Annotated in this window: 44 protein-coding genes, 1 tRNA gene, 2 pseudogenes and 1 other annotated feature (1 of these 48 only partly in view); of the genes and pseudogenes, 24 read left to right on the forward strand and 23 right to left on the reverse strand. The window is 43.5% G+C overall.

Features of this window, described 5'->3' with window-relative positions:
- The 5 genes and pseudogenes from IQO02_RS11370 to gltS all read left to right on the forward strand — a co-directional run.
- Positions 1–846: pseudogene (locus IQO02_RS11370) on the forward strand (ATP-binding protein) (its annotated part extends 1,294 nt beyond the left edge of the window); the annotation flags it as partial.
- A 128-nt stretch (positions 847–974) separates the two neighbouring features.
- Positions 975–1,241, forward strand: a pseudogene (locus IQO02_RS22585) (histidine kinase); the annotation flags it as partial.
- Positions 1,242–1,489: 248 nt separating this feature from the next.
- Positions 1,490–1,939, forward strand: coding sequence for an L-alanine exporter AlaE (locus tag IQO02_RS11375; RefSeq protein WP_010437929.1), 450 nt, complete (start codon positions 1,490–1,492; stop codon positions 1,937–1,939).
- Positions 1,940–2,101: 162 nt separating this feature from the next.
- Positions 2,102–2,192 (forward strand) — tRNA-Ser (locus tag IQO02_RS11380).
- A 254-nt stretch (positions 2,193–2,446) separates the two neighbouring features.
- Positions 2,447–3,661, forward strand: coding sequence for a sodium/glutamate symporter (gltS, locus tag IQO02_RS11385; RefSeq protein ID WP_010437930.1), 1,215 nt, complete (start codon positions 2,447–2,449; stop codon positions 3,659–3,661).
- A gap of 78 nt (positions 3,662–3,739) precedes the next feature.
- Here the strand turns inward: gltS and IQO02_RS11390 are convergent, their stop codons facing one another.
- Both IQO02_RS11390 and IQO02_RS11395 read right to left on the reverse strand, forming a co-directional pair.
- Positions 3,740–4,492: a DeoR/GlpR family DNA-binding transcription regulator gene (locus IQO02_RS11390; protein ID WP_016789272.1), complete on the reverse strand. Its 753-nt coding sequence runs from the start codon at positions 4,490–4,492 to the stop codon at positions 3,740–3,742.
- Between the two features lie 9 nt (positions 4,493–4,501).
- Positions 4,502–5,206, reverse strand: a complete 705-nt coding sequence (locus IQO02_RS11395) for a glycerophosphodiester phosphodiesterase family protein (protein WP_016790371.1) — start codon at positions 5,204–5,206, stop codon at positions 4,502–4,504.
- Between the two features lie 273 nt (positions 5,207–5,479).
- On the opposite strand from IQO02_RS11395, the gene IQO02_RS11400 reads away from it, so the two are divergent.
- The 6 genes from IQO02_RS11400 (at position 5,480) to IQO02_RS11425 (ending at position 11,934) form a co-directional block, all read left to right on the forward strand.
- Entirely contained in the window at positions 5,480–6,493 is a 1,014-nt protein-coding gene (locus tag IQO02_RS11400) for a C4-dicarboxylate TRAP transporter substrate-binding protein (protein WP_016768387.1), read from the forward strand.
- 108 nt (positions 6,494–6,601) lie between these two features.
- The gene (locus IQO02_RS11405; RefSeq protein WP_010437942.1) at positions 6,602–7,066 is read left to right on the forward strand and encodes a TRAP transporter small permease; all 465 of its coding nucleotides are present in this window, start codon (positions 6,602–6,604) and stop codon (positions 7,064–7,066) included.
- A 9-nt stretch (positions 7,067–7,075) separates the two neighbouring features.
- Entirely contained in the window at positions 7,076–8,359 is a 1,284-nt protein-coding gene (locus tag IQO02_RS11410) for a TRAP transporter large permease (protein WP_010437944.1), read from the forward strand.
- A gap of 35 nt (positions 8,360–8,394) precedes the next feature.
- Entirely contained in the window at positions 8,395–9,180 is a 786-nt protein-coding gene (locus tag IQO02_RS11415; protein WP_016789271.1) for an HAD-IIB family hydrolase, read from the forward strand.
- A 259-nt stretch (positions 9,181–9,439) separates the two neighbouring features.
- Positions 9,440–10,366, forward strand: a complete 927-nt coding sequence (locus IQO02_RS11420) for a LysR family transcriptional regulator (protein WP_102282741.1) — start codon at positions 9,440–9,442, stop codon at positions 10,364–10,366.
- A 314-nt stretch (positions 10,367–10,680) separates the two neighbouring features.
- Positions 10,681–11,934 carry a D-amino acid dehydrogenase gene (locus IQO02_RS11425; protein ID WP_065099559.1) on the forward strand — a complete coding sequence of 418 codons (1,254 nt, stop codon included), beginning with the start codon at positions 10,681–10,683 and terminating at the stop codon, positions 11,932–11,934.
- A gap of 75 nt (positions 11,935–12,009) precedes the next feature.
- Here the strand turns inward: IQO02_RS11425 and IQO02_RS11430 are convergent, their stop codons facing one another.
- The 4 genes from IQO02_RS11430 to IQO02_RS11445 all read right to left on the reverse strand — a co-directional run bounded on the left by IQO02_RS11430 (position 12,010) and on the right by IQO02_RS11445 (position 15,975).
- Positions 12,010–12,747 (reverse strand): dienelactone hydrolase family protein, encoded by a 738-nt coding sequence (locus IQO02_RS11430; protein ID WP_016783855.1) that lies wholly within the window; start codon positions 12,745–12,747, stop codon positions 12,010–12,012.
- Between the two features lie 189 nt (positions 12,748–12,936).
- Positions 12,937–13,866, reverse strand: coding sequence for a pyridoxal-phosphate dependent enzyme (locus IQO02_RS11435; RefSeq protein ID WP_010437956.1), 930 nt, complete (start codon positions 13,864–13,866; stop codon positions 12,937–12,939).
- A 127-nt stretch (positions 13,867–13,993) separates the two neighbouring features.
- Positions 13,994–15,301: a sensor histidine kinase gene (locus IQO02_RS11440; RefSeq protein ID WP_010437958.1), complete on the reverse strand. Its 1,308-nt coding sequence runs from the start codon at positions 15,299–15,301 to the stop codon at positions 13,994–13,996.
- The gene (locus IQO02_RS11445; RefSeq protein WP_010437961.1) at positions 15,298–15,975 is read right to left on the reverse strand and encodes a response regulator transcription factor; all 678 of its coding nucleotides are present in this window, start codon (positions 15,973–15,975) and stop codon (positions 15,298–15,300) included. Before IQO02_RS11445 ends, IQO02_RS11440 begins: the two co-directional genes overlap by 4 nt.
- A 125-nt stretch (positions 15,976–16,100) precedes the next feature.
- On the opposite strand from IQO02_RS11445, the gene IQO02_RS11450 reads away from it, so the two are divergent.
- From IQO02_RS11450 to IQO02_RS11460, 3 genes are read left to right on the forward strand one after another with little or no spacing between them, the layout of a single operon-like run.
- A complete protein-coding gene (locus IQO02_RS11450; RefSeq protein ID WP_016783856.1) occupies positions 16,101–17,120 on the forward strand; it encodes a glycosyltransferase family 2 protein in 1,020 nt (339 codons plus the stop codon).
- Positions 17,117–18,607, forward strand: coding sequence for an ArnT family glycosyltransferase (locus tag IQO02_RS11455; RefSeq protein ID WP_016768381.1), 1,491 nt, complete (start codon positions 17,117–17,119; stop codon positions 18,605–18,607). The genes IQO02_RS11450 and IQO02_RS11455 overlap by 4 nt, the downstream gene beginning before the upstream one ends.
- Positions 18,594–19,058, forward strand: coding sequence for a GtrA family protein (locus IQO02_RS11460; protein WP_016783858.1), 465 nt, complete (start codon positions 18,594–18,596; stop codon positions 19,056–19,058). The genes IQO02_RS11455 and IQO02_RS11460 overlap by 14 nt, the downstream gene beginning before the upstream one ends.
- A gap of 86 nt (positions 19,059–19,144) precedes the next feature.
- Here IQO02_RS11460 and IQO02_RS11465 read toward each other — a convergent pair whose 3' ends face one another.
- Entirely contained in the window at positions 19,145–20,350 is a 1,206-nt protein-coding gene (locus IQO02_RS11465) for a benzoate/H(+) symporter BenE family transporter (protein ID WP_010437969.1), read from the reverse strand.
- Between the two features lie 143 nt (positions 20,351–20,493).
- On the opposite strand from IQO02_RS11465, the gene IQO02_RS11470 reads away from it, so the two are divergent.
- Positions 20,494–21,204 (forward strand): helix-turn-helix domain-containing protein, encoded by a 711-nt coding sequence (locus tag IQO02_RS11470; protein ID WP_010437972.1) that lies wholly within the window; start codon positions 20,494–20,496, stop codon positions 21,202–21,204.
- A gap of 112 nt (positions 21,205–21,316) precedes the next feature.
- On the opposite strand, the gene IQO02_RS11475 is transcribed toward IQO02_RS11470, so the two are convergent.
- Complete coding sequence (locus tag IQO02_RS11475; RefSeq protein ID WP_080573666.1) at positions 21,317–23,716, reverse strand: YgiQ family radical SAM protein; 2,400 nt, start codon at positions 23,714–23,716, stop codon at positions 21,317–21,319.
- A 238-nt stretch (positions 23,717–23,954) separates the two neighbouring features.
- Between IQO02_RS11475 and IQO02_RS11480 the strand changes: the two genes are divergently transcribed.
- Positions 23,955–24,635 carry a hypothetical protein gene (locus IQO02_RS11480; protein ID WP_016768378.1) on the forward strand — a complete coding sequence of 227 codons (681 nt, stop codon included), beginning with the start codon at positions 23,955–23,957 and terminating at the stop codon, positions 24,633–24,635.
- Positions 24,636–24,750: 115 nt separating this feature from the next.
- Positions 24,751–24,951 carry a DUF4250 domain-containing protein gene (locus IQO02_RS11485; protein ID WP_010437991.1) on the forward strand — a complete coding sequence of 67 codons (201 nt, stop codon included), beginning with the start codon at positions 24,751–24,753 and terminating at the stop codon, positions 24,949–24,951.
- 138 nt (positions 24,952–25,089) lie between these two features.
- Here the strand turns inward: IQO02_RS11485 and IQO02_RS11490 are convergent, their stop codons facing one another.
- Positions 25,090–26,001: a LysR substrate-binding domain-containing protein gene (locus tag IQO02_RS11490; RefSeq protein WP_016768377.1), complete on the reverse strand. Its 912-nt coding sequence runs from the start codon at positions 25,999–26,001 to the stop codon at positions 25,090–25,092.
- Between the two features lie 281 nt (positions 26,002–26,282).
- Here IQO02_RS11490 and metE point away from each other — a divergent pair, with 281 nt between their 5' ends.
- Positions 26,283–28,637 carry a 5-methyltetrahydropteroyltriglutamate--homocysteine S-methyltransferase gene (gene metE, locus IQO02_RS11495; RefSeq protein WP_016789268.1) on the forward strand — a complete coding sequence of 785 codons (2,355 nt, stop codon included), beginning with the start codon at positions 26,283–26,285 and terminating at the stop codon, positions 28,635–28,637.
- A gap of 107 nt (positions 28,638–28,744) precedes the next feature.
- Here the strand turns inward: metE and IQO02_RS11500 are convergent, their stop codons facing one another.
- The 6 genes from IQO02_RS11500 to IQO02_RS11525 form a co-directional block, all read right to left on the reverse strand.
- Positions 28,745–29,140 carry a GspS/AspS pilotin family protein gene (locus tag IQO02_RS11500; protein ID WP_010437997.1) on the reverse strand — a complete coding sequence of 132 codons (396 nt, stop codon included), beginning with the start codon at positions 29,138–29,140 and terminating at the stop codon, positions 28,745–28,747.
- A 1-nt stretch (position 29,141) separates the two neighbouring features.
- Positions 29,142–29,438: a YciI family protein gene (locus tag IQO02_RS11505; protein WP_010437999.1), complete on the reverse strand. Its 297-nt coding sequence runs from the start codon at positions 29,436–29,438 to the stop codon at positions 29,142–29,144.
- Between the two features lie 195 nt (positions 29,439–29,633).
- Positions 29,634–30,032, reverse strand: a complete 399-nt coding sequence (gene yciA, locus IQO02_RS11510) for an acyl-CoA thioester hydrolase YciA (RefSeq protein WP_010438001.1) — start codon at positions 30,030–30,032, stop codon at positions 29,634–29,636.
- Positions 30,033–30,227: 195 nt separating this feature from the next.
- Positions 30,228–30,794, reverse strand: a complete 567-nt coding sequence (locus IQO02_RS11515) for a septation protein A (protein ID WP_016768375.1) — start codon at positions 30,792–30,794, stop codon at positions 30,228–30,230.
- Between the two features lie 133 nt (positions 30,795–30,927).
- Positions 30,928–31,176 carry a hypothetical protein gene (locus tag IQO02_RS11520; protein WP_010438008.1) on the reverse strand — a complete coding sequence of 83 codons (249 nt, stop codon included), beginning with the start codon at positions 31,174–31,176 and terminating at the stop codon, positions 30,928–30,930.
- 285 nt (positions 31,177–31,461) lie between these two features.
- On the reverse strand, positions 31,462–32,349 hold the full coding sequence (locus IQO02_RS11525; RefSeq protein WP_010438010.1) for a LysR substrate-binding domain-containing protein: 888 nt from the start codon (positions 32,347–32,349) through the stop codon (positions 31,462–31,464).
- Between the two features lie 182 nt (positions 32,350–32,531).
- Here IQO02_RS11525 and hisC point away from each other — a divergent pair, with 182 nt between their 5' ends.
- The 5 genes from hisC to IQO02_RS11550 all read left to right on the forward strand — a co-directional run bounded on the left by hisC (position 32,532) and on the right by IQO02_RS11550 (position 37,962).
- Positions 32,532–33,650 (forward strand): histidinol-phosphate transaminase, encoded by a 1,119-nt coding sequence (gene hisC, locus IQO02_RS11530; RefSeq protein WP_016783865.1) that lies wholly within the window; start codon positions 32,532–32,534, stop codon positions 33,648–33,650.
- 10 nt (positions 33,651–33,660) lie between these two features.
- Positions 33,661–34,434, forward strand: a complete 774-nt coding sequence (locus IQO02_RS11535) for an ABC transporter substrate-binding protein (protein ID WP_010438016.1) — start codon at positions 33,661–33,663, stop codon at positions 34,432–34,434.
- 692 nt (positions 34,435–35,126) lie between these two features.
- The gene (locus tag IQO02_RS11540; protein WP_010438019.1) at positions 35,127–36,086 is read left to right on the forward strand and encodes a TRAP transporter substrate-binding protein; all 960 of its coding nucleotides are present in this window, start codon (positions 35,127–35,129) and stop codon (positions 36,084–36,086) included.
- 67 nt (positions 36,087–36,153) lie between these two features.
- On the forward strand, positions 36,154–36,633 hold the full coding sequence (locus IQO02_RS11545) for a TRAP transporter small permease (RefSeq protein WP_010438022.1): 480 nt from the start codon (positions 36,154–36,156) through the stop codon (positions 36,631–36,633).
- Positions 36,634–36,654: 21 nt separating this feature from the next.
- Positions 36,655–37,962 carry a TRAP transporter large permease gene (locus IQO02_RS11550; RefSeq protein ID WP_010438025.1) on the forward strand — a complete coding sequence of 436 codons (1,308 nt, stop codon included), beginning with the start codon at positions 36,655–36,657 and terminating at the stop codon, positions 37,960–37,962.
- A gap of 167 nt (positions 37,963–38,129) precedes the next feature.
- On the opposite strand, the gene IQO02_RS11555 is transcribed toward IQO02_RS11550, so the two are convergent.
- The 8 genes from IQO02_RS11555 to IQO02_RS11590 all read right to left on the reverse strand — a co-directional run bounded on the left by IQO02_RS11555 (position 38,130) and on the right by IQO02_RS11590 (position 46,865).
- Complete coding sequence (locus tag IQO02_RS11555; protein ID WP_416222583.1) at positions 38,130–39,449, reverse strand: dicarboxylate/amino acid:cation symporter; 1,320 nt, start codon at positions 39,447–39,449, stop codon at positions 38,130–38,132.
- 311 nt (positions 39,450–39,760) lie between these two features.
- The gene (gene trpA / locus IQO02_RS11560; protein ID WP_016783868.1) at positions 39,761–40,567 is read right to left on the reverse strand and encodes a tryptophan synthase subunit alpha; all 807 of its coding nucleotides are present in this window, start codon (positions 40,565–40,567) and stop codon (positions 39,761–39,763) included.
- Positions 40,567–41,757: a tryptophan synthase subunit beta gene (trpB, locus tag IQO02_RS11565; RefSeq protein WP_010438034.1), complete on the reverse strand. Its 1,191-nt coding sequence runs from the start codon at positions 41,755–41,757 to the stop codon at positions 40,567–40,569. The genes trpA and trpB overlap by 1 nt, the downstream gene beginning before the upstream one ends.
- Positions 41,758–41,887: 130 nt before the next feature.
- Complete coding sequence (gene trpCF, locus IQO02_RS11570; RefSeq protein ID WP_102282750.1) at positions 41,888–43,339, reverse strand: bifunctional indole-3-glycerol-phosphate synthase TrpC/phosphoribosylanthranilate isomerase TrpF; 1,452 nt, start codon at positions 43,337–43,339, stop codon at positions 41,888–41,890.
- A gap of 26 nt (positions 43,340–43,365) precedes the next feature.
- The gene (trpD, locus tag IQO02_RS11575) at positions 43,366–44,361 is read right to left on the reverse strand and encodes an anthranilate phosphoribosyltransferase (RefSeq protein WP_016783870.1); all 996 of its coding nucleotides are present in this window, start codon (positions 44,359–44,361) and stop codon (positions 43,366–43,368) included.
- A 9-nt stretch (positions 44,362–44,370) separates the two neighbouring features.
- Complete coding sequence (locus IQO02_RS11580) at positions 44,371–44,961, reverse strand: aminodeoxychorismate/anthranilate synthase component II (RefSeq protein WP_010438041.1); 591 nt, start codon at positions 44,959–44,961, stop codon at positions 44,371–44,373.
- A 2-nt stretch (positions 44,962–44,963) separates the two neighbouring features.
- Positions 44,964–46,553 carry an anthranilate synthase component 1 gene (locus IQO02_RS11585; RefSeq protein WP_016768370.1) on the reverse strand — a complete coding sequence of 530 codons (1,590 nt, stop codon included), beginning with the start codon at positions 46,551–46,553 and terminating at the stop codon, positions 44,964–44,966.
- A gap of 125 nt (positions 46,554–46,678) precedes the next feature.
- Positions 46,679–46,793: a sequence feature (Trp leader region), on the reverse strand.
- Positions 46,740–46,865 carry a trp operon leader peptide gene (locus tag IQO02_RS11590; protein WP_009848753.1) on the reverse strand — a complete coding sequence of 42 codons (126 nt, stop codon included), beginning with the start codon at positions 46,863–46,865 and terminating at the stop codon, positions 46,740–46,742. (Overlaps the previous feature by 54 nt.)
- Positions 46,866–46,961: 96 nt before the next feature.
- Between IQO02_RS11590 and IQO02_RS22170 the strand changes: the two genes are divergently transcribed.
- Positions 46,962–47,095: PHP domain-containing protein (locus IQO02_RS22170; protein ID WP_416222584.1), on the forward strand; the 134-nt coding region annotated here is incomplete at its 3' end.

Genomic DNA, 47,095 nt, shown 5'->3' on the forward strand with positions numbered 1-47,095 from the left:
CTTCTGAAAAAGGGCTCCAATTTAAGGTTTATTCTGAGGTGCCTTCTGGGCGTTGGTACTTCTCGGATAAGGCTCGGCTGCGCCAGATCTTGTTCAACCTATTAAACAATGCTGTGAAGTTTACCTCCAGAGGTTTTGTCGAGGTGTATTTTAAAGAAGTTGTTGAAGGAAATGACACCTACCTCAGTATTCGAGTTCGTGACACCGGGATTGGCATTTCCAAAGAAGCGCAAAAGCGTATCTTTAAACCTTTTGAACAAGCAGAATCTTCGACTACAAGACGTTTTGGTGGTACCGGCCTAGGCTTAGCGATCGTGAAGAAAATTGCTCAGCTGATGGATGGTAGTATTACGGTTACTAGTGAAGAAGGAATAGGTACGAGCTTCGACGTTCGGTTGAAAATCCAACCTTGTCAACCGGGTGAGATAGAGAGCTTGCCACACAAAAAGTTAGATTATTCTGGCTTAAAAGTGCTGATTGTTGAGGATAACCGAACTAATACCGTCATTATTGAAACGTTCATGAGCAGTAAAGGCTTCATGTGCAAAAGTGTCGAAAATGGTGAGCTTGCGATACAAGCTGTGGTCGCAGAGCATTTTGATTTGGTGTTGATGGATAACCATATGCCAGTGATGGATGGCGTTGAATCAACAACAGCTATTCGCGCTTTAATCGGTGATGTTTCATCAGTTTTAATATTTGGTTGTACTGCCGATGTCTTTAAAGAGACTCGCGAACGAATGCTCGGCGCTGGTGTGGATTACATTGTCGCCAAGCCCATTGATGAACGTGAATTAGACGACGCTTTATTCCGTTATTCGCATAAGCTTTACCAATTCCATGAAGATGAAGCTTATGAGGAAGGACGTATTGATGAAGTTCACCAAGAAACAGTTAGCAATGAAAAAATGAGCAAGGACGTGGTGCGTCATAATCATAATGTGAACTCCCAGAGAACGCATCTTCATGGACAGAAGAGCCAAAGTCGTTCTCTACCTAAACCCGATCTACGAAACAAAGATAATACTGAAGAGCTGTTAGTGACGTTGTATGTAGCACTTGAAGACAATAACCTAGAGTTGATTCAATTTGCATTGGAGAGCTTACGTCTACACATTAAGCCTATGAATAATCCCGAATTGTCATCTCAAGTCGATAAAGCTCTAGAGCAGGTTTCTATGGGAGCTCCTCCTACTCAAGACACTATTAATATCATTACTGTAAATTTACCTATGGCTTGAGTGTTATTTAATTACAGAAAGTAAACAACGAATTGCCCGTTATTTGACCTGTGTATGATTTTCTGGTGGAAGTGACTGCTTTTTAAATGGTTTTTGGTTGTTAATTTACAACTTGATTTTTAATTTGGAATGTATGACTGCTTAAGTTGTGTTTTAATAGTGACATTATCTGGCAAGGTTAAAAAACACCTTGTTTATATGTTACTAAATCACTATCCAAGTAGTGATATATTTTAGGTTTGTTGTCAATGAAATCTCGTGGTCCATTTTGTATTCGTAACGCCGCTGCGGATACATTTGCTATGGTAATTTTCTGTTTTATCTCTGGCATGATCGTAGAAGTGTTTATCTCAGGTATGACGTTCGAGCAATCTCTTGCTTCACGAACGTTGTCTATTCCGGTAAATATTGCTATTGCTTGGCCTTATGGTGTCTTTCGTGACTGGTTCTTGCGCAATGGTGCAAAGCTTTCACAAAGCTCTTTGATGAAGAATTTGTCCGACCTAATGGCTTACGTGTTATTCCAGTCTCCTGTTTATGCAGGTATCTTGTTGGCAGTTGGTGCTTCAAGCGAGCAGATCGTGACCGCAGTCACCAGTAATGCGGTTATCTCATGTGGTATGGGTGTACTTTACGGTTACTTCCTAGATATGTGCCGCAAATGGTTTCGAGTTCCGGGCTACTCCCAACAAGCGTAGGCACAAAGGCACAATGAAATTTGGTTTGTTTTTGATCTAATGAGTTAATTTGTAATCGAACAAACTGAAAAAGGTACTTTTTTTGATAATGCCCCTTGACCAAAGCAAGCAGAATCAATAAAGTAGCGCCTCGTTGAGCAACAAGCTCGACACAAAATTTGTGGAAGGATGGCTGAGTGGCTTAAGGCGCTCGCCTGGAAAGCGAGTATACGTTTATAGCGTATCTGGGGTTCAAATCCCCATCCTTCCACCACTATTCGAAACCCCAGCAGAAATGCTGGGGTTTTCTCGTTCTAGAAACCCTACAATTCTACGCCTTCTGCACACACTCTCGTATAAGTTGTTGTAATGCTTTCCTGGTCATCATTTACTCTATTTATGCCGATTTAAATAGAATCATATTAGGCGCCTTTTTAACCGATAAAAGCTTGATTTTTTGGTATGGATCTAGATGATCAAGAGTAAGCAATAATATGAATAATCCCACAATCAGGAATCTAATACCCCATGACAGAAACCCTCGTTTCTCCAATGCTTTCCTTTACTATCGCGATCTCATTACTTTTTATCGGTAAAGGTTTGATTGAGCGCTCTGAAGTACTAAGGAAATATTCATTGCCAGAGCCCGTTATTGGTGGCTTTGTTTGTGCTGCGACCGTAGCAGCGCTTTACTATCTGTTTGAAATTCAAATTACATTTAGTTTAGATGTCAGAGATTTTTTGCTTCTCTACTTTTTTGCTGGTATTGGACTTCAAGCGGATATTAAAACGCTGATAAAAGGTGGGCGACCACTGTTCATTTTGCTGTGTCTGGCTACCGTCTTTATCGTGTTGCAAAACGTAGTTGGTATGGTTGTGGCTTCAGGTTTTGGGATGGACGCGAAAGCAGGTTTGTTATCCGGCTCTGTGAGTCTGATTGGTGGCGTTGGTACCACGCTTGCTTGGGCACCCATGTTTGTTGAAGAGTTTGGTATATCTAATGCGTTAGAACTCGGTGTGGCTTCAAATACGGTTGGCTTGATAGCGGCATGTGTAATTGGTGGCCCAATTGCAAACTATCTACTTAATAAGCATAAAATCAACCCATCTAATGAAGAAGATGTGACGGTTGGTGCATTTCAAGAAAGCGAAACACGTACAGAATTGAGTCATTATGGCGTTCTATGGGCATGGTTAATTCTTAACCTCACTCTGATGCTGGGTTACAGCCTGAGTGAAGTTATTGACGCTATGGGTTTGAAACTGCCACTATTCGTTAGCTGTTTAATCGCAGGTATCCTAATCGGTAACGTTGGACGTGCACTATTTAAGAAGCGTCGCACGCAAGAGAAAATCGCTCAAGGCCGTAAAGGATTGGCGATGATCTCTGATATCTGTTTGGGGATGTTCTTGACCATGGCGTTAATGGGGCTACGCATCTGGGATCTTGATGGGTTGTTTGGCTATATCTCTGTTGTCATGAGTATCCAGATTTTGCTTTCCCTGCTATTCACCATCTTTGTCGTCTATTACTTGATGGGAAGAAACTATGACTCAGTGGTGATATGTTCTGGCTTTGGTGGTATTACATTAGGTTCGACCGCTACCGCGATTGTGAACATGACCGCGGTGACCCATCGTTATGGTGCAAGCCCACAAGCATTCATTGTGGTGCCACTAGTGTGTGGTTTCTTTGTTGATTTGATTAACGCACTGGTAATTAGTTTCTTTGTTGGGATGTAGCTATTATCACGAACTATGTTCGTAATTTTATAAGCCTAGCGATACTAGGCTTTTTGTATTTCGCTATGTATTTTGTCTTTATTGATGCGTTTCGTATTCGACTAAATGACTGTTTAGTTCAGAAGGTAATTGGGTGTAATTCGTGTATATACGATCAAAATTACCCAGCTTTGCGACTTTTAGAGCGGCAAAGCGTCCCCATTTACTTGCGTCTGCGACAAGCCAACTTTCTCTACTGTTTTTGATAATTGATTTGGATAGGTCGGCTTCAACTTGTTCATGTTCCATTGCGAAATGGCTATCAGTTACTGAACCACAACCACAAATGCCAATATCGGCTTCAAAATCTGAGAAGAAGTGAACTACGCTACTTCCCACCATGTCTTGATGTTCTCTTCGGTACAAACCACCCGCTAAATACACTTCAATCTGCTCGTTTGCTTCAAGGATACGAGCGACTTGCAGATTATTGGTGATCACTCGTAATGCCGGCTTTGCCACTAAGTATTGTGCGATACGGGTGACCGTTGTACCAATGCCCATCATAACCGTTGAACCTTCAGGTATCGCGTCTGCAACCGCCATCGCAATACTGTCTTTTGTTTCAGATTCAACACCTGAACGGAATCGATAACTGGTGTTAGTCAATGTTGTCGGTAAGCTGACACCTCCGTGCACTCTTCGCGCCAAACCTTGCTCACACAAGTGATTCACATCACGACGAATGGTTTGAGTGGTTACGGAAAATAGTTCAGCCAAATGATCGATCTGAATGTCTTGGTTCGCTTTAAGTGTTGCGAGTATTTGCTTTTGACGGTGGTTCAGTTCCATAGAAGCTCACTAAAATTTATGTGGTACATCGGTGATGATGTTATCGACACCGAGGTTGAGATATTTGCTGGCCAAAAGTGGGTCATTTAGCGTCCATATTTTAAGGATCGCACCAGAAGTCTTGATAGCTTTGGCTATCGGTTCATCAAGGATTCGATGGTCAATATGAATGCTATATAGGTCAAGCGGCTGGAGTGATTCAAGGCTGAAATCATTCCATACTTCACATATAAATCCTCGTCTAACTTCAGGCATTAGCTCTTGGCAAATACTTAATGCTTCCTTTTTAAAGCTAGAGATCAGTAGTTTTTCAATTGGGAAGTGTTTTTGTTTGATCAATGCGATCACTTCTTTAACTAAAGGCTTGATGGCTTTATCGTTATAAATCTTGATCTCAAGGTTCAGTGTTAAATCAAGTTCGAGACATTTGTCTAACGCTTCATTTAATGTAGGAATTGGAGTGCCTACGAACTCATTACCAAACCAACTGCCAGCATCTAAAGTCTTGAGCATTGTTAGATCTAAGTCGGCAATGTTTCCTGTACCGTTAGTACAACGATTCACCGTTTTATCGTGAAAAACCATAGGGATACCGTCGGCACTGAGCTGGGTATCAATTTCAACCCAGTTAGCGCCTACTTTTGCCGCTTGCTCAATACTGGCTAAGGTATTTTCTGGTGCTAAAGAAGCGGCACCACGGTGGGCTGTAAGCATAATTTGTTCTCGATGTTCATTTGAAAATTTAGGAGACAGTAGCTCCACTTTATTACAGATTTATTATCTACCTTCTATATCGAGCTATTTTAAATGAGATCTAGCTAAAATAAGTTGTATAGAGTTTGTACAATAGTGAGACCTCATCCTCAGTGTGTTCAAGTTACTAAGATAAATGTTCATATGAATGTAATAATTCACTTACATACTCTACGAAAACTTAATAACACCCTCTATATTTAGACAAGATAGCCACGATAAGGTGATTTAAAAATGAAAAAGCTATTAGGTACAGTAATCATGGCGGCAACGTTGCTTGTTGGTTGTGGTGAAGCTGACAAGGCTGGAACTGAAGTCAAAGACGATCCGATCAACATCAACATGAGCCTTGTGTTCACTCAAAATGAGTTATTAACACAGGAGCTAATTAAAGCGACCGATAAAATTCGAGAAAGAACCGATGGTTCTGTAAACATTAAAGTTTTCCCTGGTGGTCAATTACCGGTTTATAAAGACAACTTGGAGCAAGTCGTTAACGGCGCAAACTGGATTGCCGTTGAGGATTTAACCTACCTAGGCGATTACGTGCCCGACTTTGCAGCACTGGCAGGCCCAATGTTGTACAACACGTATGATGAATACTTAGCGATGATGGATACGGAATTTGTCGCGGGCTTGAAGGTTAAAGCTGAAGAAAAAGGCATTAAAGTATTGAATGCTGACTACATGTTTGGGTTCCGTCACATGATCACCAATAAAGAGATCGTGAACTCTAAAGACATGAAAGGGATGCGTATCCGTGTTCCACAAAGCCAGTTGTTTATCAGCACGCTTTCAGCAATGGGGGCGGCTCCAGCTTCTCTGCCATTCCCAGAAACCTATGCAGGTGTTCAACAAGGCGTTGTTGACGGTCTTGAAGGTTCTATCCTGACGATGTACTCAACTAAAATCTACGAAGTAGCGAAGAATATGTCTTTGACTAAACACTTCCTAGGCACGGTTGGTATCTACATTTCACCGACTCTTTGGGACAAGTTTACGCCAGAGCAACAGCAAATCGTCAATGAAGAGCTCGAAGCAGGCGCAGAATCTAACACTGCAGAGCTAGTTAAACTGGATGTTGAATACACGCAAAAACTTGAAGAGCTAGGTGTTACGTTTAATGAAGTTAACTCTGACGAGTTCAATGAGTTGACGGCTGACGTATACAACCAATTCCCAACATGGAGCGAAGGCATACACGCAACGATCATGAAAGAGTTGGAAACGATTCGAGCTGCACAGTAATTCTGCGAATGTAGATTAATTCGTTAATGAAAACGGCCTGATTCCCTTCAGGCCGTTTTATTCCTGAAGTAACCGACGTTATGTTGGATATTTCACAGGAGAAGTCTTTTGTTTTTATTGAAAAATATTGAAGAAATCCTCGCCTCTATTGCTATTTCGATTACCGTTCTAGTAGTCATTATTAATGTTGTTTTACGTTATGGCTTTGGATTTGTTGTCCCATGGAGCGAAGAACTCTCAGTTATTTGCTTCATATGGGCTGTCTATTTAGGCATTAGTTCCTGCTATAAACACAAGCTCCACATGGGGGTTGATGTGGTGGTCGCCATGCTGCCGGAAAAAGCCAAAACCCCGTTTAGGTTATGTGTTTCCCTCTTCCTACTGGCTCTTAACATCTTGATGGCTGTTCTGAGTTATCAATACCTGATGTTATCTAACAAGGTAACGCCAGTGATGGGCATGTCATATTTTGCTATCAATGGTGTGCTGTTAGTTTGTTTTTCATTGATGGCAATCCACACGGTTCGATTCATCGTCAGCGATATTGCTTCTCTAAAGCGCTCTTTTAAGTAGGTACGATTAATGGAAAGCTATCTTCCAATCCTCATTCTTTTTGTTCTGTTTCTATTGAATATACCCATTGCGTTTTCATTGATCGCATCGGCAATGGTGTACTTTCTCTTTATCAATGACTCAATTCCCGTCAGCTTGGTAATGCAGCGCTTTATTAGCTCGACAGAGTCATTTCCATTGTTGGCTATTCCATTCTTTATCATGGTTGGTTCGGTGATGAACTATGCGGGGATCAGTAAAAGCTTATTGGCTTTTGCAGATTCGATGATTGGCCATAAAACGGGCGGTCTCGCGCAGGTTAATGTGGCGCTGAGTACGTTAATGGGCGGTATTTCTGGCTCTGCGAATGCCGATGCCGCGATGCAATCGAAGATTCTTGCGCCTGAAATGACCAAGCGTGGTTATGATCTGCCATTTACAGCTGCAGTGACGGCGGCGTCATCAAGTATCAGCCCTGTTATTCCACCGGGTATTAACTTAATCATCTTTGCGCTGTTAGCGAATGTCTCCGTTCATCAGATGTTTATTGCTGGCTATGTACCTGCATTTTTGATGGCGTTATCGCTGATGGTGACAATCGCGTTTATCGCACGCAAGCGTCGTTATAAGCCTTCTCGTTCTGAGCCTGCTTCTGCGAAAGAGCGTTTTCATTACTTTCTAAAAGCGATTCCCGCGTTACTGATTCCATTCGGCATTATTCTTGGTATGCGTTTTGGTTTGTTTACACCGACAGAAGCGGGTGCAATCGCAGTATTGCTTTGTGCGATTATTGGTATTTTTGTTTATCGTCAACTTGGCCTAAGACATATCCCGCTAATCATGCGTGAAACGGTGCAGGGTACGAGTAGCGTGATGTTCATTATTATCGGAGCGATGGTCTTCGGTTACTACATGACCCTAGAGCAAATCCCGCACAATGTCGCGTCTGCTTTGATAGAGCTCACCGACAACAAGTTAGTCTTGCTGTTGTTGATTAACGTACTGCTATTAGTGGTTGGCATGTTCATCGAAGGCGGCGCTGCAATGATCATACTCACGCCATTACTGCTTCCTGCTGTGCTTAACCTAGGCGTTAACCCGGTTCATTTCGGCATTATCGTGATTGTGAATATCATGATTGGTGGTGTGACTCCGCCATTTGGTTCGATGATGTTTACGGTTTGCTCGATTTTAAAAGTCCGTATGGTCGACTTCGTGAAAGAAGTGGCTCCGTTGTTGCTAGCACTACTCACGGTTCTGATGTTGCTGACTTTCTCTGAAAGCTTAGTGATGTTTTTACCGAATTTGCTTTAACACTGTTTTGTGATTAATTATTTAGAGGTGTAGAAATGAATTCGGTATCGAATGAATTGAACCCAAAATGGAAAAACATAGATTGGGTGTTAACCGATGTGGATGACACCTTAACATGGCAAGGTCAATTGCCACCGCAAACCCTAATAGCACTGAGTAAACTTCGTGATTCGGGGAGAAAAGTGGTTGCAGTAACAGGCGCTTGTGCCGGTTGGTGTGATCACATTGCTCAGTTGTGGCCTGTTGATGCGGTTCTCGGTGAGAACGGTGCGTTTATTCTGGAAAAGAAAGGCGGCTTTCTTACGTTGCGCTCTGATATCCCTTTACCAGAAGTCAGTGCCAACCAGAGTAAACTAAAAGAACAAGTATTGGCTATTTTGAGCGATTACCCAGGGCTCAATTTAACGCTAGATCAGTCTTATCGTTTGTGTGAGGTAGCGATCGATATTGGTCAAAATCGTCCAAAAGTCGACGACGCTATTATTGAAGAAATCGTAACTAAGATTCACGAGCTAGGCGCTCACGCTACAGCAAGCTCTATTCACATTAATGCTTGGTATGGTGAGCACTCTAAGAAAGCGACATCGACTGCTTTTCTTAAGGAGAAGGGGCTATCTAACCAAGAGATAGTTGAACGTAGTTGCTATGTGGGAGATTCGATGAACGACCAATACATGTTTGAAATTTTGCCTAACAGTGTCGGTGTGGCGAATATTCAGCATTACTGGAACCGTTTAGAGCATCATCCATCAGTGGTGATGAGCAAGCCTGGTGGGTACGGTTTCGCTGAGTTTGTCGATAAGCTGCTTGCCATAAAATAGCTCGTGGCTGTAGTCTTTGAACTGTCGACTATAGACATCAAACACAACTCACTTCTTTACTGAATTGAGTTGTGTTTTTGTTTTATGAAGATGTGTATGTTCACTTTTTGTATAGCGTTTTTGCCTGCTTTAAATGCTTTTCTTGGTGACTCAGCCCACAACTTCCAAACTTGCCGCGCTGCCATCTCAATTCCTAGATGGGTAAATTAGAGAATTATGAGAGGCTTACTTTGTGTTAGTCGAACCACAAGGAAGTTGAATGCACCACTTTAATATTCGAGCACTTGAATATCTGAATGCGTTATCAAAATATGGGTCACTACGTAAGGCATCAACGATGATGAACGTTGATCCTGCGGCGATGAGTCGAATGCTGACGCAGCTCGAAGCGCAAGCGGAAATGAAAGTATGGGAACGTAATAATCGACAGTCGCTTTTAACAGAAGCGGGTAACGAGCTACTGAATTACTACCGTTCAATCGTTCGGGGAGAGACGGCGTTAATAACTCGGCTAACTAAGCTGAAAAACCTGAAAGGTGGCAATGTCAGTATCGCAATTGGTGAAGGTTTTATAACCAACTTGGTTTCTCAGCCGATGCAAACTTTCATGACTCGTTATCCGGATATTAATTTGTCGATTGAGGTTGCTGGAGCGTTAGATGCGGTTAAAATGCTGGAAGATCAACAGATAGATTTTGCGATTACCTACGCGTCTGCTCCACACCCTAAATTGCATTCACACGTTGAGCGTAGTCATCCGTTGGAGCTTATCGCTCCCAAAGGGCACTTTTTGACGATGAAAGAAGCGCCAGTAACACTTCAAGACGTTAAAGATGTTTCTGTCGCATTAATCGATAACTCGACTGGCATGGGACGGTTAGTGAAGCATGCAGAACAAATGTCTCACCTTACTTTGCAACCAAAGCTTCAAACTAACTCGGTAACGGCTCTCACTAACTTTGTGTCAGCAGGGTTGGGCGTCACGTTTATGCCAAAGCTTACCGTGCTTGATGAGATTAAATCGGGGCAAATCGAAGTGGTGACCACAGAGTTGGAAATGTTTTCGAAAGCGACCGTTAAGGTTCAGTCTTTAAAAGGCAGAGCACTGACGCTTCAAGCCGAAACGCTGTTAGATTTCTTACTCGAGAATGTGACGTTCTTGAGTCATGATGCTTATAATATTTAGGTTGATATAGAGATGCTCTAAATCGTTACCGTTGTGTATTTATCCATAGCTTACCAGTTCGTGTCTTCCTCTAGTTAACTCTCTAACGGTATGAGCAACTTATTCTTCCACTTAACTACAACTTAACTACGTACTCAACCTCACAGTTCTAAACTTCTGGGTTGGCCTCTAAGCTAAATTGACTTTTTATCAACAGTTTGACTATTGTTAAGTCAACGCCTGGAGAATAAGTTACAAACCATTAACGAAAGTAGTATCTGAATTGAAAGCGGTGCCCAGAAAATTGAGTTTTTGCTGGGCATTAGGGGAAGAGCATGGAAGTTATTGTTATTGGTAGTGGCGTTATTGGATTGACCAGTGCTTGGTATCTAGCGAAAGAAGGGCACTCTGTCACGGTAATCGACCGCCAAGATTCTAGTGGTAAGGAAACCAGCTTTGCTAATGCTGGCCAAATCTCTTACGGTTATTCTTCACCATGGGCTGCTCCTGGTATTCCATTAAAAGCAATGAAGTGGCTCACTCAAGAGCATTCGCCTTTGAAAGTGAAACCGTCACTGTCTCCTGACTTAGTTTCTTGGGCGACTAAGATGCTCACCAACTGCAATGAAGCCAAGTACGCCCAGAATAAATCGCGCATGTTGCGGGTAGCCAACTACAGCCGAGATTGCCTGACTCACCTAAGAACCAGTGAAGACTTGGTTTATGAAGGTAGGCAGAAAGGTACATTGCAAGTGTTTCGCAGCGAGAAGCAATTGGACTTCATTCAGCAGGATATGAAGCTGTTAAAAGAGAGTGGGATCGAACATTCTCTGTTTGATGTCGCTCAGTGCTTAGCTGTAGAGCCGGGTTTAGCAGATGTTAAAGATAAGCTCGTTGGCGGCCTTTATCTACCTCACGATGAAACGGGCGATTGTCATCAGTTCTGTTTAAATTTGACCGAGAAAGCCAAGAGGTTGGGAGTCCGGTTCGAATTTGATACCGAAGTGGTTAAGTTAAATCATCAGAATCAAATTATTGAAAGCATCACCACCACCCAAGGTGAATTTAAAGCGGACGCTTATGTGGTGGCTTCTGGCAGTTACTCTCGAGATCTCCTTAAGCAGGTCAACCTGACAATTCCTGTGTATCCAGTGAAGGGGTATTCGTTGACATTGCCTATCATTAATGAAGAGAAATCACCAACCTCTACCGTGATGGACGAAACCTACAAAGTCGCGATGACCCGATTTGATGACCGTATTCGGATTGCAGGTACCGCTGAGCTGACTGGTTTCGACTACCATATTCCTGAAAAACGCAAAGCTACGATAGATATGGTGATAAAAGATCTTTTCCCTCAGGCGGGGGATTTTACTAAGGCAGAATATTGGACAGGGTTAAGGCCAATGACACCCGACGGCACGCCTATTATCGGTAAAACGCCAATCGAAAACCTATTTACGAATACAGGACATGGGACGCTAGGTTGGACAATGGCGTGTGGCTCGGGAAAGTTGTTAGCGAGTGTGGTCAGTGGCTCTACAACTGATATTAAAGCCGATGATTTGAATATTGCTCGTTACTTGTAACTGAATAATGTCATGGTCGAGCCAGTATCTTCATCGTTAAGAATGGGGTACTGGCTCAAGTTTTATATCGAATATTTATCTCGTGGTTGTTTCTAATACATGAGTGAAGCGCTCCCACGATTTCTGGTCGGCCTCTTGTTGATAGTTATTTGAGCCGAACACGGTAAATGCGTGCGGAGCACCACTGTAGGTGATCATTTCATGTGGGACTTTGGTTGTTTCGAGTTGAGCTGCGAGGTTGCCAAAATCTTCCATTGATATCATGGCATCAGCGGTTCCGTGGAACACAACAACTGGCGCTTTTGTCTGAGAGTAATCTTGTCCTTTTGGTGTCGATAAGCCACCGTGGAAGGTGACGTAAGCCTTGGAGGATATACCTGCTCTCGCGGCCTCCAATACGGCTGCGCCACCAAAACAATACCCCATCATCACGTTGTTATCTAAGTTACCACCTAGCTTTTCCGCTTCCATGGCTCCAGCATTGAGCAGCGTACGCATTTTTTCTCTGTCTTGATACAATTCGCCTGTGTGTTGCTTTTTGTCTTTCACTTCGGTTGGACGAATGTCTTTACCAAATAGATCGATGGCGAACACGTTGTACCCCAGTTCATTGAGCATCTCGGAACGTTTCTTTTCGTAGTCGGTTAAGCCATCCCAATCATGTATTAGCAGCACCAAAGGCGCTTGGTCGCTGGCTTCACTCCAATAACCTTCATAGTCCACACCGTCAACTTGGTAAGTAACGTTTTCTCCAGAAATCACAGAAAAGGGAAGTAGAGTTGCAAGTAAACTTAGCGTAGTGAGTGTTCGCATGCGTTAATCCTTTAGATGACAAATGATAATTCAATCAAAAGTATAGATAACGCTAGGATTCTCGCCAGATTCCTTCTTGATATTTGATGTTTGATTTTTAAGGTAGACATAGAGTGATAGTATGATCAATAAAAAGCCACCGTGATGAGATGCTGTGGCTATTTGATTATGAGAGAGGGTAAAAAACGACTACCAAGATGCGTTGTTACTGTTGCTGAAGATATCAGGGTACTTGCGTTGATAGCGTGGCAGCATAGATTCATTACCTAATATGCCACCTTGATGGACATAGATAATGGTTTTAGTCAGGTTGTCTTGTTGCCACTGTTCTAAGCATTGCCACATTAATGGGTCATAAAGTAGATCAAACTCAATATCGGTTTGTTCTTGAAGATCCAACCAAGTTTGATAATCCTTTTTATATAATTTACCAAAGTGATGTTTAGTTTTGAGCGGTAAGATCTGTGGATGGTCGGCTTCACCAAGTTCATTGAATTGCTGCGTTAAATAGTCGCTACCACCAACACAGGCGCAAGTTAATACAGGGATGTTATGTAACTTTAAATGTTTATGAAGGTAGAGTGCAGTAGCACCTGTGCCTGCTGGCAAGGCAACGACGAACTCATGTTGACTTTCGAAACGTGTCCAGCTGAGTATTTCCATCGCCAGTTGTTTTACGCCATATTCAGACAGTTGAGAGCGTCCACCTTCAGGTAGCACAATACAATGGCAGTCAGGTTGTCTAACTTGTTCAATGTACTCTTTTGGATGCAGCTGCGACCCAGCATCTCTCACTGAAATGACTTTAGCGCCCAAGTCTACAGCGCCACGATAGTTACCGATTGGGCGTTCATGTAGCCATTGAGGCAGGTGGTCGACGTAGAACTCAAGGGTCCATCCTTTAATCTTTGCCAGTGCAGCGAGAGAGAATAGCGAATTAGCTTGCGCAGAACCGTAGCTGATTAAGGTTGTCGTATTAGGGTGTTCGTCTTCGAGAAGTTTCATGAACTTTCGCGCTTTATTGCCGCAAAAATGAGAGTGGAGCTGATCGTCACGCTTCAAGAAAAAGGTGTGGTCGTTGTATAGATGTTGAGTTACAGGGCTATTATTTAGTTTCATTGCACTTAAACAAAATGCTGACTAAGAAGCCAGCATTTTTATATCAAATAGGACTAATGAGTATCTAGTAGCCTACAAGCGCTGTAAACCAACTAAATCAAGTTTTCATTGGATATCGAGTTCGATGTTAAGAGTTTACTTGCTCAGTTGCTATCGACGTCGATGAAGCTGAGCTCGTTTCAAAGGTGATCTTGGCGCTACATCCACCTCCATTACGATTGACGAGCTCAAAGCCCCAATTGAAGCGTTGGCATAAGTCGTCGACGATCAATAAACCTAATCCATGGCCATTGGGGTTGTACTGTTCCTGTAAGCCTTCACCTTGGTCTTCAATCATAATACTTTCTTCGGACAAAGAAACCATGACAGTGCCACTATTGGTCGCTGCAATGGCATTCCTTAATAGGTTGCCGACCAGCATATTCATGATAGCACTGGTGGCTTGAATGGTGGGTTCTGATTGAACCTGTAAGGATACTTCTATTTGTTTGTCATTTGCCTGTAACGAGTTCTTCGAAATGATGCTTTCTAACTCTTGTTGGCAAAATAAGCGCAGCGGCGCGTCATCACTGTTTCTTTCATAACGCACAAGGCCCAGTAAGGCATCGACCATTTCTGACATCTGTACAATCGCATCATCTATCCGTTCGACCTGACGAGATTGAAACTCCGTTGTTTCGCTTCTTAGTAATAACTTGTTTGCACCACGAGCAACCGTCAGTGGCGTTCTTAACTCATGACTAGAGTATCGAGCAAAGGCTTGTTCTCGTTTGAGTAATGAATTAATTTCACGACGATATTGATTCAGCTGATCAGTTAATTGGCGAAACTCAACGGCGGCGTTATCACTTACACCGAACTCTTCACTTAGGTTTAATTTATTTGTCTCGAGTTGCTCTGAAAGTAAGTTGAAAGGTTCTATCAGTCGTTTCGATAATCGATAGAGCAAAGCGCCAAAGCTAAAAATTAAAATGGAAAGTAATGTTAAAACGAATGTTGTTGCGTACACTAATTCGTCATGGCTAAACTCGACGCGGTCAACTTCAGATAAAAGGATGATTGGATAGGTTTTCCCTTTGTCAGAATACTCACCGACATACACCATTCGTGAATCAGGCTCTTCTCCTACCTCACCAACAAAGCTCTCTTTACCTTCAATGTATTTCCGGTATTCGATAGGGATGAATGAAGGGTCATTGTATGCCATGGTAAGACCATCGATGCGAATTTTACCACTCTCCCCTGACTGAAATTGCTCAACCGCATAGTTTCGGTCAATCAAGATACGTCTTTCGCCCACCCGATCTTCTGATAGATAAAGTGCAGACATAAACACTATGTAGGTAAAGACCGAGACAATGACCGCCATTGCCCCAAAGAAAACCGCTAGGCGGCCAGTTAGAGTTTTAGTGCTAGTGAGAACGTTCAAAATCAATTTGAAGACTCCAAACGGAATCCTACTTTAGGGACAGTAATCAACATTTGGTTGTTAAAGGGCTTGTCGAGTTGGTTTCGTAATTGATAGATGTGACTCCGTAACACATCGTTATTGGGCTCGTCTTCCTCCCAAAGCTGGTATGAGATAGCTTCACGAGTGACCACTTCAGGTGCACTTTGGCACAGCATCTCAAGTATGGTGTAAGTCGTTGGGTTGAGTGCGAGCAGTTTGTCTTGACGGTAAGCTTTACGGGTTTTTTGATCGATGGTGAGTTCATCGAATTGAAGTTTAGAAGAGGCTACTTTTCCGCGGTAGCGACGAACTAATGCGTTCATTCTCGCTTCCAAAATATCCAAATCAAAAGGCTTAGTGAGATAGTCATCGGCACCATGTGCAAAACCCTTCAACATATCTTCGCGGCTATCCAAGGCGGTCAGCATCAGAATCGGTGTCGCATTGCCTTGCTCTCGTAATTTATTACAAAGCGTTAGGCCGTCCATTCTCGGTAACATTAGATCCAATAGGATGATATCAAATGAGTTTTCCATTGCGAGCTGCAGTCCAAGTTCGCCATTGTCCGCGTAATCGAGTTCCATACCAATACACTCAAAATAATCAAATAAGACCCCGGCAATTTCACGGTTATCTTCGACTAATAGAACTCGTTTCATTTTGATTCTCATACAGAAATAGACGGTAACATTATCCTGAGTGAGCGTGAAAAATATGTCAATAACATAACTTTCACTTATGGGCGAGTAGATTGACTGCAGATTAGTCAATGGAAGAATGTATTATGTCTGAACTTCATATTAGCCGCCCTAAGATATCTACATCGCAGATCAACCCTGCTGTATCTCTGTCTATTATTGTGCCTTTTTACGATGAGCAAGAGGTGTTGGAAGAGTTCCACTCTAGGCTCACTAAAGTTCTTGATAGCTTGCCGATCACGAGCGAGATCGTTTATGTCGACGATGGAAGTAAAGACAACAGCTTGGAGTTGGTGAGTTCATTCACTTCAATCAATAGCTCAATTTCTGTTATCGGTTTAAGCCGTAATTTTGGTAAAGAATCAGCGATGAGCGCAGGCCTTGAGCACTGTCGTGGACAAGCGGTGATTTTGCTAGACGCTGACTTACAAGATCCACCCGAACTGATCCCGCAAATGATTGCCAAGTGGCGCGAGGGTTATGACGTCGTCAATATGCAGCGTAGCCAGCGCGACGGTGAAACATGGTTTAAGAAGTTTTCAGCAGCGAGCTTTTACAAAGTAATGAATGTGGCTGCGAAGATCGATGTTCCTGAGAATGTGGGTGATTTCCGACTGTTAAGCCGAGAAGTTGTCGACCATATTAATCAACTTCCAGAACGTAACCGTTATATGAAAGGCATTTTCTCATGGCCGGGTTTCCGACAAGCAACGCTCCAATTTAAGCGTGATGCTCGCTTCTGTGGTGAGACCAAATGGAACTACCTGAAGCTTATTGGATTGGCGATGGATGGCATTACCTCGTTCTCAATTCGACCACTGCGCCTTGCTACAGCATTGGGTGGCTTAGTCGCGCTGACTGCTTTTGTGTATGGAATGGTCATCGTGTTTAAAACCATGATGTTTGGTGAGCCAACCACGGGTTATCCATCAATGATGGTCGTACAACTGGCTCTTGGCGGCATTCAACTCCTGAGTATTGGTTTAATGGGGGAGTACATAGGTCGTATTTTCATTGAAACCAAGAATCGCCCTCTTTATCTGATCCAATCGGTGGTCGATACCCCTGCATTAAAAACACATTTTAAATTAGAGGAGTCAGCATGAGCCTGAACCGAACACACCTATGGTATTTGTTGGCTTTTGCACTGATTTTAAGACTTTTATCTTTGGCGACATACCCGTTAATGGACACCACCGAAGCGCGCTACGGGGAGATGGCTCGCTTGATGGTTGAAACTGGGAATTGGTTAACGCCTCAGTTTGATTACGGCATTCCTTTCTGGGGCAAGCCACCGTTGTTCACATGGATGAGTGCGGCTGGTATTGAGTTGTTCGGCCTGAGTGAGTTTGCTGTGCGTGCTCCGCATTGGTTAGCTGGTTTTACGACGATTTTGCTGGTTGCGTACATGGCTAAGCGAACCGGTCAAAGTGCCTTGGTCGCTGCAGTTGTATTGGCGACATGCGGCATTTTCTCTATCGCGGCAGGTGCCGTCATGACAGACATGGCATTAACGTTAGCTATGACTATTGCGATGCTGGGCTTTTACTTATGTTGGCTAGGTGGAGAGGATTGGGAAAGAGAAGGAAGTCCGCAGCCTAATGGAGTTTTGTGGGGCTATGTCGGCTTTATTGGGTTAGCACTAGGTCTGCTTGCAAAAGGGCCTGTTGCAATTGTCATTATGGGGATCGCTGTATTCCCTTGGTTGGTTTTACAACACGGCTTGTTTGGTGCTTTTAAAGTACTTTGGCAACGCTTTCCATTGTTGTCTGGCTTAGGTGTGATGCTAGTGATCGCTTTACCTTGGTACATCATGGCCGAAATGGCAACACCGGGTTTTATTGATTACTTCATTGTTGGCGAGCACTTTAAGCGTTTTGTGGTGAGTGGTTGGGAGGGAGATTTATACGGTTCTGCACATGATCAAGCGAGAGGTATGATCTGGGTATTCTGGATTCAAGCTGCTGTCCCTTGGTCGCTTGTATTACCTGTATTGGCGTTTACTCGACGTAAGAAAATTGCAGAGATTAATGCCAAAAATCGTGGGTTATTTTCCTTCCTTGTGTGTTGGTTAATTTCACCTCTGATTCTTTTTACTATGGCGGGAAATATTCTTCCCGCTTATGTGTTGCCGGGTATTCCAGCCCTTGGTTTACTGGTCGCGATACTTGTTGTGGAAAAAGATAAGAAGTGGTTTTCGAGCGTAGCTTTAGTTCTGCCAGTGTTGCTGATGATTGCGATGGTTTACCTAAACTTAGGTAAGGCGAACGAGAAGAGTGACCGTATTATCTTCGAACAGATCACCGATTCAGCGCCAAGTTTTTATGTAGGAAAACGACCGTTCTCTGGGCAATTTTATAGCCAAGGACAAGCGAAAAAGCTACTTGATGTAGAGCAACTAGACGGAATCGACAAGTTCTATTTGATAGGTAAAAGGGTGGAAGTAGAAACCAAGATTAAAGACAACGCGTTAACCTGTATTTTGGAACCTACGGTGAAAATAAAACGCGCTTTGTTCAGCTGTCATAGCCAAGCGAGCAAACCAACTTTGTCGTTGAGTCATATTAAAAGCCAAAGTGATGTTCAGCGTTAACTCAGGGCTACGAATGCTCAATAACAAGCTGCAGATACACAGTCAAAGGCTGCAGTCCCATCACAAGATGGTTCGGTTCGCAGTGGTTGGTGTTGGCGGTTTTGTTGTTGATTGCTTAGTGTTTGCATTGCTGCATTACGTCTTTGGAGTCCCCCTAATGATTGCACGAATTGGTTCTTTCATTGCCGCTGCAACGACCACATGGTTTGGTAATCGCGTGCTTACTTTTGGGTTTAGAGGGCAGGGTAATTGGTCTGAAAAATTGATTCAGTGGCAAAAATTCATGTTTTCGGCATCGATATCTGCAGTACCTAATATACTGTGCTTCAAACTAATGACGGGTCTGCTTCCCCCTATTACTGGGGTTGTATTTATCGCAATGGCCGTCGGCACCTTGGTTGGTATGGTGACTAACTACCTGTTCAGTCAATATTGGGTATTTACTCGTTAGGCAAGTAAATGGAAGGCAAGCCATCCAATGACTTGCCTTCCATTTAAGGTGATTGCTAAGCGAGGAGAACGGTAGCTTTGACTCTGCTATTTTCCTGTGTTTGCCCGTTTGGGCTGGGTTTGTTTTGTTTTAGCGACTTCTAACTGCCAGTTTTTGATTGTGTAGCAAATTAAACCTAAACAAAGCCCCCAAAATGCGCTGGCGACTCCGGCAAAGTTAATCCCAGATGCGGTCAGTAAAAAAGTGAATAACGCCGCTTCTCTATGTGTTTCATCCGAAAGTGCGGTTGTTAAGCTGTTAGCCAATGTCGGTAGCAAAGCTAGCCCAGCGATAGCTACGATGATGGATTGAGGAACAGACGAAAACAGAGAGACAAAGGTTGTTCCGAATACTCCTGCCAATAAATAGAAACCGCCTACAGCTAAAGCCGCTTTGTAGCGGCTCTTCGGGTTCGGATCCGCGTTTGGGCTCATACATATTGCCCCTGTCAGTGCCGACAAATTAAAAGCAAAACCGCCAAATGGCGCAAGCAATAAACCGGTAACGCCTGTTGTGGTTATAATTCGAGATGCTGGTGGGTTATAACCATTGGCTTTTAATACGGCGAAACCCGGTAAGTTCTGGGATGCCATTGTCACAATAAATAGGGGAATCCCTACACTCAATAAAGATGACCAGTCAAAATCGGGTGTGATGAACATAGGTTGAGTCAGCGTTAAGTTCACATTCGATAAATCCAACTTTCCCGCGATGCCACTCATCATGGCTGCGAGTAGTAGAATAAAAGGTATCAAAAGATTCCCAAACCTAGGTTTAGCGAGAATATAAGCGGCTAGCATAGTGCTGATGATGACAGCTTCTTGAGACATAGAAGAAAACATTCCGATGCCAAACATCCACAACACACCCGCTAACATTGCAGAGGCGATTGACGTAGGTATTCGCTTAAGAAGTGTTTCAAAAACCCCTGTTAGACCTGTAATGGTGATGAGGAGCGAACTAAATAGGAAGATCGCGACGGCTTGTTCTACGGTGAGTCCATCCAGCGATGAGATGAGTAAAGCCGCACCCGGTGTAGACCAAGCCGTCACAATCGGTTGCTTATATCGCCATGACAGTAGAAGAGTTGACATGCCCATACCTATTCCAAGTGCCCAAAACCAAGATGCAATTTGCTCTTGATTCGCGCCAGCACTGCTAGCAGCTTGGAAAATGATCGCCGCCGCACTCGCATAACCGATAAATACTGCAATGAAACCAGTACTGATGTGAGAAAACTTAACTTGATCCATATTCACCACTCTCGTTGTGCGTTATAACATACATAGGAGTAACTTAGCACTTGTGCGTTATAGCGCACAAGTGCTATTTGTATAAACTTGTTCGTAATAGCTATTCGTAACAATTTAATATACGAGCAAACTCAAATAGGTAGATGAACGAAAACATGTCGAAAAACGTGAATACAGAAGACCGCTTGAATGTAATGGGTAGCCTGAATGCCGAAGGTCGTTTGAAAGCAGATGAAGTTTCGAATGCAGGAGAAGCTTTAAGTGTACAAAATAACTTGAACGTGAAAACCGAATTGCAGGTAAGCCAAAATCTAAAGCGGATTCGTAAAGAAAAAGGATGGAGCCTCGATGCGACCGCGAAAGCGACTGGGGTAAGCAAAGCTATGCTTGGTCAGATTGAGCGTGGTGAGTCTAGTCCAACGGTCGCAAAACTATGGCAAATAGCTACTGGGTTTAATGTGTCATTCTCAAGTTTGATTTTGCCTTCTTCAAACAACGAACTGGTGAGCTTGTTCCGAGATGCGAATATATTACGCGACGAAAGCTTGAAGGACGGTTTCTCGGTAAGTGTTGTGTTCCCTTTTGAGCCATCTGTAGGCTTCGAATTGTATGAGCTTAGGTTGGCAGAAAACTATCAACATTTCTCTGAACCTCATAGTGCCGGTGTGACGGAGCATATTTTGTGTATTTCAGGTCAAATGGCGGTTTTCTTTGATGATAGTTGGCATGAGTTAAGCTCGGGACAAGCCGTTCGTTTTAATGCAGAACAGCGTCATGGTTATAAAAATACAGGGCAAGAAAAAGCCATTTTCCACAATATTATCCATTACCCTAATCAATGGCAGCGGTCATAGTTGGTGGTACTTAAGATAATGTCGTCATGTTTCAAGATACAAAAAAGCGCAGCTAAATAGCTGCGCTTTTTATTAATATGATAACCAAGTAAATGAAGTCGCTATAGCTATATTAACGCTGTGTTGCGCGTTGGCGATTCTTGCCGTTACTCGCAGGTTTACCACCTTGACCATTGCCCGCTTTACTGCGGTTTGGCTTGCTATTTCCGCCGCTATTGCCTTGCGATTGCTGGCTACCAGGGGCTTTTTTGATGAAGCCAGTCGCTGGTTTATTACCATTACCGTTCTGTTTTCCGTTGCCCTGATTGCCGTTGTTTTGGCTACCTGTTGGCTTCTTACCACCCGGTTTAGGCTTATTGCCACCAGGCTTAGAATGGTTACGTGGGCTTTCGCCGCCAAGACCCGGTTGAGCTTTACTGTGCTTAGTTGCAAAACGTTGTGAGCCGTGACGACCAGATTTACGACGTTGTGCCGGTGTTTGCGTATCAAAGTCTTCTGCGGGTACTAGGCAGTTTGCTTTGTCACCAATTAGGTGCTGTTTACCCATGCTGATCAGCGCTTCACGGATGATTTTCCAGTTTTCAGGATCGTGGTAACGAAGCAGGGCTTTATGTAGACGACGTTGACGATCACCTTTCGGTACAGGAACATCTTCACGCTTTTTATATTTCACGCGTTTCAGAGGGTTAGTCTCTGAGTAGTACATCGACGTTGCATTACACATTGGCGATGGATAGAAGTTCTGTACTTGGTCACACTCGTAGTTGTGCTTTTTAAGCCACATTGCAAGGTTAAGCATATCTTCATCTTCTGTGCCCGGGTGAGCAGAGATGAAGTAAGGAATTAAGTACTGTTTCTTACCGGCTTCAGCGCTGTACTTCTCGAACATCTCTTTGAAACGATCGTAAGTGCCCATACCCGGCTTCATCATCAGATCCAGCGGGCCTTTTTCAGTATGCTCTGGAGCAATCTTCAAGTAACCACCAACGTGGTGAGTCACAAGCTCACGAACGTATTCTGGAGATTCAATCGCTAAGTCGTAACGTACACCAGAAGCGATCATGATCTTCTTAACGCCCGGTACTTTTCTCGCAGAGCGGTACAGGTCGATGGTGTGTTGATGGTCTGTGTTTAGCTTTTCACAGATTTTCGGGAACACGCATGATGGACGACGACAGTTAATTTCTGCTTTTGGATCTGAACAACCTAAACGGTACATGTTCGCCGTTGGGCCGCCCAAGTCAGAAATAGTACCTGTGAAGCCCGGTACTTTATCTTTAATGTCTTCGATTTCATCCAAGATAGATTCTTTCGAACGGTTCTGAATGATACGACCTTCGTGCTCTGTGATTGAACAGAAAGAACAACCACCAAAACAACCACGCATGATGTTAACCGAGGTTTTGATCATGTCGTATGCAGGGATTTTCGCTTTGCCGTACATAGGGTGCGGAACACGCTTATAAGCAAGGCCAAACACGTAGTCCATCTCTTCTGTGGTCAATGGAATTGGCGCTTGGTTAACCCAAAGTTCGCGATCTCCGTGACGTTGGATTAGAGCTCGACCTGAGTACGGGTTTGTCTCAAGGTGCAGAATACGGCTAGCGTGAGCGTAAAGAATACGGTCATTGTTTAGCTTTTCGTAGCCTGGGATACGAACCGCTGTTGTTTTTGCATCGTGGCGAGAAGGACGAATCGTAATAGGTTGTGCTTTTACTTCTTCTTTTTCGTCTTTCTTGGTATCACACTGCGTTTCAACTTCGTATGGGTTAACCGGAACATACGCTTTGTTCGGTTTTTCGATACGAGAAGAGTCAATGATCTTGAAGCCTTCAGGGGCTGCAGCAATATTGATTGCAGTACCACGGATATTCGTTAGCGTAGACATGTCTTCGCCATCAGCAATGCGGTGCGCGACTTCAACCAGTGCACGCTCAGCGTTACCAAAAAGAAGAATGTCAGCTTTTGCATCAAACAATACAGAGCGACGAACTTTATCTGACCAGTAATCGTAATGAGCTACGCGACGTAAGCTTGCTTCAATACCACCAAGCACGATTGGCGTGCCTTTGTAGGCTTCGCGACAACGCTGAGAGTAAACCAGAGTTGCACGGTCAGGACGTTTACCACCTTCGTTATTTGGCGTGTAAGCATCATCGTGACGTAATTTGCGATCAGAGGTGTAGCGGTTGATCATGGAGTCCATGTTACCCGCGGTGATGCCGAAGAATAGGTTAGGTTTTCCTAGCTTCATGAATGCATCTTTATTATCCCACTTAGGCTGGGCGATAATGCCGACGCGGAAACCTTGAGCTTCAAGAAGGCGGCCGATGATAGCCATACCAAAGCTCGGGTGATCGACATACGCGTCACCTGTTACAATAATAATGTCACAGCTATCCCATCCAAGAGCATCCATCTCCTTTCTACTGGTCGGTAAAAAGGGTGCAGTTCCGTAGCACTCGGCCCAGTATTTTTTGTGTTCGTGAATAGGAGTGATATCGCTGTACATATTTCAACCTCTGATTTTTGAGGCGGGAATTATAGCGGCATGAGACTAGACTAGCCAGTAGAACATGCCCCTGTTAGTTCTGATGTCTTTCGTCATTTTGGTCATGTAACTGACAAAAGAGCCATACAACATCATAGTTTAAGCTTTGAGTAACGTCGCTAATTTGTGATTTTGATTAGTGTTCGCAGCAGTTTTTGATATTATTCGGCGAAAATAAGTCTGAATAAGTAGATCCACAATGGTCGAAACGTTATTAGTACAATTTGCTCCGATGCTTCTAGGAGCCCAACTGATCTTAACTCTCATCTTGGTGAAAGGAGATATCTGCCCAGGACAGCGTGGTCGTATCCACAAGATGTTACCTGCGATTGGCGTGCTTTGGCTTGCTGTTGCTTCTGTAAAAATTGAAGCCTTTCTGGTCGTGTTCGCGATCTTTTATTTCTATTCTCAAGTTCAAACCAAGAAGACTCGCGATTCTGGTCCTATCTGGGTGATGTACTTGGCCTGTGGTTTAGCGTTGTCATATGTTGCTATACAAGCGACTGAGCAAGCAACCGCTGTTGGTATCATTACTACTTTGCTGCTAGTGGTACTGTTAGGAGCAGCGTTTGGCCATCTACTACTGACGATTGCAAGGACACGGTTGCAGGCATTTCATCGAGTGCTTCCTGTTGTGGGCGTGCTAACCGGTATGTTGGTAGTACTGGCGACCGTCGTGAGTGTTTACTCTTTGTCTGAAGCTCAATTAGAACCTGTGATTTCCACTTTGCTATTTAGTTTTGCTTTGTTGATCTCCTCAATCGTGGTGTGGTGTTGGCATTTACTGTTCGCAAGAACGCCTGAAAAGCTTCAACTGAGTATTTCGTTGTTGATGTTATTGGTGGCCGTTGTGGGTTTAACGCCAGTTTGGGCGCTTTAATCACGCACTTTCATTAATTACGTATTCTTGTTAAGAAGTGTGATCTGTTTTTTAGCGTGACGTTGGTAAGCGTTCTAAACTTAACTCTAGTCAGTGTGTTCGTAAGGAGTACGAGATGGATTTAAGCAACGTCAAAGGTTTCGATAGCATTATTTTGCTAGGAATCGTTAATGAAAAACTTCGCCTAGAATGCGATAGCTTTGAAGAGCTGATCAGCATGTATGAAATGGATACAGAAAGTGTTGTGGGCAAGCTCGATATGCTTGGCTATCAATACGATCCATTGACTAACCAGTTTAAGTCTTACTCGAGATAAGCTAAAGATTAGCGCATCTTTTATCGAAAATGACATGCATCGCGTGTTGTGGGTGTTGAGAGAAAAAAAGTCACAGATTATCTGTGACTTTTTTGTTTCTGACGAATCGATCGAGCTTAACTTAGCCATAAATCATCTTTAAACGACCTCTATGCCATCTAAGTGACTCTTACTTTGCTGTCTTGCCGTGCTAAAGAAAGCTTGCAGGTAACGTTTATCTTTCTCAGAGTTTCTTACCGCTGCGAACAGTCTTCTTGATAGTCCTTTGCCTAATGGCTTGCTGGCAATCAGCCCTTGTCTTGAGAATTCACTGATCGCCCAGTTTGGTAGAGCCGCTACTCCCAAACCTGCTGATACCATTTGAACTAGCATTAACGTGTTGTCCGCTTGTTTCCACTTTTTAGGTTCTACACCCGCAGGCTGTAAAAAGTGCTTCACGACATCTAAACGCTGTTTTTGAACAGGGTAGGTGAGCATGGTGAGATCGCTAAGATCTTGCGGTTCAATGCTCGCTCTTTCTGCCAAAGGTGAGTTGATTGCGGTGATCAAACGCATCTCAAAATCAAAGAGTGGTTCGTAGTGAACCTCAGAGCGAGGCTGTATATCAGAGGTGATCACCAAATCTAGCTCGCCTGCCATTAGCGCGGGTAGCGGCTCAAACCCAAAGCCTGACGAGAAATCTAGCGTTACGCTTGGCCAAGCCACTTGATATTCCTTCAAAGCAGGCATTAACCATTGGAAGCATGAGTGACATTCAATCGCCATGTGCAAACGACCATTCACATCCTCTTTCAGGCTCGCGAGTTCGTTCTCCGCTTTAGCTATTCTTGGCTGTATCTCATCGGCAAGCCTAAGCAAAATCTCACCTTCAGAGGTGAACTTAACTGGTCTAGTTTTACGTAGGAAAAGCTGACCACCGATACGCGCCTCAAGGTCTTTCAGTTGGTGAGAAAGCGCCGACTGAGTCAAGTGAAGAGAAGTTGCCGTCGCTGTTAGCGAGCCGCTGTCTCTTAAGGTAGTCAATGTTCGAAGGTGTTTAAGCTCTATCATGAGTTTTCCTCATATTCCCTAAGCCAATTCAATATTTCTTAATAATCACCCTACGGGGTTTTCTTTCATTTGTAAACGTCTAGATGTCCAGATGGATTTGATTTTTTCAGCTTTAGATTATTCAAGATGAATATTTTTAATAAACAAGATGAATATTTGGACGTTGTTCATCGTTCAGATTAGGGAGATAGTTTAGCCATCCAGACGCCTTATAAAGAACTTAAACCATAAGCTAGGCAGTTTGATCGAACACTAAAAATTATTGAATAAGGAACAGGTTCATGACTACGACAACGCATATTTTAGGCTACCCACGTATCGGCGAAAAACGCGAACTCAAATTCACTTTAGAAAAATACTGGCGCGGTGAGATTAGCCAATCAGATTTAAAGCAACTCGGTAGCGAACTAAGAAATCGTAACTGGAATGTACAAGCTGACGCGAATCTTAGCTTTGCAACTGCGGGTGACTTCGCATGGTACGACCATGTATTAACAACGACTTTACTTCTAGGCCACGTACCAAAGCGCCATACTGGTGGTTCTGAAGATGAAAAATCCTTCCCAGATTTAGATACTTTGTTCCGTGTGGGGCGTGGTCAATCTCAGGTTCAGTCGACTTGTTGCGGTGGTACGCATACGTCTAGTGACGGCACTAAAGATAGCTCTGCGGCTTCTGATATGACTAAGTGGTTCAACACCAACTACCATTACATTGTGCCTGAGTTCAGCAAAGACGATTCCTTTGAAGTGAGCTGGCCACAACTGTTTGACGAAGTGAGTGAAGCGATAAAATCCGGGCATAAGGTGAAGCCAGTTTTGTTAGGCCCGTTATCTTATTTATATCTTGGTAAAGAAGTGGAGGAGGGTTTTGATCGTTTATCTCTTCTTCCGCGCCTTCTTACCGCTTACCAAGCAATTTTGGCAAAACTCGCTAAGTTGGGGGTTGAGTGGGTTCAAATCGATGAACCAATTCTTTCTCTTGAGCTTGAGAGTCAATGGGCAGATTCATTCAAGTTGGCGTATCAAGTGATTCAAGGTGATGTAAAACTGCTGCTCACTACTTATTTTGATTCGGTGACTGATACCTTAGATAAGATAGTAGAGCTACCAGTTAATGGCCTACATATCGACTTAGCAGCAGCACCACAGCAACTTGATGAAGTAGTGGGTAAGTTACCTGAACACTGGGTACTTTCAGCAGGGGTGATTAATGGACGAAACGTTTGGCGAGCTGATTTAGCCGCTCAACTAGAGTTACTACAACCAGTGAAAGAGAAGCTAGGAGACAAACTTTGGGTAGCAAGTTCATGTTCACTTTTGCATAGTCCAGTCGACCTTGAGTTAGAAGATTCACTCAGCGATGAAGTGAAGAGTTGGTTTGCTTTCGCGAAACAGAAAGTGACCGAGGTGAGTATATTGGGTGCGGCACTAGACGGTAACCACAATGCTATCTTGGCGTGTGAAACCTACAGCCAGCCGATTGTTGCACGCAAGAGCGCGACTCATGTGAATAAGCCGCAGGTTCAAGCTCGTATTAACACCATTACCAAAACCCTAACCGAGCGAAGTGCTCCTTATGCCGAACGCGCTTCACATCAGTCTGAGGTGTTAGGTTTACCATTATTGCCAACCACAACAATTGGTTCATTTCCACAAACCGGAGAGATCCGTGTTCAGCGTAGTGCTTACCGCACTGGCAAACTGAGTGAAGCGGAATACAACACCGCGTTGAAAGGTCATATTGCGGATGCGGTTAAACGACAAGAAGCACTTGATTTGGATGTACTGGTTCATGGTGAAGCTGAACGTAATGATATGGTGGAGTACTTTGCTGAAAATCTAGCAGGCTTCCAAACTACCAAATTTGGTTGGGTACAAAGTTATGGCTCTCGTTGCGTGAAACCTGCGATTGTGGTTGCGGATATCGAGCGTGAAAAACCAATGACGGTGGAATGGTCGACCTATGCTCAATCTCTGACTTCAAAGCAGATGAAAGGCATGCTAACTGGGCCTGTTACTATCTTGTGTTGGACATTCCCACGTGAAGATATTTCACGCAAAGAGATAACCAATCAACTGGCGTTTGCGTTGCGAGATGAGGTGTCTGATTTGCAAGACGCAGGTATCAACATTATTCAAATTGATGAGCCTGCCATTCGTGAAGGTTTGCCATTGAAAAAGCGTGACCATGCAGAATACTTAGAGTGGGCAGTGGATGCCTTTAAGATTTCAGCTGCGAGTGCTAAACCAGAAACTCAGATTCACACCCACATGTGTTACAGCGAGTTCAACGAGATCATTGATTCAGTCGCTGCGCTAGACGCCGATGTGATTACCATAGAGACTTCTCGTTCGAACATGGAACTGCTGAAAGCGTTTGAAGAGTTCAACTACCCGAATGCGATTGGGCCTGGCGTTTATGACATCCACTCACCAAACATTCCTTCAGAAGAGTGGATTGTTGATTTACTTAAGAGAGCGGCAAAGAAAATCCCAGCAGAACGTTTGTGGGCAAACCCTGATTGTGGGCTGAAGACGCGTAACTGGGCAGAGACAGAAGCGGCACTGGCTAATTTAGTTTCAGCGACTAAAATGCTGCGTAAAGAGTGGGAGTCGGCAGAAGCATCAGCATAATTAAAGCTAGGGTGTTATCGTTCTAAAAACAAAAGTCTGAGAAAAGAAAGGCCTCGCATCTGCAAGGCCTTTCTTGTTTGTTACTAGCTTAACGTTAGAAATCAAATCTAGTTAATGCTCTGACATGTCTCTTTGCTGATTAGCTTTTCAACCATCAGTTGTCCGCGAGTGTTGCGAACCTTAATGTTGTAAGCCAAGCCCATGTCAAGGTTTGCTCTAACTTCAGAGTTGGTGCAGTAGCTGTTAACACTCATATCTACGACTTGGTTTAAAGGCTTAGCACCTTTAGCGTCTTGGTTGTAGATCATCATGATCTCGATAACGGTGTTTTTTGCCAGTACACGCATGACTGACAGTGGGCCATACTCAATCGGCAGGCCGGCAGATAAAACGCCAGCACGGTGTTGCGCCATCATTTCAAGCTGTCTTTGTTGGTCTTGCTCACTTGAAGCACAGCCTGCGAGCAGAGCTAAAGCCAGAGAGCCAATAATCCATTTTTTCACGTTAAAATACTTTCTTGAATGGTTTTACAATGACATTTTGGTAGACACCTGCCTCAATGTACGGATCTGCGTCTGCCCATACCTGTGCGTCCTCTAAAGAATTAAACTCAGCAATTACAGTAGAGCCAGTGAAGCCGGCTTCACCAGGGTTGTCTGAATCAATCGCAGGCATTGGGCCAGCAGTCAAAAGTCGGCCTTCATCGTGAAGTGTTTGCAGGCGTTCTAGATGTTGTGGGCGAACACTTAGGCGCTTTTCTAATGAATTTTCGACGTCTTGAGAAAAAATCACGTACCACATATTGGTATATCCTTATTTTACTTCACTGAATTGGGGGCGTTTAAATTCGCTATCTTGCTAATTTACGCGAACTAATTGGTATTGGAAGAGCTAATGATAAGAAATTGTGAAATGGTGCGAGAGAGAAGTATGGTCTTTAGCGATTTCATTCGTTGAAACTAAAGACCGTCTACATTAGCAGCTTGGTGAAAAGTACTATTTATTGATCGGGCGAGGCTTACCACCCTCATCGACAGCAACGTAGTTGAACGTTGCTCCACAAACCTTATATCGGTCGCCGATGCCGTGATCAAGTACAGGCTTAACCCACACTTCTAGGTCGATATTCATCGAGCTACGGCCAATCTTGGTGCAGTCACCATAAACACACACAACATCACCCACTGAAACCGGCTGTTTGAACTCAATACTCGATACTGAAACAGTGACAATCTTGCCGTTAGAGATCTCCTTCGCCAGTATGCCGCCAGCAAGGTCAAGCTGAGACATTATCCAACCACCGAAAATCTGGCCTGCTGCATTGGTATCAGAAGGCATCGCCAATGTGCGAAGAAGTAAAGAACCAATCGGGTTCAAAGTTGATTGAATAGTCATTGTTGTACTCTTAATGGTATTGATTGTTTTAAATTTAAATAGATGTGTTTGCCGCGCTCGCGGTGGTCGTATTTTTAACGTATTCACCGAACACAAACAATCAGTGGCCAATGATCACGAGTATCATTGGCCACTGTTAAATAGCATATTGATAATAATTGTATCAAAAAGGGGATGAGGACTCATCCCTTAGGGTTACTTCTCGTCGGTATTTTTATCCGTTAACTCGTTCTGCTGATCTTTTGGTAGATGCTTATAGATGTAGACACCCGTTAGCAAGGTAAATGCAAAAGTAGCGATCAGTAAGCCAAACACTTTGAAGTTTACCCAAACATCCAAGGGTAGGCTGAAAGCAACGTAAACGTTGAGAATGGCACATAGAGTAAAGAATAAAGTCCAAGCCCAGTTAATCTTGCTCCATACCGCTTCAGGAAGTGTGATCTCTTTACCCAGCATGCCTTTAATCGCTGACTTGCCCATTAGGTGACTGACGGTCAGGCCGATAGCGAACAATGCATAAACGATGGTTACTTTCCATTTTATGAAGTTATCATCATGCAGAAAGATGGTCATGCCACCAAATACGGCAACCATCAAAAATGTGATGATCTGCATTTTCTCTACTTTCTTGTAGATAATGTACGTCAAAACGATTTGTACTGCAGAAGCAACAATCAATGCGCCTGTAGCTGTGTAGATGTCGTACATCTTATACAGCGCAAAGAAAATAATGAGAGGAATGAAATCAAGAATTTGTTTCATGTGGCACTGAATGTCCAGTTAGTTGAGTTGCCAACAGTCTAACGAAAACTGTCCCGATGCTAAATAGCCCGAGACAATTGGGTAACAATTAATTCCATCTAACCGCTAATCGTTTATAACGATTTCAAGCCAGTTATCGCATTGATGTGGTTTGGTAGCGAGGTATCAGTTTCTTGATGTCTTCAAGGTAACCCTCACTTTTCAAATCATCTAGCGTATTTTCGAGTTCTTGCTCGCTCATCGCAAAACAGGTTGATTTGCCAGTCGTTAGGTCGAGAAACTCGTGATATTCACGCTCTGTGAAGTGGCCGATTCTATCCATTAATAAGGTTTTAACCCCATGGTGAATTAAGCCGTAATATGTATGTCTTTGTAAGGTCATAGCCTATCCTCCGTGACAGGGTGCGAAGAAAAGACAACCTGCTGTAAATTGTTTGGGTTATCTATGACAAAGCAATTCGAATGCCATTTGGGTCACAGACACAGAATATTTCTGTTATCAAATTGAATTGATTCTTTTTTCAATCAGTTAAATGAAAGCTAATTCTGTTCTCAACCAAACAATACGTCGCTGACGGAAAATAGTTTTATTTTGAGAACGTTGTCATTCTCATTATGACGCTTTACTGAAGCCTTATGGTCTTTGAGCTTGGCAATTTCCCCGTTGTTAACCGACAAGCCACTCGACCAATGTAGTTAGGGATACATTTTGGCGATTCTTGGGCTGAATTAAGAAGTAACCATTTCCTGAAAAGACACTGTCTTCACTCACTTTGACTAATCTGCCTAAATCAATATCTTGCTTGGCAAGCGTGATGTCGCCTATCGCAATTCCAAATCCTTGAATAGCTGCATTCATCGCTTGATCGAGTGTTGCGAACTGTTGGTTATTCTTGCTCGAAAGGTCATGACTTCCTATGTGCTCCAACCAAAGTCGCCAATCACTTTGTTCATTGTTGGCGTGTAACCACGTGTAGTGAGCGAGTTGGTGCGGTTTGATTAGAGAAGAGGAACCACTGGTAAGGTGATTGGGTTTGATGCTTTGCGCTTGGCAGACGGGTGCGAGTTGCTCGTTGAACAATAACTGGCTGACGATCGATTGTTGGCTCGGCTTCTTGCCATAGGTAATCACGGCATCGAACGGGTCAAAACTTGGCTCAAAAACATGCTTGATGGTAGAAGTGAGCTCAACATCAATCTCAGGGTAGGCTTCTTGAAAAGACATCAGTTTTGGTAGCAACCAAGAGGTAATGCAACTCGGTGCGTTTAGCTTAATTTTGGAAGGGGAACTCGCCACTTGGTTCAGTGCGGATTGCAGTCGCTGAATTGTATCTTGGATGAGCGGAACCAGTTCTTCTCCTTTGGGTGTTAATGACAACCCCCGAGCATGACGATAGAAAAGGTCGCACCCAAGATTTTCTTCAAACGTCAAAACTTGCCGACTCACCGCGCCTTGCGTGACATTGAGTTCATGTGCCGCGCGTGTAAAGTTGAGATGCCTTGCCGTTGACAGAAAGGCGAGCAAGGTTTTAGTTGAAGGCAACGTGTTATTCATGTCTATACCTATGAATTTTAATCATGGCTATTATGTAATTATTTCGATTCATTTATCAATAGTGTTCTGTTTGAATGCAAATACTTACTCATCATTTGTGATTCAATATGTGTATAACGCATCTATTTTGAATATGAAGGCAAGTGGTGAAGACATTGTGATTGAGTGGAAGGGATAGTTCTTTGACATCATTTATTGACAACTTAGTGCCTCAGGCTGTAAAAAAATTAATACCTTATCAATCGGCAAGAAGAATTGGTGGTGACGGACGTGTTTGGTTAAATGCCAACGAGTTGGAAAGCGCTTTGTTTCAAAACGAGACTAGTTATAACCGTTATCCAGATTTTTTTCCGCAAGATATTGCCAAGGCTTACCAAGCTTATTGTGGAACTGATGCCGAGACCTTAGCCGTTCGAGGAGCAGATGAAGCGATTGATTTGCTGATCAGAACATTCTGCAAACCAGCGAGCGATAATATACTGATTTGCTCCCCAACGTACGCGATGTATGAATTTTGTGCCGACGCATTGGCGATTGAAACACTCGACTCCCCATTACAGGAAGATTTTAGCCTAGATGTCGCTGATATCGTCAAAAAAGCCGATCGAGCAAATATTGTTTTTCTGTGTTCACCAAATAACCCGACGGGTAACGTGATTCCTAAATCAGATTTGATTCAGGTGCTTGAGGGAACCGAAGGTAAATCTTTGGTGGTGGTGGATGAAGCGTATATTGAATTTGAACCTCAGACGTCGGCGGTGAGCCTTATTGAGCGTTATCCTCATCTAGTGGTGATTCGTACTTTGTCGAAAGCGTTTGGATTAGCAGCTGTTCGTTGTGGTTTTATTCTGGCGAGTAAAAATGTGATGCAGTATGTCGCTAAGCTTATTCCGCCTTACCCAATGCCTGATTGCTCTTCTCAAATTGTATTGGAGGCTTTATCCGCTGAACGAATCTTGGTGATGTCAGATGCAACTTCAAAGCTTGTGGAGTTACGTGACCGATTTGCTGACGAGTTAACGCAGTTTGATTTCATAGAACATGTCTATCCATCATCGACCAACTTCATTTTATTACGCCAAAAGCCAGGGCATGAAGTGTTCAGTGTATTGGCGAAAGATGGCATTGTGACCAGGAACCAAAACCATGAACCTGCATTACGCAACTGTGTTCGGATCACTATTGGTAGCCCTGAGAGTATGACTGAAGTTATAGCGTCACTAGCAAGCTACCAAGCACAGTTACAACAGAAACAACAATCTCAAGAACCTCAATTTCAACTTGATAAAAATCATATCTAGGATGGCAATGATGAAAAAGATAATACTAGGAATCGCTTGTGCGGCCGCTTTACTTGGTACCACTGTACAGGCAAAAGAAATCCGTTTGGCGTCAGATTTTACGTATCCGCCATTCAATTATAAAAATAGCGAAGGCGTACCTGTTGGCTTTGATATTGAAATAGCTGACGCCTTGTGTGAACAGGCAAAATTAGAGTGTACTTGGGTTTCGCAAAGCTGGGATTCATTAATTCCTAGCTTATTAGCAAGAAAGTCAGATGTGATTATGGCGTCTATGCGCATTACCGAAGAACGTAAAAGCAAAATATTGTTTACGGATAAGTACTACCAAACACCCGCTGTGTTTGTTGCAGCCAAAAGTGCAAAGTTTGATATTGATAAGCAAGGTCTCGATGGTAAAACTATTGGAGTACAGCAAGGAACGATTCACGATCGTTACGTAACCGACAAGTTTGGGGATGTCGCAAACATCAAGCGTTACACTGGGCAAGATGAAGTTTATTTGGACCTGCAAAATGGTCGCTTAGATGTGACTTTTGGTAATTCAGATCAACTTTCACTGGCTTTCTTAGATAAGAAAGAAGGTGAGGGTTTTGAATTCAAGGGTAAAGCCGTAACGGATAAAGCCTATATCGGTGAGGGTACTGCGTTAGCACTTAGAAAGCAGGATTCGAAGCTAGCTAATCAATTCAATGTTGCGATTGAAGAGATCAGAGCTAACGGTACTTATGACAAAATTGCTGCCAAGTACTTCACGTTTGATATCTATGGCAGTGATTTATAGCCAAAGATCAGACAGCTTTTTTAGATCCAACATAATGAATGGGGTGGTTTCAGTTGATTGAAACCTTCTTCTCGAAAGCTTAATCCGAGGGCAAGTTGGCCCTCGGATTTTCTATTCTATCTATATGGTTAAGTATGGATAGTCAAATATGGCAAGACGTCTTCTGTTGCTCTGTTACGGAATGCTAACTCTGGCTCGAATAGTCAGTTTAAATCAGTACTTTTTCAGCTTAATCTTCAACTTATGTTCTATTTCAAGCTATTTCTAACTCACTTGTTTCTAGTTAGAGACCTTTCCAACTTATGCCATATCTCTAGGTAACCTGTACAAATTAAGTCTTAAAATAACACAAAGATATTGTGCTATTTGTAACTAAGGCTTTTTGTGTCTGCTTTAAAAATCAACGAAAATTAAAAATTAGCGCTAAATTAGGTCGTTTTACGATCTAAATGACAGGGTGGTATAGCAAGTATGATTGATATCACAATCAAACCATCTCTCTGGTTGATTAATGAGCTTCAGACCACATTATTTTCACATCGTATTGTAATACAAAAATCATAAGGGTAAGAATATTGTAATGAAACGTTACTGCTATGAGCGATATGCAATTGAACGTTAGATTTCAAGCTCAGCTATAACGTGCCATATACAAACTGTACCTCTTACAAAAATGGATTCTGGAGAAGAACATGAAAAAACACCTACTGACGATTACAGCGGCATCAATTCTTATGGCATTTGGCGTTCAAGCAAAAACGTTGACTTTAGGGCATGCAATGTCATTAGAAAGCGCGGCTCACCAAGGGATGGTGATCATGGCTGATAAGGTTAAAGAAAAATCGAATGGTGACCTTACGATTAAGATCTTCCCAAACGGTCAACTAGGCTCTGAACGTGACCAAGCTGAGCAAGTTGTTACCGGTGCGATTGATATGGCTAAAATCAACGGTGGATTAGCAGAATCTTTTGAACCAACTTTTAAAGTTAATGCACTGCCTTTCTTATTCCGTGATGTTCCACACATGAGAACGTTCATGCGAAGTGAAGCTGCACAAGAGATGTTGCTTTCAAGTGAAGGTAAAGGCTTCATTGGTCTTACATTCTATGATTCAGGTACACGTAGCTTCTACGCTAAAAAAGCAATTAACTCACCTGCCGATCTTGCTGGCATGAAAGTTCGAGTCCCTGGTTCTCCAACCATGATGGAAATGGTGAACCTATTAGGTGGTAAAGCGACACCTGTCCCTTTTAATGAGGTTTACACAGCACTTCAGCAAGGCGTAATTGATGGTGCTGAAAACAATATTTCTAGCTTAGTTGAAATGAAACACAGTGAAGTCGCTAAATTTTATTCTATGGATCAGCACATGATGACACCTGATGTGATCATTATTTCAGAATATAAATGGGGTTCATTAACTGCAGAAGAGCAGAAAATCTTAAAAGAAGCAGCAGCAGAGTCTCTTGAAGAGCAGATTAAAATCTGGGACGCAACAGATGACATGAACAAAGAGAAAGGAATGAAAGAAGGCGTAACGTTTGTTGAAGTTGATAAAGCCCCTTTCCGCGCTGCTGTTAAACCTATGATTGATGAAGCGAAAAAAGATCCAAAACTAGCTCCATTCATTGAAAAAATTGAAGCTCTTTAATCAGTATTAGTGAAAATATAATTTTGCCTTGGCTTTGCTAAGGCAAAATTTTTTGAGGTATCACACCATGTTAGCAACTTTCAGAAACCTACTTGATAGGTTGATTCTTTTTGTCTCTTCTTTTGCATTAATGTTACTTGTCGTTACAGTTACTTGGCAGGTTTTTAGTCGTTATGTTTTGAATGACCCAAGCAACTGGACTGATGAACTTGCTCGTTATGCGATGGTTTGGCTTGGCTTATTAGGAGCAAGTTATTTATTCGGTATCAAAGGACACTTAGCAATAACGTTATTGGATGGTTATCTTAAGGGTAAAGCACATATCGCATTACAAGTACTTATCAATGTGATCTCTGGTTCGTTTGTCTCTTTAGCTATGCTTCAAGGTGGCATCGCTTTAATGGGAAGAACCACGCAACAACTCTCTCCAGCATTACAATTACCGATGTCGACGGTTTATTCAATATTGCCGATTTCAGCCGTTATTATCCTCATCTATTTGGTCATGAATACGTTTGATCTTTTTTGTGAACCCAACAAAAAGTAAGTTTTAAAAGGACTCTATATTATGGATTTGTCCATTGGTGTTTGGCTGTTAGGCCTATTCTTATTCATGATCGCGATAAGCATGCCGATTGCGATTGCAATTGCCATGTCATCTTTAACGATCATGTATTTCATTTTGCCGTTTGAAGTCGCCAGTATTACTGCGGGTCAAAAAATTATTACCGGTATTGATAGTTTCAGTTTATTAGCAATCCCTTTCTTTATCCTCGCTGGCAATATAATGAATGTGGGTGGTATCGCTAGTCGGCTTATCAACCTTGCAAAGCTCTTGGTTGGTTGGATCCCTGGCTCACTTTTTCACGTTAACATCTTTGCAAATATGATGTTTGGCGCTGTTTCAGGATCCGCCGTTGCAGCAGCAGCAGCAGTGGGTAAAACCTTAGGCCCTGAATTAGAAAAAGATGGTTATGATAAAAATTTAGCAACAGCAGTAAACGTTGCATCCTGCCCAGCAGGATTATTGATACCGCCGAGTAATTCATTGATCGTATTTTCAGTGGTATCGGGCGGAACATCTGTCGCGGCTCTGTTTATCGCGGGTTATGTCCCAGGTATTTTAATGGGTTTGAGCTGTATGGTCGTAGCCTATTTCATTGCTAAAAAGAAAGGCTACAAAACAAGTGCGAATGACGGCTTCACAACGAAAGATGTGTTGAATATTGTTTGGCAAGCAACGCCAAGCTTAGGGCTTATTGTTGTTGTTATTGGCGGTATTATTGGTGGTATATTCACTGCAACAGAAGGGGCATGTATAGCGGTTCTTTACTCTTTTATTCTGTCACTCTGTTACCGAACCCTCAAATGGGCGCATTTTCCGATAATCTGTAGAGAAACCGTTCAGGTCACGGGTATCATGCTGTTCTTGATTGGTGCTTCAACCATCATGTCATGGGCTATGGCTTTTACCGGTCTACCAACAATGATCAGTGATTGGATGCTCTCTATTTCAGATAATCCGATCATCATTTTTATCCTGATGAACTTGATTCTATTGATTGTGGGGATGTTTATGGATCTTACGCCTGCCGTATTGATCTTTACCCCTATCTTTATGCCGATTGCTGAACATTTAGGTATGCACCCAATTCACTTCGCGATGATGATTATCTTCAACTTATGTATTGGTATTGCAACGCCACCCGTTGGTACCGCGCTATTTGTAGGTTGTAGTGTCAGTGGATCCAAGATTGAGAATGTTATAAGAAGTATCATGCCGTTTTGTGCCGTATTGATCGTCACATTGCTGGCTATTACGTTCATTCCTGAAATTAGTTTAGCGTTGCCTCGCGCATTTGGTTTAATAAACTAATGGCAGATAATAAATAGTGACAGTTCTATACCGAAAGTTAACGAGTGATTTTCAGGGACTGCTGATTATTTAAAATTAAAAAACCGCCTTCAATGAAGGCGGTTTTATTTATTAAAAGACATCATTGTTAATTTGCTTAACTTACGATTAAGCCGATTGGCTTTTAATTAAGCTTGTTGCTTCTTTAGCTCAGCTTCTTGTACTTCGTCTTCGATCAGAGAGTCAACGATGACTGCACATGCTGCATCACCAGTGATGTTCAGAGCAGTACGGATCATGTCGAAGATACGGTCTAGAGCGAACAACAGAGGTAGACCTTCGATAGGGATACCAGCCGCTAGAAGAACCGCAACTACTAGGAAAGAAGGACCTGGAACACCGGCTTGACCAACTGCGCCTAACGTAGAGGTTACGATGATAGCAACGTAAGCACCCATAGACAGGTCGATGTTGAACAGCTGTGCGAAGAAGATAGCAACTAGGCCGTAGTAAATTGCGTTACCAGACATGTTGATCGTCGCACCTAGAGGAAGAACGAATGAAGCCGTTGAGTTACGAACGCCAAGTTCCTTCTCTACCGTTTCCATTGTTACTGGTAGTGTCGCCATTGAAGAGGCTGTTGATAGTGCAACCGCTTGAGGCTTCTTCATTGCAACGAGGAACTTCTTCGCAGAAGTCTTAGTGAAGATTTGAATCATCAGTGGGTAAGCCACAAAGCCGAAGATCAGAATCGCAGCGATGTACACGACGAAAAGTTTGAACACAACCATTAGTGCGCCAAAACCGAATGTACCAACTGCTTCTGCCATTAGGCCGAATACGCCAAGTGGTGCAATGATCATAACCTTGTTGATCATCCAAACCATAGCGTCAACAATCGCGTTTACGCCATTGATGATTGGGTCACGTTTCTCTTTTGCTTGTTTAGAAATCGCAATACCAAAGAACAAGCAGAAAACTAGGATTTGCAGAATGTTTGCTTCATTCAGTGATTGGAAAACGTTGGTAGGGATCATGCCAGTGATGGTTGCCCAGAACGTTGGAAGTTCGCCCTTCGCAGCGTATTCAGAAGAGAACATGCCTTCAACGCCAGTCACATCGATACCACGACCTGGTTCGAATATTTCACCCATAACAAGTGCTAGTGCTACAGCAAGTGCAGATGTTAGTGCAAAGTAACCCAGTGTAGTTACACCAACTTTACCTGCAGATGAGCTATTGCCTAAGCCAGCAGCGCCTGAAATTAGTGCAACTGCTACTAGAGGGATAACCAGCATCTTGATCAAATTGATGAAGATAGCACCCAGTGGAGCGAACACTGTTGCACTCTCACCCATCATCGCTCCGACTAGGGTACCGATGATCATTGCAATAACGACTTGAACGCCGATGTTGCTTAGTAAACTCTTTTCTTTTAACACTTCCATAACCTCTGTGCTACTAAATATAAAAATCCCAGAACTACCCACCAATGTACGATGTACCATTGGCGAATTATTTCGTGAAGAGTTTTACACGTATCCTTTACATTTATCAATATGAGCGGATGTGAAAGTCTATCAAAAAGCAGTAATCAAATGTCACCTGATGATTTTTTGTACTAAGGCAAACGATTGCTTTTTAATTTGCTATTATTTTTTATAAATAATAGTGATGTTTTGGTGAGGTGTTATAGATGTGCTACAGGTTTGTATGAAGTGTTGTTTTTAGCATAAATTTAACAATTTAGAGGGTTTGGACGTGTTCTCGGAGAAAAACTCCCACAGAGCAAATTATCGCACTAGTGGGAGTCTATTTATTATTTTTGCGTCGCAGCTTTCATTGGTGTAACAAATTCAGCTAATGCTTTTAGCATTTCTTCAGGTTGTTCTACGTTACTCTCAATGATTTTCACGACAGCTGAGCCAGAGATGGCACCGGCAGCGCCTGCTTCAATGGCTTCTTTTACTTGCTCTGGTGCCGAGATACCGAAACCAAGCAATGCTGGTGGCGCGTCAAACTTGTTCAAGCGGTCAAGCAGCGCCGTTACTGGCATGTTTGCCTTTGTTTCAGCACCAGTTACGCCTGAGCGAGAAAGTAGGTAAGTGTAACCACCACCTAACTCAGATACTGACTGAAGTGTTTCATCGCTTGCTGTTGGCGGAGCAATAAAGATTGGGTGAATACCAAACTTCTTCGCTGCAGCAACAAACTCTCCGCTTTCGTTGGTTGGTACATCAGCAATCAATACTGAATCGATACCTGCTTTTGCGCAGCGTTCGTAAAAATTTTCTATACCACGTGCGTAAACCAAGTTCGCGTACATCAGTAGGCCGATTGGTAGCTCTGGGTATTTAGCGCGAATTTGACCAATAAGATCAAAACACACATCTGGCGTTACTTTAGAATCTAAAGCACGAATGTTTGCGCCTTGGATTGTTGGGCCATCAGCAAGTGGATCTGAGAATGGAATACCAAGCTCAAGTGCATCAGCACCCGCTTCAACGAGTGTTTCCATGATCTTAAGAGACTGCTCAGGATTAGGATCGCCAACCGTTACGAATGGTACAAATGCGCCCTGATTCTTTTCAGCTAAGCGAGTGAAGAGTGATTGATAGCGATCCATTATAATGCTCCTTTCTCTTTAAGAATGTCGTGTACGGAGAAAATGTCTTTGTCACCACGACCAGATAGATTAACCACTAATAGCTGTTCTTTCTCTGGGTCGTCGTGAGCCATTTTAACAGCATGAGCCACAGCATGAGATGACTCTAGCGCTGCGATAATACCTTCTTTACGTGCAATCAATTGGAACGCTTCTAGCGCTTCGTCATCGGTCACATTGTCGTATTCAGCACGGCCAATGGCATTTAGGTGCGCGTGTTGAGGACCAACTGATGGGAAATCTAGACCCGCAGAAACAGAGTAAGACTCTTCTACTTGGCCGTTCTCATCTTGCATCAATGGCGCTTTCATACCAAAGAAGATACCCGTTTTACCGTGCTTAAGTGGCGCGCCGTGTTGGTCGGTATCAATACCTTTACCAGCAGGCTCAACACCGATTAGGCGAACAGACTCTTCTTCAATGAAATCAGCGAACATGCCGATAGCGTTTGAACCACCGCCGACACAAGCGATAACGGCATCAGGAAGGCGACCTTCACGAGCTAGAATTTGGTTCTTCGTTTCTTCACCGATCATGCGTTGGAAATCACGAACAATCGTTGGGAATGGGTGCGGGCCAGCCGCAGTACCCAGCAGGTAGTGAGCGTCTTCATAAGTTGCTGACCAGTCACGTAGCGCTTCGTTACATGCATCTTTTAGCGTTGAAGAACCAGAATGAACAGGGATAACCTCTGCGCCCATCAGCTTCATACGGAATACGTTCGGGCTCTGACGTTCAACGTCTTTTGCACCCATGTAAACGCGACACTTAAGGCCTAACAGAGCACACGCTAGAGCTGTTGCAACGCCGTGTTGGCCTGCGCCTGTTTCAGCAATGATTTCTTGCTTACCCATACGTTTTGCTAGCAATGCTTGGCCAAGAACTTGGTTTGTCTTGTGAGCACCGCCGTGAAGTAGATCTTCACGCTTTAGGTACAGTTTAGTTTTTGTACCTTTAGTCAGGTTACGCGTTAGCGTTAGTGCCGTTGGACGACCTGCGTACTCTTGCAGAAGCGTCATGAATTCACTGCGGAACTCAGGATCGGCTTGTGCATCGATAAATGCTTGTTCTAGTTGGTCTAGTGCTGGCACTAGGATCTGCGGTACGTATTGACCACCGTATTCACCGAAGTAGGCATCGAGTTTAGCCATTGTGTTATTCCTTCAATTCTATTGATGTGTATTCACACCAAGACATTTAATCTTGTTTGAGCTTCGCTAAAGCAAAGCTCACAAATATGTTTTTAGTTTCTGCTTTCTAATTCCTAGAGCCGAGCTTGGACTAGTAATTACGAATCGCTGCAAAGACGTGTTGCAGTTTGTCTGCGTCTTTTTTACCCGGAGCGGATTCAACGCCAGAGTTGAGGTCTAATCCTAAGCAGCCCAACTTAGCCGCTTGGTTAGCGTTTTCTGGGTTTAGGCCACCCGCTAACATGATTGCGCTTTGGTTGTTGATTAGGCTCCAATCGAACGCTTGACCAGTACCACCCGTTTGAGAACCCACTTTAGTATCTAGCAGGTGACGAGTCACATTGCTTTGAAGTAATTCTGGTAGCACACTTTCAGCGCCGTTTTCAGTACTGCAAGCAACACCGTAAGCTTTCCAAATTTCAACATTTTCAGGTAGAGATTGTTTTAACTCATCGACAAACGCTTGAGATTCATCACCGTGCAGTTGCACCGCAAACAGACCGAGTTCAGAAACTGTGTTAGCAACGTCAGCAACACTATGATTTTGGAACACACCCACGTAGTTCAAAGGTGCGCCGCTCATGGTTAAACGAGCTGCCTCGATATCCACATGACGCTTAGACGCTTCAACGAAAATCAAACCACCGAATACTGCACCTGCTTGATACGCTTTCGCGGCATCGTCAGAGTGAGTTAAACCACACACCTTGTTTTCACCCAGCGTAACTTTACGCACTGCGAGCTCAAGGTTCTTCTCTGCCATTAGAGAGCTGCCGATCAGGAAGCCGTCTGCAAATGTTGAAAGGTCACGTACTTGTTGATGTGTGTAGATGCCCGACTCAGAAATGACAATCGCGTTTGGAGCCAGTTCGCGAATCAGCGGAGCCAACTCTTTGGTACGATTCAAATCAGTCGAAAGGTCACGTAGGTTACGGTTATTAATACCGATCACCTTTGCTTTTAAAGCGACAGCGCGGTGAAGCTCTTCTTCGTTGCTGACTTCGGTAAGTACACCCATGTTGAGTGAGTGAGCGACTTCAGCCAGTGCTTGGTACTCTTCGTCATCTAATACCGATAGCATTAGCAAAATTGCGTCAGCTGAGTAGTGACGAGCTAGGTAAACTTGGTAGGTATCAACCATGAAGTCTTTACACAGGATTGGCTGCTTAGCAATGCTGCGAACCTTTGGTAAAAACTCAAAGTCACCTTGGAAGTACTTCTCGTCTGTCAGAACTGAAATTGCGTTTGCGTGGTTGTTGTAAACCGATGCAATGTAATCCAAGTCAAACTCGTCACGGATTAGCCCTTTTGACGGAGATGCTTTTTTACATTCAGTGATGAAAACTGTTTGTTCGCCGCTCAGTGCATCATAAAAGCTGCGGTCTGTTAGGGTTAGTGACGCCTTAAACTCGTCTAATGGTTGAGTCTGCTTACGCGCTTCAACCCATTGGTATTTATCACGAACGATTTTTGCTAATACTTCCGCCATTTCAGCTTCTTTGACTGAAACGTGGGTCGACAGTTTATCGGTAGTCTGTGTCATGTTCTTTGTCTCAACTCCGTCGTTCATTAGGCATGTGCAGCAAGCTTTTGTACAAGCTCGTATGCTTTGCCAGAGTTCATTGCGTCAATCGCTTGCTGTGCATTGGCTTTTAGATCTTCGTAACCGAATAGGCGCATCAGCAAAGCAACGTTCACGGCTACTGCGCCAACTTGGGCTTCAGTGCCTTTACCCGTCAGGATATCGGTTGTGATAGCTTTGTTCTCTTCTGGCTCGCCGCCCTTGATAGCTTCAAGAGGGTGAGTGTTTAAACCAAAATCTGCCGGTGTCACTGTGTATTCGTGAATTGCACCATCTTTGATTTCAGCAACGATGGTTTCGCCGTGAATCGCTACTTCATCAAGTCCGCTACCGTGAACAACCGCCGCGCGCTTCATGCCCATTTGCAGCATGGTTTCCGCGATAGGGCGTACAAGCTCTTTGCTATAAACACCCATTAGCTCGATGTTAGGGCGAGCAGGGTTAATCAGTGGGCCAAGGATGTTGAAGATAGTACGTGTTTTCATGGTTTGGCGAACAGGCATCGCGTGACGCACGCCACCGTGGTATTGCGGAGCAAATAGGAATGCGACGCCAAGTTCATCGACAGCCGTACGCGTGTCTTCCGCAGTCATTGCTAAGTTGATGCCAAACGAATCCAGTAGGTCAGAAGAGCCTGATTTGCTTGATACACTGCGGTTACCGTGCTTCGCGACTTTTAGGCCACAAGCGGCTGCAACGAATGCTGAAGTCGTCGAAATGTTAATGGTGTTATGACCGTCGCCACCTGTACCTACGATGTCTGCAAAATCGTAATCAGGGCGTGGGAACGGGTTTGCATTGGCAAGCAGTGCTTTCGCCGCGCCAGCAATTTCGTCTGGCGTCTCGCCTTTGATTTTAAGTGCAGTCAGTGCAGAAGCCATCAGGATTGGATCGAGCTCACCCTTGATGATCACATCAAATAACTGTTGGCTTTCTTCTTGAGTAAGAGACTGCTGTTCGTAAAGTTTATTAATCTGTTCCATGATCGTTTCCTATATCGTCTTTTTCTCAAGAGCCCATTCGATAGCGTTCGCAAGAAGCGTTGCACCGTAAGTTGTCATAATTGATTCAGGGTGGAATTGGAATCCACACACCTTGTCTTGTTCTTGAACCACAGACATGACCAAATCATCGACTTCAGCGGTCACTGTTAGGCTATCGGATACATGCGTTGCCACCAAAGAGTGGTAGCGAGCGATAGCCAGCGGCGAAGGTAAGCCTTGGTAAGTCGCATGGTTTTGGTGTTCCATCATCGACACCTTACCATGAATGATTTCGCCTGCGCCTGCAACGGTGCCACCATAGGCTTCAACAATCGCTTGGTGGCCTAAACAAATACCAATCATTGGCACTTTGCCTTTTAGTAGCTGAATCAGCTCAGGCATGCAGCCCGCATCAGCCGGAGCGCCAGGGCCTGGCGAAAGCAGTGCAACAGGGTTGTCTAGTTCGTTGATCGCCGCTTCAACTACTTTTGCAGGAATGTTGTTACGGTAAATTTTCACACTGTGACCTAATGAACGAAACTGGTCTACAAGGTTGTAAGTGAACGAGTCGAAGTTATCGATGAATACAATATCAGCCATGATTACGACTCCTTCTTACTTGTTAGGTTTTTAGTATGAGCTGCTTGAATCGCAGATATGACCGCTTGAGCTTTGCCGCGAGTTTCGTCAGCTTCTGCTTGTGGGTCAGAGTCGAACACCACGCCCGCGCCTGCTTGTACTTGTGCCATGCCATCTTCAACGTAAGCAGAGCGAATTACGATACAAGTATCTAAAGTACCTTCGCCGGTTAGGTAACCGACTGCACCGCCGTAGCTACCACGGCGCGTTTTTTCTACGTCACGAATAAGCTGCATTGCACGGATTTTTGGTGCGCCCGTTAGCGTACCCATGTTCATACAAGCTTGGTAAGCGTGTAGGGCATCTAAATCTTCACGTAGCTGACCTACAACACGAGAAACCAAGTGCATCACATGGCTGTAGCGGTCTACTTTTAGCAAGTCTGCTACGTGGCGAGTGCCTGCTTCAGCAATACGAGCCACATCGTTACGCGCTAGGTCTACTAGCATCATGTGTTCTGCGTTTTCTTTCTTGTCGGTGCGCAGTTCAAGCTCAATACGGCTGTCTAGATCGAAATCGATTTGGCCATTCGGGCGCTTACCGCGGCGACGAGTACCGGCAATTGGGTAAATCTCGATTTGATTAGTTTCTGTTTCGTATTTCAGAGCACTTTCAGGAGAAGCACCAAACAGAGTAAACAGCTCGTCTTGCATGTAGAACATGTAAGGGCTTGGGTTACTTTGCTTGAGTTCTTTGTAAGCAGCCAATGGAGCAGGGCAAGGCAGTGTGAAGCGGCGTGAAGGTACCACTTGGAATACGTCACCTTTTACTACGTATTCTTTTAAGTCACGAACCGTTTGGCAGAAGTCTTTATCTGAAACGCTTGGTACCGCTTCAACGTTGTTGAGCGGTGTTACTTCTGTGATGGCTTTCAGTGATTGACACTGAGTTTGAATGTCGGCTAAGCGCTCAGTTAGCCGTACTTTGATGCTGTCATCTTGAGCGAACAAGCTCGCATGAAGTAGGCCTTCGTTCTCTTGATGGTCGAAACGCAATAGTGTTTCAGCTACGTAGAAGACAAAGTCAGGACAATTGTTGGTTGCTTCAGCATCACCTAGCGGTTCAAAGTTCGCCACGATGTCATAAGCGAATAAGCCCGCCATGAATAGTGCGTGTTTGTTATCTGCGTCTTGCTCAAAGCTGTGCTGCACTAAACGTAGAGCATCGAATGAAGAGGCTTCTCTTAAACGTGAGTCTTCATCTACTTCGTTGCTTGGCTCGATAAAAGTCAGCGTCAAAACGTTATCAGTCAGGTCAGATTTAATTTCTGCTTTCACATTTTGAGTTAGGTGTTCGATAAGCGCTTGACCGTTTTCAGTCAATGCTTGAAAGGTTACTTCATGTCCGCGACATACGATGCGAACAGCAGAGTCGATAAGGAGTAGGCTTGTCAGGTTCTGTTTAGATTCAATCTCAGCAGATTCCAACAACAGACTGTCTGTTTTGTTTTCACACAAAGTATGAAAAACGCTGGTTGGATCTTGCGAGTAAGGAACGGAAGAATTGATGACCTCAATGGTTCCCAGCTTTTTGATTTCAATGGCCTTGTTCACAAGACCTCCTTTATGATTCTTTAAATTTCCTGTCGTACATAGTCGCATAAAGATACTGTTCACCCAATCTAGAATATGGTCAATTCGTTGATTTGTTAGTCAGTTGAATGTGAGATGTTCGACAAATTAAAAAGCCCGCTATGAAAGCGGGCTTAGTGATAACTTTTTTATAAACAAACTGTTTAACTAGAAGTACACGTTAGCCCACCAAGAACTTGTCCAAGTGCGCCACCAATTAAGCTCTGAACTTGCTTCTACTGAAGAAAGTTCTAAAACTTTATCTTTATGGTTTTGGTTAAATTCTTGTAACATAGTGAACCTATCAAATGTGATACTTCGTATTTGTGTACTAGTTAACTAGTTTTGTGCTTGCAGGTCAAGTGCGTTGACACAAATATAACGATAAAAATTGAAAACAATGAAAAAGAATATATGAGAATTGATCTACATAGTCATACAACAGCCTCAGATGGCCGACTTACTCCACCTGAACTGATTGACCGAGCGCTAGGCTTTAACATCGAAGCGTTAGCGATTACAGA

The sequence above is a fragment of the Vibrio sp. OPT24 genome (assembly GCF_015163545.1).
Classification (GTDB): domain Bacteria; phylum Pseudomonadota; class Gammaproteobacteria; order Enterobacterales; family Vibrionaceae; genus Vibrio; species Vibrio cyclitrophicus.

What these genes read in the sequence shown, in the direction of transcription:
- IQO02_RS11375 (WP_010437929.1), top strand. Translation starts at nt 1,490, where the DNA reads ATGAAATCTCGTGGTCCATTTTGTATTCGTAACGCCGCTGCGGATACA.
- gltS (WP_010437930.1), top strand. Translation starts at nt 2,447, where the DNA reads ATGACAGAAACCCTCGTTTCTCCAATGCTTTCCTTTACTATCGCGATC.
- IQO02_RS11390 (WP_016789272.1), bottom strand. Translation starts at nt 4,492, where the DNA reads ATGGAACTGAACCACCGTCAAAAGCAAATACTCGCAACACTTAAAGCG.
- IQO02_RS11395 (WP_016790371.1), bottom strand. Translation starts at nt 5,206, where the DNA reads ATGCTTACAGCCCACCGTGGTGCCGCTTCTTTAGCACCAGAAAATACC.
- IQO02_RS11400 (WP_016768387.1), top strand. Translation starts at nt 5,480, where the DNA reads ATGAAAAAGCTATTAGGTACAGTAATCATGGCGGCAACGTTGCTTGTT.
- IQO02_RS11410 (WP_010437944.1), top strand. Translation starts at nt 7,076, where the DNA reads ATGGAAAGCTATCTTCCAATCCTCATTCTTTTTGTTCTGTTTCTATTG.
- IQO02_RS11415 (WP_016789271.1), top strand. Translation starts at nt 8,395, where the DNA reads ATGAATTCGGTATCGAATGAATTGAACCCAAAATGGAAAAACATAGAT.
- IQO02_RS11420 (WP_102282741.1), top strand. Translation starts at nt 9,440, where the DNA reads ATGCACCACTTTAATATTCGAGCACTTGAATATCTGAATGCGTTATCA.
- IQO02_RS11425 (WP_065099559.1), top strand. Translation starts at nt 10,681, where the DNA reads ATGGAAGTTATTGTTATTGGTAGTGGCGTTATTGGATTGACCAGTGCT.
- IQO02_RS11430 (WP_016783855.1), bottom strand. Translation starts at nt 12,747, where the DNA reads ATGCGAACACTCACTACGCTAAGTTTACTTGCAACTCTACTTCCCTTT.
- IQO02_RS11435 (WP_010437956.1), bottom strand. Translation starts at nt 13,866, where the DNA reads ATGAAACTAAATAATAGCCCTGTAACTCAACATCTATACAACGACCAC.
- IQO02_RS11445 (WP_010437961.1), bottom strand. Translation starts at nt 15,975, where the DNA reads ATGAAACGAGTTCTATTAGTCGAAGATAACCGTGAAATTGCCGGGGTC.
- IQO02_RS11450 (WP_016783856.1), top strand. Translation starts at nt 16,101, where the DNA reads ATGTCTGAACTTCATATTAGCCGCCCTAAGATATCTACATCGCAGATC.
- IQO02_RS11455 (WP_016768381.1), top strand. Translation starts at nt 17,117, where the DNA reads ATGAGCCTGAACCGAACACACCTATGGTATTTGTTGGCTTTTGCACTG.
- IQO02_RS11460 (WP_016783858.1), top strand. Translation starts at nt 18,594, where the DNA reads ATGTTCAGCGTTAACTCAGGGCTACGAATGCTCAATAACAAGCTGCAG.
- IQO02_RS11465 (WP_010437969.1), bottom strand. Translation starts at nt 20,350, where the DNA reads ATGGATCAAGTTAAGTTTTCTCACATCAGTACTGGTTTCATTGCAGTA.
- IQO02_RS11470 (WP_010437972.1), top strand. Translation starts at nt 20,494, where the DNA reads ATGAACGAAAACATGTCGAAAAACGTGAATACAGAAGACCGCTTGAAT.
- IQO02_RS11475 (WP_080573666.1), bottom strand. Translation starts at nt 23,716, where the DNA reads ATGTACAGCGATATCACTCCTATTCACGAACACAAAAAATACTGGGCC.
- IQO02_RS11480 (WP_016768378.1), top strand. Translation starts at nt 23,955, where the DNA reads ATGGTCGAAACGTTATTAGTACAATTTGCTCCGATGCTTCTAGGAGCC.
- IQO02_RS11485 (WP_010437991.1), top strand. Translation starts at nt 24,751, where the DNA reads ATGGATTTAAGCAACGTCAAAGGTTTCGATAGCATTATTTTGCTAGGA.
- IQO02_RS11490 (WP_016768377.1), bottom strand. Translation starts at nt 26,001, where the DNA reads ATGATAGAGCTTAAACACCTTCGAACATTGACTACCTTAAGAGACAGC.
- metE (WP_016789268.1), top strand. Translation starts at nt 26,283, where the DNA reads ATGACTACGACAACGCATATTTTAGGCTACCCACGTATCGGCGAAAAA.
- IQO02_RS11505 (WP_010437999.1), bottom strand. Translation starts at nt 29,438, where the DNA reads ATGTGGTACGTGATTTTTTCTCAAGACGTCGAAAATTCATTAGAAAAG.
- yciA (WP_010438001.1), bottom strand. Translation starts at nt 30,032, where the DNA reads ATGACTATTCAATCAACTTTGAACCCGATTGGTTCTTTACTTCTTCGC.
- IQO02_RS11515 (WP_016768375.1), bottom strand. Translation starts at nt 30,794, where the DNA reads ATGAAACAAATTCTTGATTTCATTCCTCTCATTATTTTCTTTGCGCTG.
- IQO02_RS11520 (WP_010438008.1), bottom strand. Translation starts at nt 31,176, where the DNA reads ATGACCTTACAAAGACATACATATTACGGCTTAATTCACCATGGGGTT.
- IQO02_RS11525 (WP_010438010.1), bottom strand. Translation starts at nt 32,349, where the DNA reads ATGAATAACACGTTGCCTTCAACTAAAACCTTGCTCGCCTTTCTGTCA.
- IQO02_RS11535 (WP_010438016.1), top strand. Translation starts at nt 33,661, where the DNA reads ATGAAAAAGATAATACTAGGAATCGCTTGTGCGGCCGCTTTACTTGGT.
- IQO02_RS11540 (WP_010438019.1), top strand. Translation starts at nt 35,127, where the DNA reads ATGAAAAAACACCTACTGACGATTACAGCGGCATCAATTCTTATGGCA.
- IQO02_RS11545 (WP_010438022.1), top strand. Translation starts at nt 36,154, where the DNA reads ATGTTAGCAACTTTCAGAAACCTACTTGATAGGTTGATTCTTTTTGTC.
- IQO02_RS11550 (WP_010438025.1), top strand. Translation starts at nt 36,655, where the DNA reads ATGGATTTGTCCATTGGTGTTTGGCTGTTAGGCCTATTCTTATTCATG.
- IQO02_RS11555 (WP_416222583.1), bottom strand. Translation starts at nt 39,449, where the DNA reads ATGGTACATCGTACATTGGTGGGTAGTTCTGGGATTTTTATATTTAGT.
- trpA (WP_016783868.1), bottom strand. Translation starts at nt 40,567, where the DNA reads ATGGATCGCTATCAATCACTCTTCACTCGCTTAGCTGAAAAGAATCAG.
- trpB (WP_010438034.1), bottom strand. Translation starts at nt 41,757, where the DNA reads ATGGCTAAACTCGATGCCTACTTCGGTGAATACGGTGGTCAATACGTA.
- trpCF (WP_102282750.1), bottom strand. Translation starts at nt 43,339, where the DNA reads ATGACACAGACTACCGATAAACTGTCGACCCACGTTTCAGTCAAAGAA.
- trpD (WP_016783870.1), bottom strand. Translation starts at nt 44,361, where the DNA reads ATGGAACAGATTAATAAACTTTACGAACAGCAGTCTCTTACTCAAGAA.
- IQO02_RS11580 (WP_010438041.1), bottom strand. Translation starts at nt 44,961, where the DNA reads ATGGCTGATATTGTATTCATCGATAACTTCGACTCGTTCACTTACAAC.
- IQO02_RS11590 (WP_009848753.1), bottom strand. Translation starts at nt 46,865, where the DNA reads ATGTTACAAGAATTTAACCAAAACCATAAAGATAAAGTTTTAGAACTT.